This window comes from Ferrovibrio xuzhouensis, assembly GCF_042648965.1.
Taxonomy (GTDB): Bacteria; Pseudomonadota; Alphaproteobacteria; order Ferrovibrionales; family Ferrovibrionaceae; genus Ferrovibrio; species Ferrovibrio xuzhouensis.
Genome location: NZ_JBHRYJ010000003.1, coordinates 109,746 through 164,727, shown reverse-complemented (window position 1 = coordinate 164,727; position 54,982 = coordinate 109,746). Strand labels below are relative to the sequence as shown.

55 protein-coding genes and 1 tRNA gene (2 of these 56 only partly in view) are annotated in these 54,982 nt (G+C 66.4%); 33 read left to right on the top strand and 23 right to left on the bottom strand.

Features of this window, described 5'->3' with window-relative positions; all coding sequences use genetic code 11:
• Positions 1-1,050: the 5' portion of an ABC transporter substrate-binding protein gene (locus ACFOOQ_RS14500; protein WP_379727909.1), read on the bottom strand. The gene continues 642 nt to the left of window position 1, outside the view; only the first 1,050 of its 1,692 coding nucleotides appear in the window; the start codon lies at positions 1,048-1,050; the stop codon falls past the left edge of the window.
• A 485-nt stretch (positions 1,051-1,535) separates the two neighbouring features.
• Here ACFOOQ_RS14500 and ACFOOQ_RS14495 point away from each other — a divergent pair, with 485 nt between their 5' ends.
• The 3 genes from ACFOOQ_RS14495 to ACFOOQ_RS14485 all read left to right on the top strand — a co-directional run bounded on the left by ACFOOQ_RS14495 (position 1,536) and on the right by ACFOOQ_RS14485 (position 5,050).
• On the top strand, positions 1,536-2,864 hold the full coding sequence (locus tag ACFOOQ_RS14495) for an MFS transporter (protein WP_379727907.1): 1,329 nt from the start codon (positions 1,536-1,538) through the stop codon (positions 2,862-2,864).
• Between the two features lie 62 nt (positions 2,865-2,926).
• Positions 2,927-3,772 carry a sterol desaturase family protein gene (locus ACFOOQ_RS14490; protein ID WP_379727905.1) on the top strand — a complete coding sequence of 282 codons (846 nt, stop codon included), beginning with the start codon at positions 2,927-2,929 and terminating at the stop codon, positions 3,770-3,772.
• Positions 3,773-3,781: 9 nt separating this feature from the next.
• On the top strand, positions 3,782-5,050 hold the full coding sequence (locus ACFOOQ_RS14485; protein ID WP_379727903.1) for an adenylate/guanylate cyclase domain-containing protein: 1,269 nt from the start codon (positions 3,782-3,784) through the stop codon (positions 5,048-5,050).
• An 11-nt stretch (positions 5,051-5,061) separates the two neighbouring features.
• Here ACFOOQ_RS14485 and ACFOOQ_RS14480 read toward each other — a convergent pair whose 3' ends face one another.
• Positions 5,062-5,574: a PAS domain-containing protein gene (locus ACFOOQ_RS14480; protein WP_379727901.1), complete on the bottom strand. Its 513-nt coding sequence runs from the start codon at positions 5,572-5,574 to the stop codon at positions 5,062-5,064.
• A 196-nt stretch (positions 5,575-5,770) separates the two neighbouring features.
• Here ACFOOQ_RS14480 and ACFOOQ_RS14475 point away from each other — a divergent pair, with 196 nt between their 5' ends.
• On the top strand, positions 5,771-6,829 hold the full coding sequence (locus tag ACFOOQ_RS14475) for a tartrate dehydrogenase (protein ID WP_379727899.1): 1,059 nt from the start codon (positions 5,771-5,773) through the stop codon (positions 6,827-6,829).
• Positions 6,830-6,839: 10 nt separating this feature from the next.
• On the opposite strand, the gene ACFOOQ_RS14470 is transcribed toward ACFOOQ_RS14475, so the two are convergent.
• Entirely contained in the window at positions 6,840-7,454 is a 615-nt protein-coding gene (locus ACFOOQ_RS14470) for a hemerythrin domain-containing protein (protein ID WP_379727897.1), read from the bottom strand.
• 189 nt (positions 7,455-7,643) lie between these two features.
• Between ACFOOQ_RS14470 and ACFOOQ_RS14465 the strand changes: the two genes are divergently transcribed.
• The gene (locus ACFOOQ_RS14465; RefSeq protein ID WP_379727895.1) at positions 7,644-8,891 is read left to right on the top strand and encodes a metal-dependent hydrolase family protein; all 1,248 of its coding nucleotides are present in this window, start codon (positions 7,644-7,646) and stop codon (positions 8,889-8,891) included.
• 314 nt (positions 8,892-9,205) lie between these two features.
• Here ACFOOQ_RS14465 and ACFOOQ_RS14460 read toward each other — a convergent pair whose 3' ends face one another.
• The gene (locus tag ACFOOQ_RS14460; protein ID WP_379727893.1) at positions 9,206-9,568 is read right to left on the bottom strand and encodes a hypothetical protein; all 363 of its coding nucleotides are present in this window, start codon (positions 9,566-9,568) and stop codon (positions 9,206-9,208) included.
• Positions 9,569-9,810: 242 nt separating this feature from the next.
• On the opposite strand from ACFOOQ_RS14460, the gene ACFOOQ_RS14455 reads away from it, so the two are divergent.
• Positions 9,811-11,220, top strand: a complete 1,410-nt coding sequence (locus ACFOOQ_RS14455; protein ID WP_379727891.1) for a sensor domain-containing diguanylate cyclase — start codon at positions 9,811-9,813, stop codon at positions 11,218-11,220.
• A 32-nt stretch (positions 11,221-11,252) separates the two neighbouring features.
• Here the strand turns inward: ACFOOQ_RS14455 and ACFOOQ_RS14450 are convergent, their stop codons facing one another.
• On the bottom strand, positions 11,253-12,185 hold the full coding sequence (locus ACFOOQ_RS14450; protein ID WP_379727889.1) for a hypothetical protein: 933 nt from the start codon (positions 12,183-12,185) through the stop codon (positions 11,253-11,255).
• A gap of 191 nt (positions 12,186-12,376) precedes the next feature.
• Between ACFOOQ_RS14450 and ACFOOQ_RS14445 the strand changes: the two genes are divergently transcribed.
• Positions 12,377-14,662 carry an FdhF/YdeP family oxidoreductase gene (locus ACFOOQ_RS14445; protein WP_379727887.1) on the top strand — a complete coding sequence of 762 codons (2,286 nt, stop codon included), beginning with the start codon at positions 12,377-12,379 and terminating at the stop codon, positions 14,660-14,662.
• Positions 14,663-14,722: 60 nt separating this feature from the next.
• Complete coding sequence (gene fumC / locus ACFOOQ_RS14440) at positions 14,723-16,117, top strand: class II fumarate hydratase (RefSeq protein WP_379727885.1); 1,395 nt, start codon at positions 14,723-14,725, stop codon at positions 16,115-16,117.
• A gap of 53 nt (positions 16,118-16,170) precedes the next feature.
• Here fumC and ACFOOQ_RS14435 read toward each other — a convergent pair whose 3' ends face one another.
• The 4 genes from ACFOOQ_RS14435 to ACFOOQ_RS14420 all read right to left on the bottom strand — a co-directional run bounded on the left by ACFOOQ_RS14435 (position 16,171) and on the right by ACFOOQ_RS14420 (position 19,590).
• Positions 16,171-17,184, bottom strand: a complete 1,014-nt coding sequence (locus tag ACFOOQ_RS14435) for an aldo/keto reductase (RefSeq protein WP_379727883.1) — start codon at positions 17,182-17,184, stop codon at positions 16,171-16,173.
• Between the two features lie 17 nt (positions 17,185-17,201).
• Entirely contained in the window at positions 17,202-17,498 is a 297-nt protein-coding gene (locus ACFOOQ_RS14430) for a putative quinol monooxygenase (protein WP_379727881.1), read from the bottom strand.
• A 140-nt stretch (positions 17,499-17,638) separates the two neighbouring features.
• The gene (locus tag ACFOOQ_RS14425; RefSeq protein ID WP_379727879.1) at positions 17,639-19,027 is read right to left on the bottom strand and encodes an MFS transporter; all 1,389 of its coding nucleotides are present in this window, start codon (positions 19,025-19,027) and stop codon (positions 17,639-17,641) included.
• A complete protein-coding gene (locus ACFOOQ_RS14420; RefSeq protein WP_379727877.1) occupies positions 19,024-19,590 on the bottom strand; it encodes a hypothetical protein in 567 nt (188 codons plus the stop codon). The genes ACFOOQ_RS14425 and ACFOOQ_RS14420 overlap by 4 nt, the downstream gene beginning before the upstream one ends.
• Before the next feature lie 145 nt (positions 19,591-19,735).
• On the opposite strand from ACFOOQ_RS14420, the gene ACFOOQ_RS14415 reads away from it, so the two are divergent.
• Entirely contained in the window at positions 19,736-20,671 is a 936-nt protein-coding gene (locus tag ACFOOQ_RS14415) for a LysR family transcriptional regulator (protein WP_379727875.1), read from the top strand.
• Between the two features lie 155 nt (positions 20,672-20,826).
• Here ACFOOQ_RS14415 and ACFOOQ_RS14410 read toward each other — a convergent pair whose 3' ends face one another.
• From ACFOOQ_RS14410 to ACFOOQ_RS14400, 3 genes are all read right to left on the bottom strand, one after another.
• Entirely contained in the window at positions 20,827-21,228 is a 402-nt protein-coding gene (locus tag ACFOOQ_RS14410; RefSeq protein ID WP_379727874.1) for a hypothetical protein, read from the bottom strand.
• 149 nt (positions 21,229-21,377) lie between these two features.
• Positions 21,378-21,467: transfer RNA gene (locus tag ACFOOQ_RS14405), tRNA-Ser, on the bottom strand.
• Positions 21,468-21,553: 86 nt separating this feature from the next.
• On the bottom strand, positions 21,554-22,507 hold the full coding sequence (locus tag ACFOOQ_RS14400) for a LysR substrate-binding domain-containing protein (RefSeq protein WP_379727872.1): 954 nt from the start codon (positions 22,505-22,507) through the stop codon (positions 21,554-21,556).
• A gap of 118 nt (positions 22,508-22,625) precedes the next feature.
• Between ACFOOQ_RS14400 and speB the strand changes: the two genes are divergently transcribed.
• The 6 genes from speB (at position 22,626) to ACFOOQ_RS14370 (ending at position 29,094) form a co-directional block, all read left to right on the top strand.
• On the top strand, positions 22,626-23,693 hold the full coding sequence (gene speB, locus ACFOOQ_RS14395; RefSeq protein ID WP_379727870.1) for an agmatinase: 1,068 nt from the start codon (positions 22,626-22,628) through the stop codon (positions 23,691-23,693).
• Positions 23,690-25,138 carry an argininosuccinate lyase gene (gene argH, locus ACFOOQ_RS14390; protein ID WP_379727868.1) on the top strand — a complete coding sequence of 483 codons (1,449 nt, stop codon included), beginning with the start codon at positions 23,690-23,692 and terminating at the stop codon, positions 25,136-25,138. Before speB ends, argH begins: the two co-directional genes overlap by 4 nt.
• A gap of 64 nt (positions 25,139-25,202) precedes the next feature.
• Entirely contained in the window at positions 25,203-26,084 is an 882-nt protein-coding gene (locus ACFOOQ_RS14385) for an amino acid ABC transporter permease (RefSeq protein ID WP_379727866.1), read from the top strand.
• Positions 26,081-26,854 (top strand): amino acid ABC transporter ATP-binding protein, encoded by a 774-nt coding sequence (locus ACFOOQ_RS14380; protein WP_449265809.1) that lies wholly within the window; start codon positions 26,081-26,083, stop codon positions 26,852-26,854. The genes ACFOOQ_RS14385 and ACFOOQ_RS14380 overlap by 4 nt, the downstream gene beginning before the upstream one ends.
• A 29-nt stretch (positions 26,855-26,883) precedes the next feature.
• Positions 26,884-27,714, top strand: a complete 831-nt coding sequence (locus ACFOOQ_RS14375) for an ABC transporter substrate-binding protein (protein WP_379727865.1) — start codon at positions 26,884-26,886, stop codon at positions 27,712-27,714.
• Between the two features lie 135 nt (positions 27,715-27,849).
• A complete protein-coding gene (locus tag ACFOOQ_RS14370; protein ID WP_379727863.1) occupies positions 27,850-29,094 on the top strand; it encodes an NAD(P)/FAD-dependent oxidoreductase in 1,245 nt (414 codons plus the stop codon).
• Between the two features lie 52 nt (positions 29,095-29,146).
• Here the strand turns inward: ACFOOQ_RS14370 and ACFOOQ_RS14365 are convergent, their stop codons facing one another.
• From ACFOOQ_RS14365 to ACFOOQ_RS14350, 4 genes are read right to left on the bottom strand one after another with little or no spacing between them, the layout of a single operon-like run.
• Positions 29,147-29,953 (bottom strand): MBL fold metallo-hydrolase, encoded by an 807-nt coding sequence (locus ACFOOQ_RS14365; protein ID WP_379727861.1) that lies wholly within the window; start codon positions 29,951-29,953, stop codon positions 29,147-29,149.
• A gap of 42 nt (positions 29,954-29,995) precedes the next feature.
• The gene (locus ACFOOQ_RS14360) at positions 29,996-30,532 is read right to left on the bottom strand and encodes a response regulator (protein ID WP_379727859.1); all 537 of its coding nucleotides are present in this window, start codon (positions 30,530-30,532) and stop codon (positions 29,996-29,998) included.
• Between the two features lie 21 nt (positions 30,533-30,553).
• On the bottom strand, positions 30,554-31,081 hold the full coding sequence (locus ACFOOQ_RS14355) for a hypothetical protein (protein WP_379727858.1): 528 nt from the start codon (positions 31,079-31,081) through the stop codon (positions 30,554-30,556).
• 41 nt (positions 31,082-31,122) lie between these two features.
• Positions 31,123-32,427, bottom strand: a complete 1,305-nt coding sequence (locus ACFOOQ_RS14350) for an MmgE/PrpD family protein (RefSeq protein WP_379727857.1) — start codon at positions 32,425-32,427, stop codon at positions 31,123-31,125.
• A 136-nt stretch (positions 32,428-32,563) separates the two neighbouring features.
• On the opposite strand from ACFOOQ_RS14350, the gene ACFOOQ_RS14345 reads away from it, so the two are divergent.
• The 10 genes from ACFOOQ_RS14345 (at position 32,564) to ACFOOQ_RS14300 (ending at position 42,730) form a co-directional block, all read left to right on the top strand.
• The gene (locus ACFOOQ_RS14345) at positions 32,564-33,430 is read left to right on the top strand and encodes a YdcF family protein (RefSeq protein WP_379727855.1); all 867 of its coding nucleotides are present in this window, start codon (positions 32,564-32,566) and stop codon (positions 33,428-33,430) included.
• Positions 33,431-33,469: 39 nt separating this feature from the next.
• On the top strand, positions 33,470-34,606 hold the full coding sequence (locus ACFOOQ_RS14340; protein ID WP_379727853.1) for a lytic murein transglycosylase: 1,137 nt from the start codon (positions 33,470-33,472) through the stop codon (positions 34,604-34,606).
• 108 nt (positions 34,607-34,714) lie between these two features.
• Positions 34,715-35,698 (top strand): septal ring lytic transglycosylase RlpA family protein, encoded by a 984-nt coding sequence (locus tag ACFOOQ_RS14335; protein WP_379728659.1) that lies wholly within the window; start codon positions 34,715-34,717, stop codon positions 35,696-35,698.
• Positions 35,676-36,866: a D-alanyl-D-alanine carboxypeptidase family protein gene (locus ACFOOQ_RS14330; protein ID WP_379727851.1), complete on the top strand. Its 1,191-nt coding sequence runs from the start codon at positions 35,676-35,678 to the stop codon at positions 36,864-36,866. The genes ACFOOQ_RS14335 and ACFOOQ_RS14330 overlap by 23 nt, the downstream gene beginning before the upstream one ends.
• A complete protein-coding gene (tmk, locus tag ACFOOQ_RS14325; RefSeq protein ID WP_379727849.1) occupies positions 36,863-37,531 on the top strand; it encodes a dTMP kinase in 669 nt (222 codons plus the stop codon). The genes ACFOOQ_RS14330 and tmk overlap by 4 nt, the downstream gene beginning before the upstream one ends.
• Positions 37,528-38,664 carry a DNA polymerase III subunit delta' gene (locus ACFOOQ_RS14320; protein ID WP_379727847.1) on the top strand — a complete coding sequence of 379 codons (1,137 nt, stop codon included), beginning with the start codon at positions 37,528-37,530 and terminating at the stop codon, positions 38,662-38,664. The genes tmk and ACFOOQ_RS14320 overlap by 4 nt, the downstream gene beginning before the upstream one ends.
• A gap of 40 nt (positions 38,665-38,704) precedes the next feature.
• On the top strand, positions 38,705-39,472 hold the full coding sequence (locus ACFOOQ_RS14315) for a Crp/Fnr family transcriptional regulator (RefSeq protein WP_379727845.1): 768 nt from the start codon (positions 38,705-38,707) through the stop codon (positions 39,470-39,472).
• 228 nt (positions 39,473-39,700) lie between these two features.
• Positions 39,701-40,690, top strand: a complete 990-nt coding sequence (locus ACFOOQ_RS14310; protein WP_379727843.1) for a Bug family tripartite tricarboxylate transporter substrate binding protein — start codon at positions 39,701-39,703, stop codon at positions 40,688-40,690.
• A 53-nt stretch (positions 40,691-40,743) separates the two neighbouring features.
• Positions 40,744-41,220 carry a tripartite tricarboxylate transporter TctB family protein gene (locus ACFOOQ_RS14305; protein ID WP_379727841.1) on the top strand — a complete coding sequence of 159 codons (477 nt, stop codon included), beginning with the start codon at positions 40,744-40,746 and terminating at the stop codon, positions 41,218-41,220.
• A gap of 4 nt (positions 41,221-41,224) precedes the next feature.
• Positions 41,225-42,730: a tripartite tricarboxylate transporter permease gene (locus tag ACFOOQ_RS14300; RefSeq protein WP_379727839.1), complete on the top strand. Its 1,506-nt coding sequence runs from the start codon at positions 41,225-41,227 to the stop codon at positions 42,728-42,730.
• Here the strand turns inward: ACFOOQ_RS14300 and ACFOOQ_RS14295 are convergent.
• The 6 genes from ACFOOQ_RS14295 to ACFOOQ_RS14270 are packed head-to-tail and all read right to left on the bottom strand — an operon-like array spanning position 42,714 to position 47,227.
• A complete protein-coding gene (locus ACFOOQ_RS14295) occupies positions 42,714-43,499 on the bottom strand; it encodes an alpha/beta fold hydrolase (RefSeq protein WP_379727838.1) in 786 nt (261 codons plus the stop codon). The genes ACFOOQ_RS14300 and ACFOOQ_RS14295 overlap by 17 nt on opposite strands.
• A 7-nt stretch (positions 43,500-43,506) precedes the next feature.
• A complete protein-coding gene (locus tag ACFOOQ_RS14290) occupies positions 43,507-43,881 on the bottom strand; it encodes a hypothetical protein (protein ID WP_379727836.1) in 375 nt (124 codons plus the stop codon).
• A gap of 10 nt (positions 43,882-43,891) precedes the next feature.
• On the bottom strand, positions 43,892-44,281 hold the full coding sequence (locus ACFOOQ_RS14285) for a MaoC/PaaZ C-terminal domain-containing protein (RefSeq protein WP_379727834.1): 390 nt from the start codon (positions 44,279-44,281) through the stop codon (positions 43,892-43,894).
• Positions 44,278-45,780 (bottom strand): acyl-CoA synthetase, encoded by a 1,503-nt coding sequence (locus ACFOOQ_RS14280; RefSeq protein ID WP_379727832.1) that lies wholly within the window; start codon positions 45,778-45,780, stop codon positions 44,278-44,280. The genes ACFOOQ_RS14285 and ACFOOQ_RS14280 overlap by 4 nt, the downstream gene beginning before the upstream one ends.
• A gap of 23 nt (positions 45,781-45,803) precedes the next feature.
• Entirely contained in the window at positions 45,804-46,583 is a 780-nt protein-coding gene (locus ACFOOQ_RS14275) for an enoyl-CoA hydratase/isomerase family protein (RefSeq protein ID WP_379727830.1), read from the bottom strand.
• Entirely contained in the window at positions 46,580-47,227 is a 648-nt protein-coding gene (locus ACFOOQ_RS14270) for a TetR/AcrR family transcriptional regulator (protein WP_379727828.1), read from the bottom strand. The genes ACFOOQ_RS14275 and ACFOOQ_RS14270 overlap by 4 nt, the downstream gene beginning before the upstream one ends.
• Positions 47,228-47,531: 304 nt before the next feature.
• On the opposite strand from ACFOOQ_RS14270, the gene ACFOOQ_RS14265 reads away from it, so the two are divergent.
• From ACFOOQ_RS14265 to ACFOOQ_RS14230, 8 genes are all read left to right on the top strand, one after another.
• Positions 47,532-48,740: a substrate-binding domain-containing protein gene (locus ACFOOQ_RS14265; RefSeq protein ID WP_379727826.1), complete on the top strand. Its 1,209-nt coding sequence runs from the start codon at positions 47,532-47,534 to the stop codon at positions 48,738-48,740.
• A 61-nt stretch (positions 48,741-48,801) separates the two neighbouring features.
• Complete coding sequence (locus ACFOOQ_RS14260) at positions 48,802-49,581, top strand: ABC transporter ATP-binding protein (RefSeq protein WP_379727824.1); 780 nt, start codon at positions 48,802-48,804, stop codon at positions 49,579-49,581.
• Entirely contained in the window at positions 49,578-50,303 is a 726-nt protein-coding gene (locus ACFOOQ_RS14255) for an ABC transporter ATP-binding protein (RefSeq protein WP_379727822.1), read from the top strand. Before ACFOOQ_RS14260 ends, ACFOOQ_RS14255 begins: the two co-directional genes overlap by 4 nt.
• Positions 50,300-51,319 (top strand): branched-chain amino acid ABC transporter permease, encoded by a 1,020-nt coding sequence (locus ACFOOQ_RS14250; protein WP_379727820.1) that lies wholly within the window; start codon positions 50,300-50,302, stop codon positions 51,317-51,319. Before ACFOOQ_RS14255 ends, ACFOOQ_RS14250 begins: the two co-directional genes overlap by 4 nt.
• A gap of 16 nt (positions 51,320-51,335) precedes the next feature.
• On the top strand, positions 51,336-52,415 hold the full coding sequence (locus ACFOOQ_RS14245; RefSeq protein ID WP_379727818.1) for a branched-chain amino acid ABC transporter permease: 1,080 nt from the start codon (positions 51,336-51,338) through the stop codon (positions 52,413-52,415).
• Positions 52,412-53,272: an alpha/beta fold hydrolase gene (locus ACFOOQ_RS14240; protein WP_379727816.1), complete on the top strand. Its 861-nt coding sequence runs from the start codon at positions 52,412-52,414 to the stop codon at positions 53,270-53,272. Before ACFOOQ_RS14245 ends, ACFOOQ_RS14240 begins: the two co-directional genes overlap by 4 nt.
• A gap of 102 nt (positions 53,273-53,374) precedes the next feature.
• On the top strand, positions 53,375-53,863 hold the full coding sequence (locus ACFOOQ_RS14235) for a Fur family transcriptional regulator (protein WP_379727814.1): 489 nt from the start codon (positions 53,375-53,377) through the stop codon (positions 53,861-53,863).
• Positions 53,864-54,030: 167 nt separating this feature from the next.
• Positions 54,031-54,525, top strand: coding sequence for an aminoacyl-tRNA deacylase (locus ACFOOQ_RS14230; RefSeq protein WP_379727812.1), 495 nt, complete (start codon positions 54,031-54,033; stop codon positions 54,523-54,525).
• An 11-nt stretch (positions 54,526-54,536) separates the two neighbouring features.
• Here ACFOOQ_RS14230 and ACFOOQ_RS14225 read toward each other — a convergent pair whose 3' ends face one another.
• Positions 54,537-54,982, bottom strand: partial view of an enoyl-CoA hydratase gene (locus tag ACFOOQ_RS14225; protein ID WP_379727810.1) — the 3' portion only. It continues 310 nt past the right edge of the window; 446 of the gene's 756 nt are visible here — the last part of the coding sequence; its start codon lies off the right edge, out of view — the gene reads right to left on this strand; it ends in the stop codon at positions 54,537-54,539.

Below are 54,982 nucleotides of genomic sequence, written 5' to 3'. Positions count from 1 at the left end.
CGCCTGGCGCACGCGCTTGTCGGTGAACGGCTTCTCGGTGACCTTGAAGCGGGCGACGCCGGTCTGCGCGGTCAGCGCTTCGTAGAGGGTGATGTCGGGCAGCGCCTTGATGGCGGGGACCTGTTCGACGCCGGTTTCGTAGTTGGCATCGATCTGGCCCGAGGCGAAGGCGGCGAGCTGGGCCGCCGGATCGTCGCCATGGTCGATATAGGTGATCTGGTCGAGGTAGACGTCGCCGCCCCAGTATTTCGCGTCCTTGCGCTTCACCAGCACGGCGCGCTCACCGACCTTGAATTCCTTGAGCGCGAAGGCGCCGGTGCCGATCGGATTCTTGATGAAATTTCCGCCGTCCTTGACGAAATTGCGGTGGGTGATCAAGGCCGGATAGTCGGCCATGCTTTCCGGCAGGCTGAGATCGGCCGTATTCAGGTGGAAGCGCAGGGTATGGTCGTCGACCTTTTCCAGCGCACCCTTGGTCATCGTCGTTTTCTTGACCGGTTTGCCGTCCTTGTCCTTCTTGCCGGTGTCCACCGTGGTGGTCATCGAGGCGAAGCGGCCGATATTCGACGAGCCGGTCTTCGGATCGAGCCAGCGGGTGAAATTGACGATTACGTCATCGGCGCCGAAATCGTCGCCGTTCGACCATTTCACGCCCTTGCGCAGGTGGAAGGTCCAGGTCTTGAGATCGTCGGAGGCCTCCCATTTCACGGCCAGATGCGGCTGCGCGGTGTTCTCGTGATCGATCCGCACCAGCGGCTCGATCACATGGCGCACGATATTGGCCTTTTCCGACCAGTCGTAGATCGCCGGATCGGAGATGTCCTTGACGTTCATGGAAACACGCAGGTTGCCGCCGAATTTCGGCGTCTCTGCGGCAATCGCCGGGCCCGGATCCAGCGTGATGCCGATCAGGGAACTGGCGGTGGCGGCCGAGACGCCGAGCAGGGCGGCGGTACGCAGGAAATCGCGGCGGCCGATCTCGCCGCGACGGGTTTTCGCTGCCAACTCTCGAACGGCAGGGTGGGTGCGGGTTTTATATTCAAGCGACATTGGCGCCTCCGTCTTCGTTCTGGATTTTTTGTCGACGTCGCACGAACCAAAAGTCTCGAACGTCGCCGAAGCGAGTTTGCGCAAGGCAAAATCAGACAACAAAAAGTGCGCATGAAGTCGCAGAGGTTAATCTGCGTCATTCGCACAAGGTGATATGTCTGTTGGTCGGCGAAGTATTTAGACCGGTGGCGCCGATGTCAACCTTTAATCGGTTTGCTTTTACGGGACATCTGTAAAAGCCGCATGGAATCAATGGATTTCGCAGATTTGTTCTTTCGCAATACACGGATGATGTTGCAGTATGCATGCCATGACGCGCCGTATCTTCGACATATTTTTCACGGATTGCTTCCGTATGCAGTGCTGTGTGGCGACGACATGAGAGATTTCCGTCTTCATATCCGCCTCTCGCATGACGGGCATTCCTGCGGGCCTCTGACCGTATATCGGGCGATGGTGCGTGGCCTGTGCCTGCGGGGCCGGCGATGATCGCCGCGATCGCGCCGGTCGGCGCGCTGCTGCTCAGTGTCGCATTGCTGCTGACCGGCAACGGCCTGCAGGGCACGCTGCTGCCGGTGCGCGCCAGCATGGAAAGCTTCAGCCCGCTGTCGATCGGCGTGCTGGGTGCCTCCTATTACATCGGCTTCGCCATCGGCGTGCTTGGCACGCCGCGCCTGATCGGTCGCGTCGGCCATATCCGGCTGTTCACGGCGATGGTGGCGCTGGCCTCGGTGGCGCCGCTGGCCCATGCGCTGTTCGTGGCGCCGCCCTTCTGGTGGCTGATGCGCGGCATGAACGGCGTCTGCATGGCCAGCCTCTACCTGATCATCGAAAGCTGGCTCAACGAACGCGCCACCACCGAGAACCGCGGTGCCGTCTTCACCATCTATACCACGGTGAACTATTCGGTGATCACGCTGGGCCAGCTGCTGATCCTTGCCGACGACCCGGTCAAGTTCCCGCTCTACGCCCTGGCCTCGATCCTGGTCTCGGTCGCAGCCGTGCCGGTGGCGCTGAGCCGGTCGCCGCAGCCGGCCCAGGTCGTAGCAGCGCGGCTGCCGCTGTCGGCATTGTTCCGCGTCTCGCCGGTCGGCGCCGCCGGCTGCATGACGGTCGGCATTGCCAACGGGGCGTTCTGGGCCCTCGGCCCGGCCTTTGTGTTGCAGTCCGGCCTGCATGTCAGCGACGTGGCGCTGTTCATGAGCGCCACGGTGGTTGGCGGCGCGGTATCGCAATGGCCGTTCGGCCGGCTGTCGGACCGGATCGACCGCCGGCTGATGCTGATGATCAGCTGTATCGCCGCCTCAGCCTCGGGCGTCGCCATCGTGCTGGCCGGCATGTATGCGCCGTCCCTGGTGATCCCGGCCGGTTTCCTGTTCGGCGTTTTCTCGTTTCCGGTCTATGCGCTCAGCGTCGCCCATGCCAATGACATGGCGCGCGGCGCCGATTTCGTTGCTGTGGCCGGCGGTCTGCTGATGGTCAACGGCATTGCCTCGGTGATCGGGCCACTGCTGGCCTCGGGGACCATGCAGGTGGTCGGCGCGGCCGGACTGTTTGCCTTCACGGCGGTCAGCCATGGCGTCATGGCCCTGTTTACCCTGTACCGGATGCAGCGCCGGGCAGCACCGACACCGGAGGAAAAGACCGACTTCGTGCCGATGCCGGCCCATGCGCCGCGGCTGGGCGACATCGATCCGCGCGGCGAGGCGCCGGCGGAAACCGGCGGGCCGCCCGAAGACGGGCCGCCTTCTCCGGATGGGCCCGGGCCGGATGAGCCCCCGCCGGAGGGCGAAGGGCGGCAGGCCGCGGCCTGAGCCGGACGCCCGTCGCGTGCAGCGCATATCGCCGGGCCGGCGCTTCGCGCTAGATTGGGGGCATGTCCCCGATCCTGAATCACGAACCGGTCATCCGGCTGGGCGTCTATCTTGGCCTGCTGGGCGTGCTGATGCTGGCCGAGGCTGTATGGCCGCGACGTTCGCAAAGCCTCGGCCGCTGGCGACGCTGGCCGGCCAACCTCGGCATGGCGGCACTGAATGCCCTCGTGGTGCGGCTGCTGGCACCCGGTGCGGTGATCGGTGCAGCGCTCTGGGCAGAGGCAACCGGTTTCGGGCTGTTCAACCTGCTGCCGCTGCCGGGATGGCTGGCGGTGGCGGGCAGCGTGCTTCTGCTCGACCTGACGATTTATGCCCAGCATGTCGCGTTTCACCGGATCGCGCCGCTGTGGCGGCTGCACCGGATGCATCATGCCGACACCGAAATCGACGTCACCACCGGTGCCCGTTTCCATCCGTTCGAGATCCTGCTGTCGGTTGCCATCAAGGCGGCGGCCGTGATCCTGCTCGGCGCGCCAGCGGTTGCCGTGCTGCTGTTCGAGGTGCTGCTGAACGCCACGTCCATGTTCAATCATGCCAACCTAGCCCTGCCGGCCGGGCTCGACCGCTGGCTGCGCCGCCTGCTGGTGACCCCCGACATGCACCGGGTGCACCATTCCTGGCATCGCGACGAGACCGACAGCAATTACGGCTTCAACCTGCCCTGGTGGGACCGGCTGTTCGGGACCTACCGGCCGCAGCCGCGCGATGGCCATCCCGGCATGACCATCGGGCTGGCGGATTTCCGCAGCCCCGGCGACCAGCGGCTCGACCGCATGCTGCTGCAGCCGCTGCGGCCATCACCGGCAGCCGACGGGCGGGCAGGGGACAGTGCCGCACCGGTGGTGTAGGTTTCCGTCATGAGCCTGATGCATCGCGAGCCCGCCCTGTCTGCCGGTCCCCTGTCTGCCGGTCCCCTGTCACTGGAGGCTTGGCTGGTCCGTGCCGGTCTCGCCGGCCAGCCGACCGAGGCACTGGTTGATGAATTCGCCGCCCGCCTGTGCGCGGAAGGCATCCCGCTGAAACGCATCTATGTTGGCACCGCGACCCTGCATCCGCTGGTCCGCGCGCGCGGCTATACGTGGCTCGATGGCCAGGGCCTGCTGGACAACGAGGCGATGCTGCATCGCGAGCCCGACAGCCAGCCGCAGATCTGGCTGGAAAGCCCGTTTCGCCACATGCTGGTGAACGACGTGCCGGAACTGCGGCGGCCACTCGTCGGCGCCGATGCCGTGCATGATTTCCCGGTGCTCGGCGAATTTGCCGGCGAGGGCTATACCGAATGGCTCGGGCTGGCCTACAGCTTCGGCTGGGACCTGCAGCGTGCCGACGAGGATTTCCGCAATCCCGGCATGGGCATGATCAGCTCGTTCCTCACCGCCGCGCCAGGCGGTTATTCGCCGGCGACACTGGCACGGCTGCGCCAGACCGTGCCGCTGCTGGCGCTGGCGATCAAGTCGGCGACTTTGGCGCAACTTGCCCGCGATGTCACCGCGTCCTACATCGGCGGCGATGCGGCCAGCCATGTGCTATCAGGCGAAATCCGTCGTGGCATGGCGCAGAAGATCGACGCGGTAATTCTTTACGCCGACCTGCGCGGTTTCACGGCGGTGGCCGACCGGCTGGCCATCGAGCCGCTGGTCGCCATGCTGAACGAGTATTTCGACTGCCTTGGCCCAGCCATCGAGGATCAGGGCGGCCAGATCCTGAAATATCTCGGCGATGGCTTGCTGGCGAGTTTCCAGCTTGCCGACGGCCAGGATCCGGCGCCGCTCTGTGCCGCGGCGCTGACCGCAGCCGAACGCGCGCTGGCGGCCGTCGACGAACTCAATACCTGTCGGCGGGCTGCCGGCCAGCCGGCGCTGGACCTCGATATCGCCCTGCATCGCGGCACCGTGATGTACGGCAATGTCGGCACCCGGGCACGGCTTGATTTCACCCTGATCGGGCCGGCGGTCAACGAGGCCTCGCGGCTGGAGAATCTCTGCAGCCTGCTGGATCGCAACCTCGTGGCGTCGCGCAGTTTCGCGGTCTCGGCCGGTGGCGCGGCCCGGCGCCTGCAGTCGCTGGGCCTGCATCCGCTGCGCGGCGTGACCGAACCGCAGGAAGTCTTCGGCCTGGAGGACTGACATCCGTCGCGTCAGGCGCGGGTCGGAATCACGTAGCCAATGATCTGGGTGGCAATGGCAGGGGCGTCGGTGGCAACGGGCAGGAACAGCGCCTCGAAGCCTAGGAAGGCACGGTGGGCATGGCGGAAGGTGCCGAAGACCCGGGCCGGTCGCCGGTTGTCGGCCACCGAGCCGAAGCAGTAGCGCATTTCGCTCAGCGCCACAGGATCATAGATGTCCTCGAAACGCTGGTTGGTCATGTCGCGCCCGCTCATTTGTGCGACTTCGGTGCCGATCAGGCGATAGCGGTAGCGCGTATCGGCCGCCATGGCGGAAGTGCCGGGCACCGCCCGTTCGATATCGACGATCAGCAGGTTGCCGAGAAAGCGGCGCAGCGCGAGGGGATCGAAGGCACTGCGGAGCGGCAGGCTGTGCGGCTGATCCCCGGCCCGGCCGGCCTGCCACAGGGTCAACAAATCCCGCGCCCCCGGAATGAGCAGGCTCAGATCGGGGTCGAGGACTAAACCTATGTTGGGGCCTGTCATTCTGGCATCCCCCTGCAGGTAGCATCCAACTATAGCCCGAAGGACCGGCCTGCCAAGCCGGAAATGACGCCTTAGTCATGTTGCAAGTTATTGTTGCGGCGCACAAAATTGCTGTCCGGACGGCGCCCGGGTTTGACAGGCAGTGGGGCGCATGGAAGGCTGTCCGGCGAACTGAACCCGGAGCGGAGTGCGTCCGATGGCAACGTATACGATAGCGGTGATCGCCGGCGACGGCATCGGCAAGGAGGTCGTGCCGGCCGGCCAGGCGGTGCTGGAGCAGGCCGCCCGGCGCTTCGGCTTTTCGCTCAAATGGCGCGATTACGACTGGTCCTGCGAGCGCTATGCCAAGACCGGCCGGATGATGCCCGACGACGCCATCGACCAGCTGCGCGATACCGATGCCATTTACCTCGGTGCCGTCGGCTATCCCGGCGTGCCCGATCATGTGTCGTTGTGGGGCCTGCTGATCCCGATCCGCCGCAGCTTCCGCCAGTATGTCAACCTGCGCCCGGTGCGCCTGCTCGACGGTATCGACAGTCCGCTGAAGGACCGCAAGCCGGGCGATATCGACTACTACGTCGTGCGCGAGAACAACGAGGGCGAATATTCCGAGGTCGGTGGCCGCATGTACCGCGACACCGAGGACGAATTCGCCGTGCAGGAATCCGTGTTCACCCGGCGCGGCTGCGACCGCATCATGCGCTATGCCTTCGAGCTGGCGGCGCGGCGCAAGAAGCATGTCACCTCGGCCACCAAGTCGAACGGCATCGTCCACACCATGCCTTACTGGGACGAACGCTTCGCCGCCATTGCGAAAGAATATCCCGGCATCCGCACCGACCAGTACCATATCGACATCCTGACGGCGCATTTCGTGCGCAATCCGCAGTGGTTCGACGTGGTGGTGGCCTCCAACCTGTTTGGCGACATCCTGTCGGACCTCGGGCCGGCGACGGTCGGTTCGATCGGCATCGCGCCGGGCGGCAACATCAATCCCGAGAAAGCCTATCCGTCGATGTTCGAGCCGGTGCACGGTTCAGCCCCCGATATTGCCGGCAAGGGGATCGCCAATCCGGTCGGCCAGATCTGGTCGGGCGCCATGATGCTCGATCACCTCGGCGAAACGGAAGCGGCGCAGGCCATCGAGGCGGCGATCGCGAAAGGCCTGGCCGAAGGCGGCCCGCGCACCGCCGATCTCGGCGGCCGGGCTTCGACGGCGGAGGTGACCGATAGCCTGGTGGCGGCGCTGCGTTAGCGGCGCAGTTTCAGGCCCCGGGTGCCGCGGTGCGCGGCTTGCGCCGGGCCCGGGCCCGGCGGTTCCACTGGGCAAGGTCGGCAGCGGTCAGCCGGCTGCGGGCCAGCGGCAATACGGTGGCGTCTTCCCAGGCGAGATGGCGCCGCTGCTGTTCGGCGAAGGCGCGGCAGGCACTGAACAGCACGGCTGCCTCGTCCGGCAGCAGTCCGCCGGCGAGTGCTTCGCAATCCGCCGCCAGCAGGGCGGCCTGGCGGCGATCAAGCCGGTGTTCTTCGTCCATCTGGCGCAGCACCTGGTCGAAATCGTCGCCCAGCAGCAGCCGCGCCCGCAGCAGCGGCAGCAGGCCGTCCTCTTCCTCGGCAATCATGGCCGGAAAGTCGGTCTGCAGATAGCTGGCAAGGCTGGCGGCCATGCGCTGCTGCAGCGGCTGGCAGGCGTCGGCCAGGGAATCGAGCAGGGCACACACGGCGAGCAGCATCAGCCGCTGGCCCTGCAGGCGTTCGAACGGTCCGGTGTCGTCCTCGTCGCGGGTCAGGGCGGCGAGAAGATGCAGCAGGGCTGGCGATGCGGCCGGGAAGGCCGAGGGGTCCATCGCGAAGGGTTCGCCGGCGACAGGTGGTGACATGACAGCACGATAGCCGGCGCTCCGCCCGCGGCATTGATCGAAATCAGCGACCCGGGGGGCTGGCGGCGGCTCCGGAAGGGTGTACTCCGCATACGTTTTAACCTTGACCTGTCCGGGACTGCGCGCGAAGCTTCGGCGTACTTTTATAACCAGCACCACAATCACCAGCGACAATCGGGAACAGCATCCATGGCCAAGCTTTTCATCGGTGGACTTGTATTCGACGGCGTTGCCAAACCGGTCTCCGGTCACGGCGTTCTGGTCGAGGAGGGCCGCGTCGCCGCCGTGGCGCCGGCTGCCGAATTTGCCGGTTTCACCGGCGAGACTGTCGATACCAGCGGTGGCACCCTGATGCCCGGCCTGATCGACTGCCATGTGCATCTGACCCTGGGCGGTGAGGGCGATCCCGGCACCGCGCAGTCCAAGTTCAGCCCGGCACAACTCGCTCTCAAGGCGCTGGAACGCGCCCAGACCACCCTGCGCGCCGGCATCGTCGCGGTGCGCGATTGCGGCGGCAAGGATTACATCGAACTCAGCGTGCGCGACGCGATCAAACGCGGCGAATTCCCCGGGCCGATGATCCGCGCCTCGGGTCGGGTCATCTGCATGACCGGCGGCCACGGCAACCGCACTGGCCGTATCGCGGATGGCGTCGACGACGTGGTCAAGGCGGTGCGCGAACAGATCCATGCCGGCGCCGATGTTATCAAGATCATGGCCACCGGCGGCGTGATGACGCCCGGCGTCGACCCCGAAGACGCCCATTACACCCGCGAGGAAATGGTTGCCGGCCTGGCCGAGGCACAACGTTTCCGCAAGCGCAGCGCCAGCCATGCCCAGGGCGCCGAAGGCATTCTCAACGCGGTACTCGGCGGCGTCAGCTCGATCGAGCATGGCATCTTCATGGATGACGAATGCCTGGCGGCCATGCTGGAACGCGGCACCTTCCTGGTGCCGACCCTTGCCGCGGTGCATAACATTGTCGGCAACCGTGACAAGGGCATTCCGATGTGGGCGGTGGAGAAGGCCGAGCGCGTCTATGAAATTCACAAGGTGGCGTTCCGGCGCTTCTACGAGGCCGGCGGCAAGATCGCCATGGGCACCGATGCCGGCACCCCGTTCAACCTGCATGGCGAGAATGCCCGCGAACTGCACTATATGGTCGAATGCGGCATGAAACCGCTGGACGCTCTGCGGGCCGGCACCAGCCTGGCTGCGGATCTGGTCGATCTGCCGGACTATGGCCTGCTGCGGAAGGGGCAGATTGCCGACCTGCTGCTGGTCGACGGCAATCCGGCGGAGGACATCGCGAAGGCGGCGGATCGCAAGAACCACCGCGCCGTGTTCAGCCGCGGCACTGCCGGCATGCCGGTGATGGCCGGGGGCCTGCGTGCCGCGGCGATGGGGATGCCGGGCCTGTCCAAGGCTGCCCTGTAAGGGGCGCTCTAAGCCGGCAGAAAATAAGGCGTTTTCGTGACTTTTGCGATGTTTTCGCGACGACCGCTTGAATCTGCCGCTTAACGGCTTATTTACAGGACTGGTTGTAATGACCAGATGATCGCCGTCCGCAAAGCGGGATGCAGTGACCCGCCGGCAGATCATCACCGTCGTCTTCGACGGTCATTACAGACAGTCATCGTCCCCGGGTTTACCCGAGGACGGTGGCAGCTAATCGGGCCGCCTCGCGAGAGGGCCCGATTTTTTTATGCCTGCATGCTGGGGCTTGGGCCAGGGCTTGGGGAAGGCCGCCGTCAGTGGACGCTGACGACCCGGAAGGTATGGGCGGCGCCGGTGGGCTCGGTCACGGTGATATATTCGCCGGGCCGGAACAGGTGGCGGTCCAGCCGGAAGACGGCCTCGTCGTCATCCTCGCCCGGTGCATAGGAGAATGCCCAGCCATGCCGGGTATGAACCAGTTCGCCGCTGCGGTCCTCGTCGCCGGACCAGAAACGGCGTACCGGCATCTGTACCGTGCGGTGTAGGCTGTGCCAGGCCGCTTCATCCAGATGCCCGTCCGCCTGGAGCGGGGCCTGCAGTTCGTAGCCGTGCCGGTTGCTGCCCTCCGGATGGTCCGGATGGCGGGCAAGTTCGAGCCGGATGGTCTTCAGTGGCATATCGGCGCCTCCTGTGCGGGTGACATGATGTCGTGGTTGCCAGCCTAAAGCGCCCGGACATCCCGGCATTGATCCACCGCAAGGGCGGACTCTGCTGTTGCGGTCAATGGGTGTCTGGCTCTGTACTCAATACCCGGAAGGCGGGTATTTTCGCCGAACAGGCGGATCGGACTCTGTGAGGGGGAATGTTCAGGGCGTTTTACGACAGACGGGTTGTGGCCGGTGCCGTCAGCATACTGCTGGTGTTCGGATTCCTGGCGACCTCACTGGCCAGCTATGTCGTGTCCCGGCGGTCGTTGCATAACGCCATCGTCGAGAACGAGCTGCCGCTGACCTCGGACAACATCTATTCCGAAATCCAGAAAGACCTGATCCGGCCGGTGCTGATTTCGTCGGTGATGTCGACCGATACCTTCCTGCGCAACTGGGTGATCGCCGGCGAGCAGGATCCGATGCGGATGATCGAGTATCTGCACGAGATCCGGCAGCGGTATCACGCCGTCACCAGTTTCTTCGTCTCGGACCGCACCCGCATCTATTATCACGCTGACGGCATCCTCAAATCGGTGACCGAGGACGACTGGCGGGACGAGTGGTACTTTCGCGTCCGCAGGATGATGCAGCCCTATGAGATCAACGTCGATCCTGACCTAGCCAACCGGGACGCGATGACCATCTTCATCAACTATCGGGTTGTCGATTACGACGGCAACTTCATCGGTGTCACCGGGATCGGTCTGACCGTCAATGCTGTCCAGCACCTGATCGACGACTACCAGAAGCGGTTCGGCCGCACGATCTATTTCGTCAATGCCGAAGGCCGTATCGTGCTCAAGGGTGATATCGGCATCTCCGAGACGCAGATCGACGAACGCGGTCTGCCGGCCCGGCGTCTGCAGCAATGGACGATGAGCGGCAGCCACACCGAGCAGGTCGAGTATCACGGGCACGAGCGCCTGATGAATGTGCGTTTCATCCCGGAGCTGAACTGGTATCTGCTGGTCGAAAAGGACGAGACCGGCGCCATGGCGGGTATCCGCAACGCGCTTTACGTCAACCTGGCTGTCTGCGCCGTGATTACCGGTCTCGTGCTGCTTGGCATCTGGCTGACCATCAGCCGTTTCCAGCGCCGGCTGGAGGAAATGGCCACCACCGACAAGCTGACCGGTGCGGCAACACGTCACGCCTATGACATCCTGACCGAGCAGGCGGTACGCGATGCCCACCGGCAGCGTCAGCCGCTGACTGCAATGCTGCTGGACATCGACAGCTTCAAGGCGATCAACGACAGCCACGGCCATATGGCCGGCGACCGCATCCTGATGGGCGTTGCCAATGCAATCCGCGCCTGCCTGCGGTCGTCGGATACGATCTGCCGCTGGGGTGGCGAGGAGTTCCTGGTGGTTTTGCGCAACTGCGACCAGGGTAATGCCGAGCGCATCGCCGAAACCGTGCGGCAGACCGTCGAAGGTGCGGCTTTTGCCTTCAACGGCGCGCCGATTCCCGTCACTGTCAGCCTCGGTGTCGCCATGCTCGGCCCGGGCCAGACCGGCGCCGACCTGTTCGCCGCCGCCGACGCGGCGCTCTACCAGGCCAAACAGGCCGGCCGCAACTGTGTGCGCGGCGCGCTCGAGGCCGAACCGGCGGACTGACGAAGCGTCCCCGCTGCTGGTGTAGCCGAAGGCTAGCGTTGAGGCGGCTTGATCAGGAAGCGCTCGGCGCTCTCCCACAGCACGTGGCTGATCGCATGCTTGCCGATATAGTCCCAGAGGATGTCCTTGCTCCAAACAAAGTGCACCTCGCGGAAAATTCCGGCCATGATGTCGCCGATCCCGATATCCCAGCAATAACTGTCGCCGAACAGGGCGAGGCGGGCATCAACCGGTGCCGCTGGGTTGCGCAGCACGTATTGTGAACCGGTGAAGCTGCCATTTTCCTCCCGCCGGTCCCTGTGCAGGAGGATTTCCCCAGGGCGTCGTATTCTCAGGATCTCTTCCTCGGGGGGCGTGGCGTGGAAATGCGACATGAGATCGTGCGCGACCGTAAGCGTCATCGTCGCCGTGTTTCTCTCGTCGAGCGGCTCGTCAATCCCGAAGGCGTCCAGCGCCAGCCGCGCTGCAATGAGGCTGCTGCTGGCTAGGCAGTGAGAGTTGCCGTGCCAATAGACTGGCGACCAGTCCCGTGCAGCCGCGAAGCTGCTGGCCGGATAGACCGGCACGGAAGGTCCCGCAGCCTCCCATGGAATTTTCATGAACGGTCGGTGCGCAAAATCCGGTTCGGTGCCCTTGGGCCAGCGCAGGTCGGGAATGACAACCTGCTTCTCCGGCATGACCAGATGGACGAGACGCAGTCCGGCCTTTTCCGCGATATGCCGGCGCAGGGTCAGCACATGATGCCACCGGAGAGCCCAGTCCTCCGGCATGGCGAGGCGGCCGAGCAGCTGCTGTTCCCACCCGTTTGCGCCGTTGCCGATGAACAGCATGTGGTCGTTACCCATCACACCGACCTGGTTGGCGGAAACGGTGCCATACGGAATGCTGTAGGCCTGCGCGTGGCGCTGAAGATTGCGCTCCATCATTGCCGATTCTTCGCCGGCCATCTGCTGCAGGAAGGACATGCTGGCCTTTGTCTGATGATTCGCCTGTCCGGCAGTGTAGCAGCCGGAAAACGGGGCGGGAACACCGGGCGATGGCGGGCGGGGCATTGCGGCGCCGGCGGCTCGACTTTCCCCGACTTTGGCATAGATTGCGGCAAGCGCACTGCGCCGCTTCCCCAGCGACCATTCTGCCCGACCCCGGAGAATCCCGCATGACCGACAAGCCCGCCGAAGGCGTCAAACCCTATCACGGACCGGCCGGCGGCTGGGGGGCGCTGCGCGCCGTCGCCCAGGCGGTGCGCGAGCAGATGGGCGCCAGCGCCAACAGCAGGGCCCTGATGCAGATGAACCAGCCGGAGGGCTTCGATTGCCCCGGCTGCGCCTGGCCGGACCCCAAGCACACCTCGTCCTTTGAATTCTGCGAGAACGGTGCCAAGGCGGTGTCGTGGGAGGCGACCACGAAGCGGGTCGGCCCCGACTTTTTCGCGCAGCACAGCGTGTCCGATCTGTGGGCCTGGTCGGACTACGACCTCGAGGATGCCGGCCGGCTGACCCACCCGATGCGCTATGACGCGCAGACCGACCATTTCGTGCCGGTCTCCTGGGACGAGGCTTTTGCCCGGATCGGCGCGGCCATGCAAGCACTGGCTGATCCGAACGAGGCCGAGTTCTATACCTCCGGCCGCGCCTCCAACGAGGCAGCCTTTCTCTATCAGCTCTATGCCCGGGAATTCGGTACCAACAATTTCCCCGACTGCTCGAACATGTGCCACGAGGCCACCAGTGTCGGCCTGCCGGAATCGATCGGCGTCGGCAAGGGCACGGTGCTGCTGGAGGATTTCGATCACGCCGATGCGGTCTTCTGTATCGGCCACAATCCCGGCACCAACCATCCGCGCATGCTCGGCACCCTGCGCGAGGTGTCGCGGCGCGGCAAGCCGATCGTCGTCATCAATCCGCTGCGCGAGCGCGGCCTGGAGCGTTTCCAGAATCCGCAGTCGCCGGTCGAGATGGTCACCCTGCAGGATACGCAGATCGCCTCGGCCTATCACCTGGTCAAGGTGGGCGGCGACGTGGCCCTGCTCAAGGGCATCATGAAGGCACTGCTTGAGGCCGACGGCAAAGACCTGGCGGCCGGCGGCAAGGGGCTGCTCGACCGCGATTTCATCGCCGCGCATACCACCGGCTTCGAGGCACTCAGGGCCGATCTTGCGGCAGCCGACTGGGGCGTCCTCGAGGCGCGCTCGGGCCTCGACCGGCCGGCGATGGAAAGCATCGCCGAGGTCTATGCGCGGTCGGAGCGGGTGATCATCTGCTATGGCATGGGCGTCACCCAGCACCGGCATGGCACCGGGGCGGTGCAGCAGATCGCCAATCTGCTGATGCTGCGCGGCAATTTCGGCCGCGAGGGTGCCGGCATCTGCCCGCTGCGCGGCCATTCGAACGTGCAGGGCGACCGCACGGTCGGTATCACCGAGCTGCCCGGCGAGGCATTCCTGGCGCGGCTCGATGCGGCCTTCGGCATCACCAGCCCGCGTGCCCATGGCCATAATGCCGTCGAAGCGGTGGCGGCCATGCGCGACGGCAAGGCCAAGGCCTTCATCGGACTCGGCGGCAATCTGGCGGTGGCGATGAGCGACCCGCAGGCCTGCTTTGTGGCCTTCCGCAAGCTGCATCTGAACGTGCAGATCGTCACCAAGCTCAACCGCACCTGCCTGCTGACCGGACAGGAGAGCATTATCCTGCCCTGCCTCGGCCGTACCGAGCGGGACATCCAGGCCAGCGGACCGCAATCGGTGACGGTCGAGGATTCGATGTCGATGGTGCATGCCTCGGTGGGCCGGCTGGAGCCGGCATCCGAGCTGCTGCTGTCCGAGCCGGCGATCGTCGCCGGCCTGGCCAAGGCGAGCCTGCCGGCAACCAAAGTCGACTGGGACGCGCTGGTCGCCGATTACGACCGCATCCGCGACAAGATCGAGGCAGTGTTCCCGGATTTCTACGACTACAACGCGCGCGTCCGCGTACCCGGCGGCTTCCGCCTGCGTGTCGGCGCCTCGAACCGCGAATGGGACACGCCGGACGGCAAGGCGCATTTCCTCGTCTACCAGGGTACCGATGAGGATAACGGCAGGGACGATACGCCGCTGACCCTGACGACGATCCGCAGCCACGACCAGTACAACACCACCATCTACGGGCTGAATGATCGCTATCGCGGCATCACCGGCCGCCGCAATGTCGTGTTCGCCAATGCGGACGACCTCGCCGCGCTGGGCCTGGCGCAGGGCGACCGCGTCGACGTGGTCGCCGGCGGCCGTGTGCTGGCCGACATGACGCTGGTGGCGCATGACATCGCGCGCGGCTCGGTGGCAGCCTATTATCCGGAGGCAAACTGCCTGGTCGGGCTGGAGGATTACGATGCGAAGAGCGGCACCCCGGCCTACAAGTCGATTCCGGTGAAGCTGCGGCCGGCAGAGGCCGCGGAAGCCGCGGCGTGAGGAAGGCTGCGGGTTTCGCCTGAAGCCCCGGATTGAAATCATGGAGACAGGTCAGAGACGATGACGAAAAAGACCAGAACCGAAACCGACTCCTTCGGTCCCATTGCCGTGCCGGCCGACAAGCTGTGGGGCGCGCAGACCGAGCGCTCGCGGCAGAATTTCCGCATCGGCGGCCAGCGCATGCCGATCGAGGTCATCCATGCCTACGGCCTGCTCAAGCAGGCGGCCGCCGATGCCAACATCAAGCTGAAGAAACTTGATACCCGGCTCGGCAAGGCGATCATCCAGGCCGCCGGCGAAGTCGCTTCGGGCCAGTGGGACGAGCATTTTCCGCTCGTCGTGTGGCAGACCGGCTCGGGCACGCAGACCAACATGAATATCAACGAGGTGGTCGCCAACCGCGCCAACGAGATCCTCGGCGGCAAGCGCGGTGACAAGAAGCCGGTCCATCCCAACGACCAGGTCAATTACGGGCAGTCGTCCAACGATTCATTCCCCACCGCCATGCATATCGCCGCGGCGCGGCAGATCGAGGATGCGGTGCTGCCGGCCCTGCGGCATCTGCAGAAGGCACTGGATCGCAAGGCCCGCGAATTCGCGAAAACCATCAAGATCGGCCGCACGCATCTGCAGGACGCCACCCCGATCACGCTCGGGCAGGAATTCTCCGCCTATGCGATGCAGCTCACGCTGGGCATCGAGCGGATCAGGGCGGCCCTGCCGCGCCTCTACGCCGTGCCGCAGGGCGGCACGGCCGTGGGCACCGGCCTTAATGCCGCGAAGGGCTTCGACAAGGCGTTCGTGCAATGCCTGAAGCGGCGCACCAAGCTGCCCTTCACCATGGCGCGCAACAAGTTCGAGGGTATGGCGGCGCATGATGCCATGGTGGAGATTTCCGGCGTCTACAACGTGATCGCCTGTTCGCTGATGAAGATCGGCAATGACATCCGCCTGCTCGGCTCCGGCCCGCGCTCGGGTCTCGGCGAGCTGGCCCTGCCGGAGAACGAGCCCGGCTCGTCGATCATGCCCGGCAAGGTCAACCCGACCCAGGCCGAGGCGCTGACCATGGTGGCGGCGCAGGTGATGGGCAACCATGTCGCCGTCTCGGTTGCCGGTGCCAGCGGCCATCTCGAGCTGAACGTGTTCAAGCCGGTGATCATCTTCAACGTGCTGACCTCGGGCAACCTGATCGCTACGGTCTGCCGTTCGTTTGCCGACAATTGCGTCGTCGGCATCACGGCCAATACCGGGCGGATCAAGGAACTGCTCGACCAGTCGCTGATGCTGGTCACCGCGCTCAATCCCCATATCGGCTATGACAATGCCGCCAAGGTGGCGAAGAAGGCGCACAGGGAAGGCACCTCGCTGAAAGAGGCGGCCCTGGCGCTGGGCCTGCTGAATGAAAAGCAGTTCGATGCCTGGGTGCGGCCGGAAAAGATGATCGGGCCGGAGTGAGGCCGTGATGCCGCCCGGAGGTTTGCCTCCGGGCGGCACGGCTTAAGCGCCGATCAGGCTCCGCCGGGCAGCGGCGCGGCGGGGTTGACGAGGCCGGCCTTGCGCAGCTCGCGCCAGAAATCCACCGGGACCTTTTCCTGCAACGCGGCACTATCCTCAGCGATGCGGCCGGGGCGGCTGGCGCCGGGGATCACTGCCGCGACCGCCGGATTGGCCAGCGAGAATTGCAGGCCGGCCGCTTTCATGCTGATGCCATGGCGGTCGGCAAGCGCCTTGATCCGCGCCACCTTGTCGAGGATCGCGGGCGTCGCCGGCGCATATTCGAAATTGGGACCGCCGACCAGTGCGCCCGAACTGTAGGGGCCGCCGACGACGATGCCGAGGCCGCGTTCCGCCACCTTGGGCATCACCCGCTGCAGGGCGCGATCATGGTCGAGCAGGGTATAGCGGCCGGCGAGCAGGAAGGCGTCGGGGCGTGCGCTTTCGAGATCCAGCAGCAGTTCGATCGGCTCGACCCGGTTGACGCCGAGCCCCCAGGCCTTGATCACGCCCTCGTCGCGCAGGCGGTCGAGCGCCTTGAACGCCCCTTTACGCGCGCCTTCGAAGATGCCGAGCCATTCGTCGCCGTAGAAATCCTGCGCGACGTCGTGGACGAAGACGATCTCGATGCGGTCGGTCTTCAGGCGCTTCAGGCTGTCCTCGAGCGAGCGCAAGGTCGCGTCGGCGGAATAGTCGTTCACGACCTTGTTGGGCCGGCCATGCTGGAAGACGCCGCCCTTTTCGCCCTGGTCGCGGGCGCTGACATCCTCGACCTCGTCGAGGATGACGCGGCCGACCTTGGTGCTGATGACGTATTCGTCACGCGGCTTGCCGGCCAGCGCCTCGCCCATGCGGATTTCGGCCAGGCCGGCGCCATAGAAGGGGGCGTTGTCGAAGTAGCGGATGCCGTCCTTCCAGGCGGCTTCCACCGTCGCGAGCGCTTCCGCCTCGGGAATGTCACGAAACATGTTGCCGAGCGGCGCGGCACCGAAGCCGAGCCGGCTCGGCAGGATATCCTTGATGGCCACGATGTGTTTCCTTTGCTTCAGGCGATGGCGAGCGGGGCAAGCACCATGGCGGTGCGCTCCGCAAGGTCGTTGATCTTGGCGAGATAGGCACGGAAATGCGCTGTCTCGCGGTGTGCCGCCACGGCGGCGGCGTCCCGGTAGAGCTCGTCGAGCACGAAACGGGCCGGGTCGGCCTGGTCCTGCCACAGGTCGTAACGCAGGTTGCCCGGCTCGGCCCGGCTCGATGCGAGCATGCCATCGAGCAGCGCGCGCAGCGCCACGGCCTGGTCCGGCTTGGCGGTGAGCACCGCCACGATTTTCACGGGATTCGGCATGGTGTTGTTCCTTTCCAGCGGAGGATATGGGGCGGCGGGAAGCGGAAGACACCCCGCCGGAGTGTCTGCGTCAGGCCGGGTGGCTGCGCGGGCTGATCGCCGAGGTGGCCAGAGAGGTCGCGGCGGGGTGAGGCCGTCGCTTATGCCGGCGCCTTCGGCCGGATGCGCAGCAGGCTGACCAGGCCGGCGGTCATGGCCAGCACGGCGGCGACGCCGAAGCCGAGGCGCGGCGCCATGTCCAGCGGCGCCAGCGCCAGCAGCAGCGACATGATGACCGCGCCTGCCGTCTGGCCGGTCAGCCGCGCAGTGCCCTGCATGCCGCCGGCGGCGCCGCTGCGCTCGCGCGGCGCCGACAGGAACATGTTGCGGTTGTTGGGGGTCTGGAAAAAGCCGAAGCCGGCGCCGCACAGGATGATAAAGGGAATCAGCGGCAGCGGGCTGCCGTGCAGCGGCCAGAGCGCCACGCCGGCCAGGCCGACCGCCAGGCAGATGCCGCCCGCGGCACACAGGATGCCGGTCGACACGGTATTGGCGATGCGCGCCGACAGCGGGGCGGCGATGGCGACGGCCAGCGGCCAGGGCGTGATCAGCAACCCTGTCATCAGGGCGCTGAGCCCGAGGTTGTGCTGCAGGTAGAAGGGCAGCGCCACCATGGCGATGGTCTGGCCCGAAAAGCAGTTCACCGAGGCGATCACCGAGTTGCGGAACGATCCGGTGCGCAGCAGGTCGAGCGGGAACAGCGGCGCCGGCTTGGGCGACTCGCGGATCACCAGGGCGGTGAAGAAGATGGCCGCGGCGGCAAAGCCGGTGACAGCAAGAATCCGGCTGGTCGGGATCAGTTCGGCGCCGCCGAAGAAGCAGGCAAACGCCCCGGCATTCAGCAGGACACTGACCAGGTCGATCCGGCGCGCCATGCCGGCGACATAAGGCAGCGCGCGGCCGGCCAGCAGCAGCACCGCACCGAGCGGCAGGTTGACCGCGAACAGCCAGTGCCAGCTGGCACCCGAGAGGATCAGGGCGCCGATCGTCGGACCGGCCGCCGAGGACAGGGCGACGGCCAGCGCGTTCCAGCCGATCGCCATGCCGAGCCGGTGATGCGGCACGGTAAAGCGCAGCAGCGCGACGGACAGCGGCATGATGCAGGCGGCGCCGAAGCCCTGGATGAAACGCGCCGCCACCAGCCAGTCCAGGGTCGGCGCGAAGGTGCACAGCGCGGAGGCGCCGGTGAACAGGGCGATGCCGGTCATATAGACGCGGCGATAGCCCAGCCGTTCGCCGAGCGCGGCGCAGGGCAGCAGCGCCATGACGATGGCGAGCTGATAGGCGGTGACGACCCGCACCGATTCCGCCGACGAGACCTGCAGCGACTGCGAGATCGTCGGCAGGGCGACATTGGCAATGGCGGCGTCGAGCACCACCAGCACCAGGGCGCCCAGCACGCAGGCCACCGCGGCCGCGCGCCGCGGCTGCGGCAGGCCTTCCTGTATCTGGGCGGTCTGGTCCTGAGGTGTGGCGAGAGGCTTGCTCATGCAGGTCCTGTGGTCCAGATGCCATCCCGGTCGACATAGCGCGTGATGTGCCGGGCTTCCTGCTGCAGGTCGCGTTCGGTGAAGCGGAACAGCAGGGCCGGCCCGGACTGGCCCGGCCCGGAGAGGCCCGACCCGGAGACGCATTGTGTATCGTGAATGTCGCCCGGCAGGAACAGTTTCGCCTGTCCGGCGCGCACCAGCGTTGTGTCCCGTTTCACCAGGGTAACCCTGCCATCGCCATCTTCGTGGCGCGCATAGGTGCCCATCTCGACTGCGCCGCGCTGGACGGCGTAGATCACCCAGCCGCGGCCGTGGTCGTGCGGCGGCCGGTACAGCCCGGCCGGTTCGCTATGGGCCAGCAGCAGGAAGCCGTGCACCGGATCGCGATACAGCGTTTGGCTGGCCGGCTGCGTCTCATGCAGGGCCGCCAGCCAGGGCTCCGTCTCCGGGGCCTGTGCCAGGGTTTCCAGATGGCGGCGGCACTCGGCGACCAGGGCCGAGCTGAGCGGCCCCCAGACGGCCCTGATGCGGTCGATGAAATGCTGCAGGCTGGTCCCGGTCATCGGCTTTCCCTTCGGCTGTCGCCCGGCGGGTCCGGGCTGGCGTGACACGGGGAAGGGTAGGCGTCCGGCATATATGGCGGAAGACGCATCGGTTGCAGTATATTGGTGCATCCAACGCCATATATGACCGGTATAGGCTCCGCCCATGACGCATCCCGATCTCAACCTGCTGGTCACGCTGGACGTGCTGATCACCGAAGGCAGCGTGGCGCGCGCCGCCCGGCGGCTGCAGCTCAGCCCCTCGGCCATGAGCAGGGCGCTGGCGCGGCTGCGCGAAGCGACCGGCGATCCGCTGCTGGTGCGGGCCGGGCGCGGGCTGGTGCCGACGCCGCGCGCCAGCGAACTGCGCGGCCGGGTCGGCGCCCTGGTGCAGGAGGCCAGGGCCGTGCTGCGACCGGTCGCGGCGCTCGACCTGCGGCGGCTGGAGCGCATCTTCACGCTGCGCAACCGCGACGGCTTCGTCGAAAGTTTTGGCGCGGCGCTGATCGCGCGCGTGGCGAAAGAGGCACCCGGCGTGATCCTGCGCTTCGTGCCGAAGCCGGACAAGGACAGCGGCCCGCTGCGCGATGGCAGCGTCGATCTGGAGACGGCGGTGGTCGGCGATTCGATCGGACCGGAGCTGCGCGCCCAGGCCTTGTTCACCGACCGCTTTGTTGGCGTCGTGCGCCGCGGCCATCCGCTGGCCGGAAAAACCATGACGCCAGCGCGTTTTGCCGCCGGCCGCCACATCCTGGTGGCCCGTCGCGGCATCGGCCAGACGCCGGTTGGCCTGACGCCGGCCGGCCAGACGCCAGTGGATCGCGCGCTCGATCCGCTCGGCCTGCGGCGCGACATCGCCGTCATCGTCAGTAGCTTTGCCGAGGCACTGGCGCTGGCGCGCGGCTCGGACCTGATCGCCAGCGTCCCCGAGCGCTCGACGCAGGTCCTGCGCGATGGCCTGCACAGCTTCGCGCTGCCGGCCGCGCCGCCGGCGCTGACCATCTCGCTGCTGTGGCATCCGCGCATGGACGCCGATCTGGCGCATCGCTGGCTGCGCGGCTGCGTGCTGGAGGTCTGCCGGCCGGTGGGGAAGGGGAAGTGAGGTAGGTGAGGGCACGGCTGATGTACCCAACCGGTATGAACATTCCCTCCAAGACGACCGGGATTGTTACATCAATTACTGCCGCAAGCTGGACCGTGGCGGCTGATATCGCCGCCCGCAGTAAGCCGTACTACATAGACGAAAATCTTGCCCCGTTAAGTGGCGGGGTATGGATTAACTAGCACAACGGCCGGATCGCAGGATTGCACAGCCTCTGCCGCCCATCGCTGCAGAGGTGACATGTTCCCTGGGGCGAGCTTGATCTCTAAATCAGACCCGCCACCAGCCGGCACGAAATCAATGACACCAGTCAGGAAATTCCCAGAATAGAGAATGACGGCAACTGCCCCTGGTGCTTTGCCCTGCAATACACTCGGACGCGGCGTGGCGAAGAACGATGATGACTTGTCGGCTATTTGTGATGCCGTGCAATTGGCGGCCTGTTGTGGCGCCAGTGCAGTATGTCCAGTCAGCTTGGACGGGAAGTCACGGATTTCAGATGGCGTGTAGGTGCAGGCGGCCAGCGTAAATAGCGCGACGATCAACACAGCTCTCATGGCTTCCCCCTATGCCCCGATAGATCCAAGCATCAGAGGGGGCTGAAGTCGATGCAAATTGCCGTCTGTAGTAAGTGGGGCGAGAAAGATGGGTTGAGGGATAATTCTCAGCCGGTTTTTAATATAAACATTTGATTGTATTTGGATTTTGGCGGATGGGGTGAGATTCGAACTCACGGTACCGTTGCCGGTACGGCGGTTTTCAAGACCGCTGCCTTAAACCACTCGGCCACCCATCCGCAGGGCTCGTTCCCGGCACCTCGGCAGCAGGGGTGATACGGCGGCCGGGCCGCCGCCGTCAACCCGCCCCGCCAGCCCGCAGCCGTCAGCCCACGGGCGGCCGGGGCCCCTGGGGCGACATGGCGGCGAAGCTGTCGCGGATCCACTGCCGCAGCAGGATCACCGCCGGCTTGCGCTGCGATTCCGGCCGGACCGTCAGGTAGAAGCTGTTGGCGGCGCGGGTGGTGTGGTTGATCGGGCAGACCAGCCGGCCGTCGGCCAGATAGCGCGAGGTGGTGACATTGTCGCCGATGGCGACGCCGAAACCGGCGGCGCTCATCTCGATGGCGGTCAGCGCGTTGCCGAGGTAATGCCGCGGCCCCAGCGCCAGGCGCGGCCGGCCGCTGCTGGCCAGCCATTTGTCCCATTCGTCGCCGGCATCGGCGCAGAGGATCGGGGTGTTTTCCAGCAGGGCGAAGTCGCTGCGCCGGGGCGCGCGGCCGGCCAGCAGCTGCGGGCTGCAGACCGGCATCAGGTGCACGTCGCACAGATGCTCGACGATCTGTGCCGGCCAGCGGCCGTCGCCATAGCGGATGGCGAGATCGACCGGGGCGGCGCGGGCCGGCCGCGGCTCGGCGACGGGCACCAGCCGCAGCTGCAGGGCCGGATGGCGGGCCAGCAGGCCGCCGACCTGGCGCACCAGCCACAGGGTGGCCAGCGCCGGCGGCGCGCTGACCGTCACCTCGCCGCCGGCTTCGCCCGCCGTCATGCGGCCGGTCGCCTCCGACAGCAGGTCGAAGGCCTGCTGCAGGGGATGCAGCAGGGCGCTGCCGGCGGGGGTCAGCCGCAGGCGGTTGCCGTTGCGCTCGAACAGGGCCGACCCGGTGATCGCCTCCAGCAGGCGGACATGCTGGCTGACTGCGCCGTGGGTGACGTTCAGTTCTTCCGCCGCCCGGGTCATCGACAGGTGGCGGGCGGCGACCTCGAAGGCGCGCAGGGCGTTCAGCGGCGGCAGGCGGCTGGCCGCCGCCTTCCGGGAGTTTTTCTTACGGAGCTCCATACCGATAAACTCGCTTGTCCACACCGCATCGTCCAGCGCAAAGTTGTCATCAAAGCGGAATACAGGGCCGCACGATAGAAAACCTCCCGTGAGGGAGAGCGTTCCGGAGCAGGGGATCATGGATACCGGCAAGCTGAAGGCGTTGCGCGAGAAATACGGACCCGCCAAGGGCGGCGACATTTTCGATCCGCATTTCGCCGCCGTCGCGACGCAGATTTTCCTCGACCCGGAGCGGCGCAAGTGGCCGTTCGCCGGCATCGCCACCTTTGCCGGCGCGCCCTACCGGCCGATCAGCAGCGACGCCGACTTCGCCGGGCTGGACTGCTGCCTGGTCGGCGTGCCGATGGACCTCGGCGTCACCAACCGGGCCGGTGCCCGGCTCGGGCCGCGCGCGGTGCGCAACATCGAGCGCATCGGTCCCTACGAGCATGTGCTGAAGCGCGCACCGCTCGGCGAGATCCGGGTTGCCGATATCGGCGACGTGCCGATGCGCAGCCGCTTCAGCCTGGACGAATGCCACGCCGATATCGAAGCCTTCTACCGCCGCGTCCACAAGGCCGGCGTGATTCCGCTGTCGGTCGGCGGCGACCATTCGATCACCCTGCCGATCATGCGGGCGCTGGGCGAGGGGCGGCCGCTCGGCATGGTGCATATCGATGCCCATTGCGACACCAGCGGCGAATACGAGGGCGCCAAGTTCCACCACGGCGGCCCGTTCCGCCAGGCCGTGCTGGACGGCGTGCTGGACCCCGAGCGCTGCATCCAGATCGGCATCCGCGGCGCCGGCGAGTATCTGTGGGAATTCTCGCAGGAAAGCGGCATGACCGTGATCCATGCCGAGGAGATCGACGCCATGGGCATCGACGCGGTGGTGCGGAAGGCGCGTGCCGTGGTCGGCGACGGGCCGGTGTATCTCACCTTCGATGTCGACGGCCTCGATCCGGCTTTCGCGCCGGGCACCGGCACGCCGGAGGTCGGCGGCCTGACCCCGCGCGAGGCGTTGACGATCCTGCGCGGCATGGCCGGCCTCGACGTGGTCGGCGGCGACGTGGTGGAAGTGGCGCCGCAGTATGACGCCTCGACCGTGACGGCGCAGGTCGGCGCCCAGATGCTGTTCACCATGTTGTGCCTGGTGGCGATCCGCCAGACCGGCGGCCAGACTGCTGGGCAGGGGGCGGCATCATGAGCGGCGGCAACCACGGCGACGAGCCGACCCGCCTGTGGGGTGCCCGCTTTCGCACGCCGCCCGACCCGGCGCTGATGGCGCTGTCGCGCTCGCCGGCGAGCCACTGGCGGCTGATTCCCTATGACATCATCTCGTCGATGGCGCATGCCCGCGAGCTGGAGCGCGCCGGTCTGCTGACCGCGACTGAGCGCGGCGATATCTGCGCCATGCTGCAGGCGATCCTCGATGACTTCACCGCCGGCCGCATCGCGCCGACCGAGGCGGACGAGGACATTCATACCTTCGTCGAGCGGGTGATGACCGAACGGCTGGGTCCGCTGGGCGGCAAGCTGCGCGCCGGCCGCTCGCGCAACGACCAGTCGGCCAACGACCTGCGGCTGTACCTGCGCCACCAGTCCCGCCGGCTGGTACGCGGCATGCTGGCCCTGCAGGCCGTGCTGATCGGCCAGGCCGAGGCCAATATCGCCACCATCGCGCCGGGCTTCACCCATCTGCAGCCGGCCCAGCCGGTGCTGTTCGCCCATCAGCTGCTGGCCCATGGCCAGGCGTTTTCCCGCGACATCGCGCGGCTGCAGGACTGGGACAGCCGGTTTTCCCGCTCGCCGCTGGGTGCGGCGGCGCTGGCCGGATCGGCCATCGCCATGCATCCGGAACTGGCGGCGGCGGAGCTCGGCTACGCGGCGCCGACCGAGAATTCCATCGATGCGGTCGGCAACCGCGACCATGTCGCCGAATTCCTCTTCGCGCTGGCCATGCACGGCGTGCACCTGTCGCGCCTGTCAGAGGAAATCGTGCTGTGGTCGTCGCGGCAGTTCCGCTGGATCGCGCTGGATGACGGTTTCGCCACCGGCTCGTCGATCATGCCGCAGAAGAAGAATGCCGATATCGCCGAGATCACCCGTGGCCGTTCGGCCCGGCTGATCGGCGATCTCGCCACCATGCTGGTGGCGCTGAAAGGCCTGCCGCTGGCCTATAATCGCGACCTGATCGAGGACAAGGCGGCGGCCTTCGATGCCATCGATGCGCTGACGGTCGTGCAGCCGGCGATCACCGGCCTGATCCGCAGCATGACCGTCAATGTCGCGACCCTGCACCGGCAGTCGACCGAGGGCTTCACACTCGCCACCGAAGTGGCCGACTGGCTGTCGCGGCGCGGTGTGCCGTTCGCCCAGGCGCATGAGATCACCGGTGCCGTCGTGCGGCTCTGCGAGGAACGTGGCATCGAGCTGGAGCAGCTCAGCGCCGCCGATCTGGCGCTGGTCGATCCGCGGCTCGATATCTCGATCAAGGCGGCATTGACGCCGGAAGCGGCAGTTGCCGCCCGGCAGGGCTATGGCGGTACGGCGCCGGCGCGCGTACGCGAGCAGCTCGGCCGCCTGCAGCAGCTCTGCGCGACGCAATCTGACTGGTGCGACACCTATCGGGGGCCGATGCCCGGGGCGTAGCATCATTCTTGCAAGAGGCGCGGTGCGCCGAAAGACGCGGCGAAGTTTGTCGGGGGACACAGCCATGCGCAATGCATCCTACCAGCCGGAGATGACGGCACCGGACTATGACCTGGCCCGGCTGCAGATCGTCACGCCGCGCCATTACGGCCGCTGGCTCGCCGCCGCGGCGATCCTGCTGGTTCTCGCCGTGCTGGTGAAGGCCTTCGCCGACGGCCAGATCGCCTGGCGGGTGGTCGGCCAGTTCTTCACCGCGCCCGCCATCATGGCCGGCCTGGTCAACACCATCATCATGACCGTCTGCGCCATGGCGCTCGGCATCCTGCTCGGTGTGGTCTTTGCGGTGATGGCGATGGCGCCCAATCCGGTGCTGAAGGGCGTCGCGGCGCTGTATATCTGGTTTTTCCGCGGCACGCCACTGATCCTGCAGCTGCTGCTGTGGTTCAACCTCGCGCTGGTCTTCCCGCGGCTCGGCATCCCCGACCTGTTCAGCGTGCGTACTGTCGAAGTGATCACGCCCTTCGTCGCCACCCTGCTCGGGCTCGGCATCAACCAGGGCGCCTATACGGCGGAGGTAGTACGGTCGGGCATCCTGTCGGTCGATAGCGGACAGACCGAGGCCGCGCAGGCCATCGGCATGACCCGGCTGGCGACCCTGCGCCGCATCGTCATGCCGCAGGCGATGCGGGTGATCATCCCGCCGGTCGGCAACGAGGTGATCAGCATGGTCAAGCTGACCTCGGTGGCCAGCGTGATCCAGTATTCCGAAATCCTGCGCAATGCCCAGACCATCTATTACGCCAACAGCTTCGTCATCGAGCTGCTGTTCGTCGCCGCCATCTGGTATCTCGCGGTGGTGACCGTCCTTTCGGTCGGCCAGCATTTCCTCGAACGCCACTTCGCCAAAGGGCATCGTCGCCCGGCGGCCGGAAAGGTCGCGCCGTGAGCGCCGCGCCTCCCATGCTGGTTGCGCGCGACGTGCGCAAGACCTTCGGCCAGCTGCAGGCGGTGGATGGCGTGTCGCTCGATGTCGCCCGCGGCGAGGTGCTGTGCATCATCGGCCCGTCCGGCTCGGGCAAGAGCACCTTCCTGCGCTGCCTGAACCAGCTGGAACGGATCGACGGCGGCGGCATCTGGATCGATGGCGACCTGATCGGCTATCGCCGCATCGGCGACAAGCTGCATCCGCTGCATGACGCCGACGTGGCGCGCCAGCGCCTGGCCACCGGCATGGTGTTCCAGCGCTTTAACCTGTTCCAGCACATGACCGTGCTGCAGAACATCATCGAGGGCCCGGTCACGGTGCAGAAGCGCCGCCGGGCCGAGGCCGTCACCGAAGCACTGGCCCTGCTGGACCGCGTCGGACTGGCCGACAAGCGCGATGCCTATCCGGCGCAGCTGTCCGGCGGCCAGCAGCAGCGCGTCGCCATCGCCCGCGCGCTGGCCATGCAGTCCCGGCTGATGCTGTTCGACGAGCCGACTTCGGCGCTCGACCCCGAGCTGGTCGGCGAGGTCCTGAACGTGATGCGCGACCTGGCCCGCAGCGGCATGACCATGATCGTGGTGACCCACGAGCTGGGCTTTGCCCGCGAGGTGGCGCACCGGGTGGTGTTCATGGATCACGGCGCCATCGTCGAAGCCGGCTCGCCGCAGCAGGTGCTGGGCAATCCGCAGCAGGCCCGCACCAAAGAGTTTATTGCCGCCGTCCTCAACTGAACCAGTCCAGCCTCTCCAGGGAGACCACCATGATACTTCGTAATGCCATCCTGCCCGCCCTGCTTGCCGCCGTCATCGCGTTCCCCGCCGCGGCCGCCGAACCGCCGGAAAAGATCAAGGCGGCCGGCAAGGTCGTCATCGCCACCATGCCGAACTATCCGCCGATCACCTACAAGGACCCGGCGACCAATACGCTGAAGGGCTTCGATATCGAGCTCGGCGAAGCGATCGCCAAGGAGATGGGCGTCAAGGTGGAATGGCAGGAAATCGCCTTCGCCCAGATGCTGCCCTCGTTGCAGACCGGCCGCGTCGACCTGGTGATGGCGGGCATGAGCGACCTGCCGACCCGGCGCGAGCTGCAGGATTTCGTCGATTACCTGAAGACGGGCGCGCAGTTCTACACCACGGTCGCCAACGCCAAGGAGATCAAGTCGACGGCGGATCTCTGCGGCAAGAAGGTCGGCGCCAGCCGCTCGACCAACTGGCCCAAGCAGATCGGCGAATGGAGCAATGCCAATTGCGTCGCCAAGGGCAAGCCGGCCATCGAAGTGGTCGGCACCGAGGGCTCGGTCGACGCCCGTACCCAGCTGAAGGGCGGGCGCATCGATGCCGGCGTGCAGGGCAGCGAAACCCTGACCTATCTGCTGGGCCAGGAGCCCAATACCTATGTGCTGCTGGGCGACACCTTCACGACCTCGCTGCCCGGCATTCCGGTGCTGAAGACCGACCCGAAGCTGCGCGATGCGGTCTACGAGGCAGTGCTCAGCCTGCAGAAGAAGGGCGTCTACGATGCCCTGCTGGCCAAATACGACATCAAGAGCAACGCGCTGAAGCCGGCGTCGATCAACAAGGGCGAGTAAGCCGGGAAAACCTGCCCGCGCCCTGCCGGGGAGCAGGGGCGGGCGCCGGGGGGCTTGTCCGGCCGTGGACTCTGCAATTTCAACTGTATAATAATGTAGAATTGCAGAAGAAAAACGGTCCGGGAGGCTCAGGCCATGGCGGTAAAGCACCAAATACTGATCGTCGGCGGTGGTACGGCCGGCATCACCGTGGCGACCAGCCTGCGCCGGCGGTCGAAAGCGCCGCTGGATATTGCCATCGTCGAGCCGTCCGAGGCCCACTATTACCAGCCGGCCTTCACCCTCGTCGGTGCCGGGGCCTATACGCTCGCGCAGACCCGGCGGAACGAGGCGAGCCTGATGCCGTCGGGGGTGCGCTGGATCCACGCGGCGGCGGCTGAATTCCTGCCCGACGAGAACGCCGTCCGGCTGTCGAACGGCGACATCGTGCATTACGAGTTTCTGATCGTGTGTACCGGCATCCAGCTCGATTTCGACAAGATCGCCGGGCTGCCGGAGACGCTCGGCAAGAATGGCGTATGCAGCAACTATTCTCCGGATTATGCCGAGTATACATGGCGCTGCATCCAGGACCTGAAGGCCGGCGCCAGAGCCGTGTTCACCCAGCCGCCGCTGCCGTTCAAATGTCCGGGCGCGCCGCAGAAAATTGTCTACCTCGCCGCCGACCATCTGCGACGGCGAGGCCTGCTGCAGAGCTGCGACCTGGAGTTTTTCGTGCACGGCCCGGGAATTTTTGGCGTGCCGTTCTTTGCGCGCGAACTCATGAAGGTGGTCGAGCGCTACGGCATCAAGACGCATTTCCAGCACAATCTCGTTGCGGTTGATGGTCCGAATCATACGGCGACCTTCGAGATCGTCGGCGGTGATCGGCAGGGCGAGCGACTGACGGTGCCGTTCGATATGCTGCATGTCTCGCCGCCGCAGAGCCCGCCGGCGGCGGTGCGCACAAGTTCGCTGGCCAATGCCGCCGGTTTCGTCGACGTCGACCAGAACTCGTTGCAGCATGTGCGCTACAGCAACGTCTTTTCGCTCGGTGATGTGTGTTCGGCGCCGAACTCGAAGACGGCTGCGGCGGTGCGCAAGCAGGCGCCGGTCGTCGTCAGGAACCTGCTGCGGATGATGGCCGGCGGCGCCGTGGAAGCGGGCTATGACGGCTACGCCTCCTGCCCGCTGACCACGGCCTATGGCAAGGTCATCATGGCCGAGTTTGTCTTCGGCGGTAAGGTGACGCCGACGCTGCCGCTGCATCCGGCGCGCGAGCGCGGGATCAACTGGTGGATCAAGACGACCGGTCTGCCGTTGATGTACTGGCACTACATGTTGAAGGGCCGCGAGTGGTTCTTCCGGCACAACACCGACTTTGATGCCGGCACGCCATAGCGGCGACTTCAGACCGCGAGTCTGTGCGGTTTCCGGCCGTGACCGCGAACTGTCAGCTCGGCCCCGGCAGCACCAGAATGGTCGGCTTCGGCGGCATCGCCGCCTTGCTGATCACTGTGGTACTGCTGTCGCTCAACCGGATCGCGTGGCTGTCGCGCATGCGGGCGAGGAAGCGCTCCAGCGTGGTGTCGCTGAAGTAATGCATCGGGATCACCAGCGGCGCGGCGATCTGGCCGATCACCTCGCTCATTTCGGCAATGTTCAGCGTATAGCCGCCATCGACCGGTACGAACAGCACGTCGATGCGGCCGATGTCGGCGATATGACCCGGTGTCAGCTTGTGGTGCAGATGGCCGAGATGGGCGAGGCACAGGCCGGCTACGTCGAAGATGAAGATCGAGTTGCCGTCGTATTCGGTGACGTCGCCGTAGCCGCGGATATTGGTCGGCACGTTGCGCACATGCATGTCGCCGACCTGCAGGTTGTACCGCGCCGGCTTGCCCTCGTAGGGCCAGCCGCGCAGCACGTATTTGATGCCCGGATCGGGCCGGTCGCTGAAATGCGTCGAATGCGCATGGTTCATGGTGGCGATGTCCGGGGTCAGCGGCGGCGGCAGGTAGTCGTTGTAGTCGGTCACCGCCGTCACCCCCTTGGGCGATTCCAGCAGGAAGCTGGCGTGGCCGATGAAGGTGACGCGCACGCTGTCCGGCGGGGCGGCCGCCAGCCGCAGGGCGGCCTTCTGCAGCAGAGGGGCGGGGCGGGCCGCCACGGCACCGAGGCAGGCTGCGGCGGCCTGCAGTGGGGCAAACAGCAGAAAACCGGACAGCAGAAGCTGTGCGGCAACCGGGAAACGGACCATGGCATCACCTCCTGGGAACAGGGACAGGCATGCAACGCGGCGTCAGGTCTTGGGGGGCACGATCCACTTGTTTCTGGGCACGAGGGACCGGATTTCGCGGTCGTCCTGGCGGCGGCCGGGATGCCTGTCGGTCTGGCGCCGGCGGCGGTCCGGCCCGGCATAATCCTTCGACTTCACGAAAACCCGGGGCCGTTCCAGCAGCCCGACCATGCACTGCAGCAGCTTTTCCGGCAGCACCGGCTTGACGAGGAAATCGTCGATCCCGGCGTCGAGCGCCTCGGCGACGCGGTCGGGTTCGGCATGGGCGGTGATCATCACGATCGGCACGTTGGGATTGGTGATCCCGTCCGGCCGGCGGATCATGCGCACCAGCATCAGGCCGTTGACGATGCCGAGCTGGAAATCGCACAGGAGCAGGTCGAAGCCGGTTTCCTTCAGCGCATTGACCGCCGCCGTGGTATTGCCGGCAACCGTCACCTTGCCGAAGCCCAGCGCGTTCAGCATTGCCGACAGCGTCGCGGCGGTCGGGGCGTGATCCTCAACCAGCAGGATGCGGATTTTGCCGGGATCGGTTTTCATCGTCTCGTCTCGTGCAACCGGTTATCTGCACTCCGGAATTTCATAGGCGAGCAGGCTTTCCTGCAGCTTGGCGTAATACTGGAAACCTTTCCACTGTTCCTTCTTCAGGCGGGCCATCACGTCATAGGTTGCCTTGCAGACACCGTCATTTACCTGCACCGACTTCATCGTGGCCACGGTGGAATCGGTTTCCCACTGGCTGACGGACTGCAGGTTCGGATAGATGCGCAGCAGCGCGCCGCGCCGCTTCGCCACCGCCTGCTGCAGCTGGGTGGCATTGGCGGAATCGAAGCTGTACCAATCCTTCAGCGCCGCCGGGCCTTCGGCGGGATCGATCTCGACGCAGCGGCGCAGGATCTCGCGCAGCTGGATGCCGGTGCGCACCTGTGCCTCGGCGGTGACTTCGTCGGACTTGAAGCAGGCGTCTTTCTTCTTGACGGCCGGCGGGAGATTGGCCGGCGCCGCGTTGCCCGGAGCCGGGGCCTGCTGCGCCACAGCCGCTCCGCCAGTCAGCAGCGCAGGCAGCATGGCCAGTGCCAGGGCTGCCATGAGGGGACAGATTCTGCGCCGGGTCATCGGCCGGCCGGCCATCAGTTGGCCGCCTCGGGCAGGGCCGGCAGTGGTGCGTCGTCCGCCATGGCCAGTACCGCTTCGATGAAGGTGGCCGGATCGGCTATGCCGGCGAAATCGAGCAGCATCCGGGCTTTCGAGCGCATTGCCGCTTCGTCGAGCGGATTTTCCGGATCGCCATAGGCATGGGTGCGCTCGGCGCTCAGTTCGCTGCCATCGCCGAGTGTCGCCGTCACCTTTGCGCCCCAGGCCTGTGGATAGCGGCCGGCGAAAGGGGCGCCCGCAGCGATGGCGGTGCGGCCGGCAAGATCGGCATGGCGCGCGCGGCCCTGCGGATCGAAGCTGGCGAAATCCACCTTGCCGTCGGTGATGGCGGCGGCGGCGGTATGCTGCAGCGAGAACTTGGCCTCGTATTCGCTCTGCGGCGCGCTGCGGTCGCAGACATCCAGCGCGGCCTGGTAGGTGACGACGCTGATGCGCTCGACGCTGCGGTTGCCGATCTGCGCGGCGAGTTCCAGCCCGGCGTCGATGGTGGGATGGGTGTGGCGGCAGCAGGGCCACGGTTTGATCGAGGTGAGCCTGAGCTGCCATGGCGCTTCCGGATCGGCCAGCAGCCGTTCGGGCTGCGGATCGGCGCAGGTGGCGCGGAAAAAGCCTTTCTCGCCCTCCAGGATCTGCGGCGGGCCGCTGAAGCCGCGGGCGGCGAGATCGGCGGCCAGCAACCCGGCCTCGGCGGCACGGCCGGCATGCAGATGCTTGCTCATGGCGCCGGTGTCGAGGAATTGCCAGAGGCCGGAGGATTGCGTGCCGGCATTGCCGAGCGCGTCCACCATGGCGGCGGGCGACAGGCCGAGCAGGTCGCCGGCGGCATAGGCCGAGCCGAACGGGCCACAGGTCGCGGTGTTGTGCCAGATGCGGTAATGCGCCGGACCGACCGCCATGCCGACGCGGCAGCAGGCTTCGAAACCGCGCAGCACCGCCGCCAGGAAATCCTGTCCGCCGGTGCCGCGGCGCCGCGCCAGCGCCCAGGCGGCCGGCACCACGACGCAGCCCGGATGCACCACCGAGGCGCGATGCAGGTCGTCGACCTCGAGGATATGGGTCAGGCCGCCGAGCAGCAGGGCCTCGCGGCCCATGGTCAGCGGTTCGGCCGCCGCCCAGTCGAGCAGGATGCGGCCCGGCGCCGTCTGCCGCCCGGCCAATGCATTGGCCAGGGCATCGAGGGTGAACAGGGCGGCCGCCCGGTAATCCCCGGCCGTGATCGGACGGGCGGCGATCAGGGCGGCGAGGCGGGCGGTCAGCGAGGCGGGGGCGGCTGCATTCATCGGTCTGATATTCCGTATCCGGCCATAAAACTCTGGCGGGTCAGACTAGGACCTGCCGGAAGATAAATCGTTAACGGAAATTTACCATCCATGGCGGCAAAGTCACGGCCTGTCTGGCAGGGAAGTAGCGCGTAACATGTCCATTATCCTCGGAAAGATCGTCTGGTCGATGCTCACGCCGGGCAGCCTGCTGCTGTGCCTGCTGCTGCTCGCCCTGATCCTGTCCTGGTGGGCACCAAGCCGGCGCTGGGGCATCCGGCTCGGCGTTCCGGTTGGGCTGGTGGTTGTCGTCCTCGGATTCATGCCGTCGCTCGACTGGATGATCCGCCCGCTGGAAGATTATTACCCGGTGCCACGGCTGCCGTCGTCGGTCGACGGCATTGTCGTACTGGGCGGTGCGGAAGAGCCCGGCCTGTCGGCAGAGCATGATCAGCCGCAGGTGAATGGCAGTGCCGAGCGCCTGATTGCCTTTGCCGAGCTGGCTCACCGATACCCGGATGCCCGGCTGGTCTTCACCGGCCGGGGCGCCTGGTCCGACCGCAAGGCTGTCAGCGAGGCTGATATTGCCCGCAGCGTGCTGGGTACGATGGGCGTCGATACCGGGCGGGTGCAGTTCGAGTCCGAGTCCCGCAACACCATTGAAAATGCCGAGAAAAGCCTGTCGCTGGCGCAGCCGAAGCCGGGTGAGACCTGGCTGCTGGTCACTTCGGCGATCCATATGCCACGGGCGGTGAACTGTTTCCGGACGGTCGGCTGGCCGGTGCTGCCCTATCCGGTGGATTACCGGTCTGGCGATATCCAGCATCTCCCGTTCCAGCCATTGCATGCCCTTCGCCGCCTCGATGCCGCGTCCAGCGAATGGGTCGGCCTGATTGCCTACCGGCTGCTGGGGCGGACCCACGAGCTCCTGCCACCGCGCATCCTGTCGTCCATGAAGCAGGATCAGGCCCTGCGGGGAAATGTCACAGAGGGGGGCTTGGCCCCGGTTGCCGGGCTGGGGTAACACCGCAGATCAGGTGCAGCGTCGGATTCGGAGGATAATATGCGGAGTATGCGTTTCGGTTACGCTGCCCTTGTACTGGGCGTGCTGGCGGCCTGCGGCATGCGCCAGTCGGGCCAGCCGTCCGCTGCGGCCGAGGCGGCGCCCGCGCCGGCGAAACCGGCGGTCGTCGCCGCGGCTCCGGCGGCGCCCGCCGCTGTTCCCGCTGCGGACGCCGAGACGGTGTCCTTCGATCGCAAGGCCTTCGATGCTTTCCTCGTCGACCTGCGGCGAGAAGCCCTGCAGAAAGGCATCAAGCCCGATGTGGTCAATACCGCGCTGACCGGCGTCGATCCGGTCATGCGGATCATCCAGCGCGACCGCAACCAGGCCGAATTCAAGCTCGATTTCGCCACCTATCGCGATCGTGTGATCACCCCGGCCAATATTGCGCGGGGCCAGAAGCTGCGCGACGACAATCTTGACCTGCTGCGCCAGGTGTCGGTGCGCTATGGCGTGCAGCCGCGTTTCATCCTGGCCATCTGGGGCATCGAGACGCGCTACGGTGCGGTGAAGGCCGACGTACCGCTGTTCCATTCGCTGGCGACCCTGGCCTTTGATCGGCGGCGCTCCTCTTATTTCCGCAACGAGCTGTTTTCCGCGCTGACCATGCTGGACCGCGGCTATATCGATTTCCCGACGCTGAAGGGCTCCTGGGCCGGCGCCATGGGCCAGCCGCAGTTCATGCCGTCGAGCTACCTCGCCTATGCCGAGGATTTCGACGGCGACGGCAAGCGCGACATCTGGAACAACCGCGGCGACGTCTTCGCCTCGATTGCCAACTACCTTGCCAAGCATGGCTGGACCACCGCGCAGACCTGGGGCCGCGAGGTGAAGGTGCCGGCGTCGCTGCAGAACCGGCTAGGCGAATTTGCCCGCCAGGGCCAGTCCGGCTGCCGCGCCATCGACCAGATGACCCGTGACCTGCCGGTCGCCGAGTGGGGCAAGCTGGGTGTGCGCCGGGCCGATGGCGGCGAGTTACCGAAGGTGCAGGTGGCCGGGGCGCTGGTCCAGCCCGATGGCGCCGGCGGGCCGTCCTTCCTCGTCTACGGCAACTACCGCGCCATCCTCCGCTACAATTGCGCGCACCATTACGCCCTGACGGTCAGCCTTCTTGCCGACCGGCTGGGAGATGGTTAGTATGAACAAAATATAGCCATGCAACTCAGCCGGTACGCCATCCCTTGTATTTCCCGGGGGGGTCAGGGGGTATCCCGACCTGCCTGGATTCGCCGTGTCCGGGTGACCATGCTGGTACTGCTGGCCGCGGCCGGGTTATCCGGCTGTGCCGAGACAACGCTGGTGAATCACACTGCCAAGTCGGTATTTCGGGGTGAGGCTCCACAGCCCGCTGGCAAGGGCGGCATCTACAAGGTCGGCAACCCCTACCAGATCAACGGGGTCTGGTATTATCCGAAAGAAGACGCGACCTACAACGAGACCGGCATCGGCTCGTGGTATGGTGACCAGTTCCACGGCAAGACGACGGCCAATGGCGAGTCTTTCGACATGAACGAAGTCACTGCGGCGCATCCGACCCTGCCGCTGCCGTCCATGGTCCGGGTGACCAACCTGGAAAACGGCCGCTCGATCCTCGTGCGCGTCAACGACCGCGGCCCCTATGTGAACGGCCGCATCATTGATCTGTCACGCCGCGCCGCGCAGTTGCTCGGCTATGATCGCCAGGGTACCGCCAAGGTGCGGGTGCAGTATGTCGGCCCGGCACCGTTGGAGGATGGCGAGACCGGCCTTGCCGCAGCTAATGGTCCCGAACATGAAAATCCGGCTGCCGCGCCGCGTGCGGTCGTCTCGGCCGAGGCGCTGCCGCCGCCGCCCGGGGTGAAGGGACGCAGCGCCGAAGTGGCCAGGCCGGCCACGCCACCGCCGAGTGCCATGCAGATCCTGTCGGCGCAGAACCAGAACAAGGTTGCCAGCGCCGATCCGGCCGCGGCGCCGGCCGCCGATCTGGCGAACCAGAAGGTCGATCTTGGCCCCGCCCGCGGCGGCCAGATTTTTGTGCAGGTCGGGGCATTCTCGCAGTATGAGAATGCCCACAAGCTGGCCGCGCGGCTGTCGATGATCGGTCCCGTGGGGGTCAGTTCGACCTTCGTCAACAACCAGGAATTCTTCCGGGTTCGCCTCGGTCCCTATACCCAGGTGCCGGGCGCGGACCAGGCCTTGCAGCAAGCGATCAACAGTGGACATACCGATGCGCGTATTGTGGTGGAGTAAGATCGTCGCCGCTGCGGCTTTTGTCGCGGCTCTGGTTCTCGTTGCGGTGCCGGTTCCGGCGCTGGCCCAGCTCGGCCAGGTCGAGACTACCGGCAGTCAGATGATCCTCGAGGATTACGACACCGGCGCGGTGATCTTCGCCAAGAATCCCGACGAGAAGATGCACCCGTCGTCGATGTCCAAGCTGATGACGGTCTATGTCGTCTTCAAGATGCTGTCGGAAGGCAAGATCCATATGGACGACGCTTTCCCGGTCAGCGAGAAGGCCTGGCGCATGCAGGGCTCGAAGATGTTTGTGCATGTCGGCGACCGCGTGAAGGTGTCGGACCTGCTGCGTGGCGTGATCGTGCAGTCGGGCAACGATGCCTGCATCGTGCTGGCCGAAGGCATTGCCGGCAGCGAGGAGGCTTTTGCCGAAATCCTCAATGCCGAGGCCAAGCGCCTCGGCCTGACCAACAGCACTTTCCGCAACGCATCGGGCTGGCCCGACCCTGAGCATCTGATGACGGCGCGCGACCTGGCGACGCTGGCGCGGCATATGATCCATGACTTCCCGCAGTATTACGAGCTGTTCAGCGAGAAGGAATTCACCTACGGCATCGACGTCACCACCAAGAAGCCGATCACCCAGGGTAACCGCAATCCGCTGCTCTACAAGGATATCGGCGTCGATGGCCTAAAGACCGGCCATACCGAGGAAGCCGGCTACGGGCTGGTCGCCTCGATGAAGCGCGGCGACCGTCGCCTGATCCTCGTCATCAACGGCCTGCACAGCATGAACGAGCGTTCGCGCGAGCCGCAGCGCCTGCTGGAACTCGCCTTCGGCCAGTTCGACAACGTCAGGCTGTTCACCAAAGGCGCCACGGTCGACGAGGCGGATGTCTGGCTTGGTTCGGCGCCGCGCGTGCCGCTGATCGTCGACCGCAACGTCGTCATGACGGTGCCGCGGCTCGGCAAGGGCGACGTGAAAGCCATCGTCACCTACGACAATCCGATCCCGGCGCCGATCGCCAAAGGCACGCCGGTGGCAACGCTCAAGGTCGTCAGCAAAGACGCGACGCTGGAAGAAATTCCGCTGACCGCCGGCGCCGATGTCCAGCAGCTCGGCTTTACCGGCCGGATCAGCGCGGCGATCAGCTACCTGCTGTGGGGCGCGGGCAAGAAGTGACGGCATCCGGCGGCCGCTTCATCACGCTGGAAGGCGGCGAGGGGGCCGGCAAGTCGACCCAGGTCAGGCAACTGGCGGTCCGGCTGGCCGGTTGCGGCCTCGATGTGGTGCAGACCCGCGAGCCCGGCGGCACCCCCGGCGCCGAGGCGATCCGGCAATTGCTGGTCACCGGCGAGATCGGGCGCTGGGATGCGATGACCGAAACCCTGCTGCATTATGCGGCCCGCCGCAGTCATGTCGAGCAGACGGTGAAGCCGGCGCTGGCCCGCGGTGCCTGGGTGGTCTCCGACCGCTTTGCCGATTCCACCATGGCCTATCAGGGCTATGCCGGCAGTGTCGGCCGTGATGCGATCGCCGACCTGCATCGCCTGGTGCTCGGCGATTTCGGCCCCGACCTGACGCTGATCCTCGATCTGCCGGTCGAACAGGGTTTGCAGCGCGCGAAAAGCCGCCCGGCCGCGGCCGGCGCCGCTGCCGAGGACCGTTACGAGCGCATGGGCACGGCCTTCCATGAAACCCTGCGTCATGCCTTCCACGATATCGCCGCGCGCGAGCCGCAGCGCTGCCGCATCATCGATGCCTCCGGCAGCCCGGAGGCGGTGGCCGATGCGCTGTGGGCGGCGGTCGCCGGCCGCTTCGACATGACCGGCGGGACGTCGCCGTGAGCGGCTACGATCCGCAGCAGGCGGCGACCTGGGCGCCACGCCATACGCCGGTGCTCTACGGTCATGCCGAGGCGGAAAAGGCGCTGCTCGATGCCTGGGCCTCGGGGCGGCTGCCGCATGCCTGGCTGATCACTGGACCGCGCGGTGTCGGCAAGGCGACGCTGGCCTTCCGCTTCGCCCGCTTCCTGCTGGCCAATGGACCGGCCGGCAGCGCCGCCGATGCCGGACCGAGCCTGTTCGGCGACGCGCCGGTGCTGCCCGACTCGCTGGCGGTAGCCGAAGACCATCCGGTGTTCAGCCGCGTTGCCGGCGGCGGCCATGCCGACCTGATCACCGTCGAGCGCAGTTATGACGAGAAGGCCGACCGCTGGCGCGGCGATATCGTGGTGCAGGACGTGCGCGCGGTGATCGACCGGTTTTCCAAGACGGCGGCCGAAGGCGGCTATCGCGTCTGCATCGTCGATGCCGCCGACGACATGAATACCAATGCCGCCAACGGCCTGCTGAAGATCCTCGAGGAGCCGCCGCCCAATGCCGTGCTGCTGCTGGTCAGCCATGCACCGGGCGGCCTGCTGCCGACCATCCGCTCGCGCTGCCGCCGGCTGGCGCTGAAACCGCTGAACGAGGCGGCGCTCGGTGCCGCACTCGACCGCCTGCTGCCCGATCTGGATGCGGCGGAACGTCGCGGGCTGGCCGTGCTGGCCGAGGGCGCACCCGGTCGGGCGGCCCTGCTGGCCGGACAGGGCGGGCTGAAACTGCTGCAGGGGCTGCTCGAAATGGTCGGGCAGCTGCCGAAACCTGACATCCCCAAGCTGCATGCCTTCGGCGACGCGCTGGCCCGCGACCGCAGCGGCACGGGATTTCAGGTCATGGGTGAATTGTTCCGCTGGTGGCTCGCCCGGCTGGTCCGGGGGGCGGCGGCCGGCCAGATCGGCGGTGCCGGCTGGACCGAGATTTTCCCGGGCGAAACCGCGCTGGCGCGCCGATTGTCGGACTGGCAGGCGCCGGACCGCTGGGCGGAAGACTGGGAACAGCTCGGTCGCTTGCTCGACCGCGGGGAATCGGTCAATCTTGACCGTAAACAGATGCTGCTGAACCTGTTCGCCATGCTGGGGCGGGCGGCGGCACACTGATTCCAGCCTGTCGGCCGATGGCGACAGGGCGAGGGGTGTCATGGCAGTGCAGACGGAAAAGACGGCGACAGGCGGCGGCAAGCCGAAGTCGGCGGGGACGCAGGGCCCGGATACGCTGGAGCGGATCGAACTGCTGTCCGATCTCAGCCCGGCGGCGCGCACCGAGGTGGAGCGCGCCTGCCAGTGGCGGCGCTTTGCCAATGGCGAACAGATTCTCGACCGCAACAGCGACAGCCGCGATGTCTATTTCGTCGTTGAGGGCAATGTCGAGGTGGTCAACTATTCCGGCAACGGCCGCGAGATTTCCTACGCGATGGTACCGGCCGGCGGCTATTTCGGCGAATTGTCCGCCATCGATGGCGAGCGCCGCTCGGCCAGCGTCGTGGCCCAGGGCAATTGCCGGCTGGCGGCGATGCCGCCGAAATCCTTCGAGGCCCTGCTGGCCCGCGAGCCCGCGGTGGCGCTGAAAGTGATGCGCCGGCTGGCCAGCATCATCCGCGCCAGCAACGAGCGCATCATGGACCTCGCCACGCTCGGCGCGATCCAGCGCGTCTACCGCGAACTGGTCAAGATGGCACGGCCCGATCCGCTCAATGCCGGCGGCTGGATGATCTATCCGATGCCCAAGCAGCACGAGGTGGCCCGCCGCGCCGCCACCACGCGCGAGACCGTCGCCCGCGTGCTGGCCAACCTGCTGCATGGCGGCCAGATGGTCCGGCGCGACAAGACCTATTACCTGACCGATCGCGAGGCGCTGGAGCAGGCCATCGTCCGCCTCGATGTGCGCCATGGTCCCGTCCTGAGCTGACAGCTCTGATCTGATCCTTTCTCCGCACTGATCTTTTTGCAGCGCACCTGAACGGCTGCGGGGCGGCCGTCTGCTGCCCGCATTGCGGCATCGTTTCCGCGTTGCCCTGCCATCTCATATGGTAGATACTTTTGCGGTCGGCAGACACGCACAGCAGAGGCGTCAGGCCCGGCGAGGAAACGCAATCCAGCAGAAAAGTTCCGGCTCAGCACCGGCAGGAGGGCACAGATGCGTGGTTTGAAGTCATTGGTCAGCGGAGTCTGTGCGGCGGTGGCGGCCGTCGCGCTTGGGCAGGTCGCACCGGCGCAGGCCGCCGGCTGGCCGGAACGGCCGGTCCAGGTGATCGTGCCGTGGTCGGCCGGCGGCGGCACCGATGCCACCGGGCGCATCATCGCCAAGATGCTGCAGGACGAATTCCACCAGCCGTTCAATGTCGTCAACCGCACCGGCGGCGGCGGCGTGGTCGGCCACACCGCGATCGCCCAGGCGCCGGCCGACGGTTACACCATCGGCGTGATGACCATCGAGATCGCCACCTACAAGGCGCTCGGTCAGTCGCAGCTCAGCGGGGCCAAGGATTTTACCCCGATTGCGCTCTATAACATCGACCCGGGCGCCTTTTACGTGGCTGCGGACTCCAGCTTCAAGGATGCCAGGGATGTTGTCGCCAAGCTGAAGGCCGATCCGAAGAAATACAAGCTGGCGTCTGGCTCGGCGATCGGCGGCGCCTGGCATATGGCGTTCGGCATCGCGCTGCAGAAGGCCGGCGTCGATCCGGGGCAGTTCAACTGGATTGCCTCGCAGGGTGCCGCGCCGGCACTGCAGGAACTGATCGCCGGCGGCACCGATATCGTGCCCTGCTCGCTGCCTGAGGCGAAATCGCTGCTGGACGCGAAGAAAATCCGCGCCATGGCGGTGCTCAGCCATACGCGCCTGAAAGCCTATCCCGACGTGCCGACCGCCAAGGAGGCGATGGGTGTCGATGTCGAGGCCGGCGCCTGGCGCGGCATCGCCGGGCCGAAGGGCATGCCGAAGGATGTCACCGAGAAGCTGACCAAGGCGCTCGACAAGATCCACAAGAGCGCCGAGTTCCAGAAGTTCATGAACGATCGCGGCTTCGGTCTTGCCTGGAAGGCAGGGCCGGATTTCGCCAAGTTCATCGAGCAGTCGGAAGTCGACAGCGCCAAGGTGCTGAAAGCGATCGGTCTGGCCAAGTAACGGAGAGGACCGGCCGCGCCCGCTCGCGGCGGCCGGCCGGTCCGCATCGTCCCATGCGTATCAACGACACTGTCTTCGGCGCCGTGCTGCTGGCACTGGCCATCTTCATCTGGACCCGGGCCGCCGGCTTCCCGAAGGTGCCGGGCACGCTGTATGGGTCTGGCTTCTTTCCCCAGGTCATTGCCATCGGCATCGGCGTCAGCGCGCTGCTGCTGATGTGGCGCGGCCGGCGCGCGCTGGCGGGCGGCGAGCGGCTGGCTGAAGTCGGTCCCTGGGCACGGCATCCGAGCCGCTGGCTCGGCCTGCTGGTGATCGTGGGTTCGCTGGTCTTCTACGACATCGCCGCCGAACCGCTCGGCTTTCCCATCGTCGGCCTGGTGATCGGCACGGTCTTCATGGTCTATCTCGGCGTGCGGCCATGGCGAGCTGCCGTCATCTCGCTCGGCATGGTCGTCGTGATCTGGCTGCTGTTTGCCCGGCTGCTGCTGGTACCGCTGCCCGGCGGGCCGCTCACCCCTTACCTGTGGTGACCGCATGGATGCCATCATTGCCGCGCTCGGCCTGTTCTTCGACCTGAAGGTTCTGGCGATCATCGCCGTGGCCTCGGCCTTCGGCCTGTTCGTCGGCGCCATGCCGGGCCTGTCCGCCACCATGGCGACGGCGCTGCTGGTCCCGGTCACCTTCTTCATGGGGCCGGTGCCGGCGATTGCCGCCATCGTCAGCTGCACGGCGATGGCGATCTTCGCCGGCGACATTCCCGGCGCCCTGCTGCGGATTCCCGGCACGCCGGCCTCGGCCGCCTATACCGACGAGGCCTTCCGCATGACCGGCAAGGGCCAGGGCGAGGCGGCATTGGGGGCCGGTCTGGTGTTCAGCGCCTGCGGCGGCCTGTTCGGCGTCGCCGTGCTGATCCTCGGCGCGCCGGTGCTGGCCGAATTCGCGCTCAACTTCTCGTCCTTCGAATATTTCTGGATGGCGCTGCTCGGCCTGACCTGCGCGGTCTTCATCACCCCGCAATCGCCGCTCAAGGGCGTCATCGCGCTGCTGCTCGGCCTGCTGATCTCCACCGTCGGCATCGGCGCCAGCGGCGGCTATCCGCGTTTCACTTTCGGCAATACGGAGCTGACCGGCGGCGTGCCGCTGATCCCGGCGCTGATCGGCATGTTTGCCATGCCGGAGATCATCCGGTTCGTGCTGTCCGACCGCAGCCAGCTTGCCGTGGTGCAGCGGCAGATCGGTAATATCTTCGCCCATCAGTGGGAATACCTGCGCCGCTACCGGCTCAACCTGCTGCGCGGCGCGACCTTGGGCACGGTGATCGGTGCCATGCCGGGCGCCGGCGCCGATATCGCCGCCTGGATCGCCTATGCCACCTCGAAGAAGCTGTCGCGTGAATCCGCGAAATTCGGCACCGGCCATCCCGAAGGCATCGTCGAGGCCAGCGCGGCCAACAATGCGGCACTCGGCGGTGCCTGGATTCCGGCACTGGTATTCGGCATCCCGGGCGATTCGATCACGGCGATTGCCATCGGCGTGATGTTCATGAAGGGAATCACGCCCGGGCCGATGATCTTCCTGAACGATCCGCAGATGCTCTGCGGCGTGTTCATCGCCTTCATCTTCGCCAACCTGATCATGCTGCCGTTCGGCTGGATCGCCATAAAATCGGCCTCGACCCTGCTGTCGGTGCCGCGTCCTGTGCTGATGCCGATCATCCTGATGTTCTGCATCGTTGGCTCGTTTGCCAGCAACAACACCGAGTTCGGCGTCGCCACCATGCTGGTGCTCGGCATCATCGCCTACCTGATGGAAGAGAATGCCTTCCCGGTGGCACCGATCATCCTCGGCATGGTGCTGGGGCCGATGCTGGAGGAGAATTTCATCAATTCGATGCAGAAGACCGGCGGTGACCCGGTCGGCTTCGTCAGCCGGCCGATTGCCGGCATCCTGGCGCTGCTGACCATCCTGATCTGGACCTCGCCGCTGTGGCTGCGGCTGCTGCGTGGCTGGCGGCTCAGTCCGGTCAGGGCCGGCGAATGAAGGCACCGAGCGCCGCGTTGTAGTCCAGCGGCCGTTCCAGATGTGGCGCATGGCCGGCACCGGCGATGCCGTGCCGCCGCGCGCCGGGAATCATCTGTTCCAGCCAGCGGCTGACCGCCGGATCATAGAGCTGGCTGTCCTCGCCATGCAGCACCAGCACCGGCAGGTCGAGCTTCGGCATCAGCCAGCGATAGTCGCGTTCCGCCATCGAGGCCCAGAGCGCTGCCATGGCGCCGGCCGCAGTGCTGGCGATCTCGGTGCCGGCCCAGGCGCTGAGCGCCGGATCGGTGCCGCCGGCGCGGGCGAACAGGCGGGGCAGGAAGCCGCGCGCATAGGCCGGCCAGTCGGCCTGCATGGCCAGCACCGCAGCCATGCTCTGGGCCGTATCGAAGCCGCCGCGGATGCCGAGGCTCCAGTCGCCGTCATTGACGATGCGCGGTGTCATGTCCTCGATGACAAGGCCGGCCAGCGCCCCGGTGCCGTGACGGGCGACATAGTCGAAGGCCACCAGCGCCCCCATCGACCAGCCGACCAGGGTGGCGTCGCGTAAGCCTCGCCCGACGATCAGGTCATGCAGTGCATCGGCCAGTGCCGGGATCGACAGCGCGCCGGTCGGGCAGGGCGAATGGCGGTGGCCGGGCAGGTCGGGCAGCAGAACATGATGATCCTGTCCGAAGGCCGTGGCCTGCGGCGCGAAGAAACCGCCATGGCACGACCAGCCATGCAGGAAGATCAGCGGCCGGCCGCTGCCGGTCTCGGCGACATGCATGGCTGCCTCAGGCCCCGACATCTTTGACCAGAACCAGCGCGCGGCCGCGGCAGATTACGGTGCCATCGGCAGCCGTGCAGGTGGTGGCGAGATCGGCGAGATGCTTCTCCGGGCGCAGGCGGGTGATTTCGACGGTGGCGGTCAGCGGTTGCCCAAGCGGCGCCGGCGCCTCGAAGTTTATCTCCTGCTTCAGGTAGTTGGTGCCGAAGCCGGGCAACTCGACGCCCAGCAGATAGGAGAACAGCGCGCCGATCAGCGGTTCCGGCACCGTGTCCGCCGCCACAGTGTCGCTGCCGGCAAGGCCGAGGAAGGCGCGGATGTCGTCGGCCGTGTAGCTGCGGGTGATGCCGGCGCGGTTGCCGACGGCGAGGTTCTGGTTCATGGCATCCTCCTCACGGCAGCCGGATGGTGGTTTCGCCGTCCAGCGTCACGGCGCCGTCGGCGATGCGGGTGACCCGCGTGGTGAGGCGGTGCGTATCTCCAAGGGCGGCGATCTCGGTGACCTCGAAGCGCAGGGGCTCACCGGCATAGGCGGGATTGGGGAACATCAGCGCCTGGCCGGCCTGCCGCGCGCCGGGATAGAGCCGCTGCACCATGCCCCACAGTACGGTATAGAGCAGCATGCCGTGGCTGACGGTGCGGCCGAACCGCGTGCGGGCCGAGAAATCCGGATCGACATGGATCGGATTGTTGTCGCCGCTGACCTGTGCGAACAGGTCGAAGTCGGACTGGCTGAGGCTGCGGTCGAGGCTGAGGCTGGGTATGGCGGGGCTCGTGGTCATGCGGATTTTCCGGCGTGCTGGCGCAACAGGTGTTTCTGGATCTTGCCGGCGGCGGTGCGCGGGAAATCCTCGACGATGTCGATGAAACGCGGCACCTTGTAGGCGGCGAGATTTTCGCGGCAGAAGGCCCGCAGGGCTTCCGCATCGACGGTCTCGCCGGGGCGCGGCAGCACGCAGGCGCGGCCGACCTCGCCCCATTTCTCGTCTGGCACGCCGAGCACCGCACATTCCAGCACGCCGGGAAATTTATAGATGACGATTTCGACCTCGGCCGGATAGACGTTCTCGCCACCCGAGATGTACATGTCCTTGATGCGGTCGACGATATAGTAATAGCCGTCGGCATCGCGGCGGGCGACATCGCCGCTTTTCAGCCAGCCGTCCGGCGTGAAGGCGGCCTTTGTCGCCGCCTCGTTGTTCCAGTAGCCGGGCGTGATGCCGGGGCCGCGGATCTGCAGTTCGCCGGCGTCTTCGTCCTCCAGCACAGACCCGTCGTCATCGACCACACGGACTTCGGCGAGGATCTGCGGCTTGCCGACCGAGCCGATCTTGGCCTCGGCATGGGCGGCGTCCATCAGGAAGACCGTCGGCCCGGTCTCGGTCATGCCCATGCCGTTGCAGACCTTCACGCCGCGCCCGGCGAACAGCCGGATCAGTGTCGCCGGCAGCGGCGCGCCGCCGCAGCCCCAGCTGCGCACCCGGGAGAAATCCGTGGTGGTGAAATCGCCGTGCAGGCTGATGGCCTGGTAGATCGCCGGCACGCCGAAAAATGCCGTGCAGCGGCCGGCGCGGATTTCCGCCATCACCGGGTCGACCTCGAACTTGCGCAACACTCGCACGCAGCCGCCGTGCATCAGCACCGGCAGGGTGTAGAGGTTGATGCCGGCGGTATGGAACAGCGGCAGGAAATTCAGGGTCGTGTCGATGGAGACGAGATCGGTGGCCTGGCCGATATTGATGGCGTTGGCATAGGCCATGCCGGGCGTCTGGATCACCGCCTTGGGCTGGCCGGTGGTGCCCGAGGTGTAGAGCATGTACCAGATGCGGCCGGCCGGCCATGCCGTCTCGAAGCGGCGCGGTGCAGTGGCGGCCACCGCATCCTCGTAGTCGGCATAAGACAGCAGCGCGGTGCCGCAGGCATCCTGCAGGGCCGTGGCGAGTGCCGCATTCTCGGCATCGTGGATCAGCAGCCTCGCCCCGCAGGACTGCAGGATGGGGCCGAGTTCCGGCGCCGGCTGGCGCCAGTTCAGCGGCACCAGGATGGCGCCGATCCGGCCACAGGCGAACAGGATCTCGAAAAACGGCACGGCGTTGAGCGACAGGATGGCCACCCGGTCGCCTGCTTTGATACCGCGATCCTGCAGCCAGGCGGCGAAACGACCAGCGCGTTCATGCAGGGTGGCGTATGTCGTGACGGCGCCGGTCGGTAGGTCGACGAAGGCCGGCTTGTCGGGCGTCAGCTCGGCGCGGCGGGCGGCGATGTCGAAGACGATCTGCATGGGACCCCTCCCGGCTTTTCTTGTTATGGGGCGCGACCGAGAAACCGCGCCATGCCGCGATGGGCTTCCTCGGTTTCGATCTGCACCATGAACGCCTGCTTTTCAGTCTCGAGCCCGGCGGCGATGCGGCCGCTTTGCGCGACGGGCCGCAGCAGCAGACGCGTCGCCGCCACGGCACCGGGCTGCTTCGCCAGCAGCGCATCCGTCCAGCCGGCAACCGTGGCGTCGAGCATGTCTTCGGTCACCAGTGCCGTGGCGAGGCCGAGCCTGACCATCTCTTCCGCCGGCACACGGCGGTTCAGCAGCTGGATTTCGCGTGCCGCTGCCTCGCCAACGCGGGCTGGCAGCATTGCCGTCCAGCCGCCATCGGGGCTGAAGCCGACCTCGGTGTAATAGGACTGCAGGAAGGCCTGCGGCGTCACGGCCACCAGGTCGCAGGCGAGCAGCAGGCCGAGCGAGCCGCCGGTCACCGGCCCGTGGATGCGGCCGACCACGGGGCAGGGCAGATCGAGCAGGGCGAGGATGACACGGTTGAGCCCGCCGACCACCGCTTCGGCATAGGCGCGGCGTCGGTCCCGCGGCGTGTCGAAGAAGCCGGCGACATCGCCGCCGGTGGAAAAGCTGCGGCCGGCGGCTTCCAGCACCAGTACGCCGATCGCCGGATCGCGCATGGCAGTGTCGAGCGCGCGCAGCAGGGCATCCAGCAGGTCCGGCACCAGGCTGTTGTGGCGCTCCGGCCGGTTGAGGCGCAGCCGCACCACCGGCCCGTCACGTTCCAGCACGGCAAGCGGGGCGGCGGTCATCGGGATTTCGTGGCCGCCGGGACGGGCAGCAGGCCATGGGCGATCATGCCCGTGGCGGCCTCGACGATGGGGTCGAGCGGCACCTTCGGGTCCCACAGGCCATAGCGCTGGCCGAGGAAGACCGCGATGCCCATCAGCATCCAGGCGCGCACCTCGATGGTATGGCCGTTGCGGCCCGGCGCGATCTCGCCGCGCTTCTCGGAGGCTGCCAGTGCGATGCGGTAGGATTTGGCGAATTCGGTGTAATACTGGCGGTAGACCTTCTCGTCGACGAACTGCGACTCCTCCACCACCTTGTAGAGGTCGGGATTGCGGCGCACGAAATCGAGAAAGGCGCGTAAACCCAGCCGTTCGGCATCGATGCGGTCTGTCGCCGCCGCGGTCGCCTCGGTCAAGTGATGACGCAGCATGCGGCCCATATGCAGGACCAGCTCGCGCATCACGTCTTCCTTGCTGCGGAAGTAGATGTAGAACGTACCCTGAGCAACCCCGGCCTCGGTGGTGATGGTGCTGACCGAGGCTTCGGCAAAGCCGCGCCGGCCGATCTCGCGCTTGGCGGCATCGAGTATCTTGCGGCGGGTGATTTCGCCGCGACCGGTTTTCGGCAGCGGCAGGGCGCGTTTCCTCGGGTTCATGCTCGACATGAATCAGTTGTCATATTGGTCTCGCCGATCCATCCGCCTGCTGTCAAGTGACAGGAAGCTGGAAAGCGGCTTGACGGGCCTTTCCGGCGAAGCTACGAATATCTCAAACATGAATCAACTGTCATGTTTTCGGGCCGACCGATCGGACGGCGGCCCGGTTCCGGCACCGGGACCACCCGGGCCGTCACAGAGGGAGGAGGCCGATGACCAGCATCTCGCATGCTTGCATTCGCAGCTCCATCGTCGATTCCGGCCGGCTGCAACCGGTCGAATTCCGTCCGCATCGTCGCAAGGGAGAGGATACATGCAGCGCATGACAAAGACGGCGGCTCTGGCCGTCGCACTGGCCGCCACCGGACTGCTCGGCATGGCCGCGCCGGCTGCGGCCAAAGACCTGAAGATCGCCCTGATCACCAGCAAGACCGGTCCGCTCGAGGCCTATGCCAAGCAGACCGAGACCGGCTTCATGATGGGCCTCGAATACATGACGCGCGGTTCCATGACCTGGGACGGCCGCAAGATCCAGGTCATCCTCAAGGACGACCAGCTCAAGCCCGATCTCGGCAAGTCGCTGCTGGAGCAGGCCTACAGCGATGACGATGTCGATCTCGCCGTCGGCACCACCGGCTCGGGCGTGGCGCTCGCCATGCTGCCGGTCGCCGAGGAATACAAGAAGATCCTGATCGTCGAGCCGGCGGTGGCCGACGCCATCACCGGCGAGAAGTGGAACAAGTATATCTTCCGCACCTCGCGCAACTCGACCCAGGATGCCTATGCCGCCGCCGCCGCCTTCCCGAAGGAGGGCGAGGTGCATCTGGCCACCCTGGCGCAGGATTACGCCTTCGGCCGCGATGGCGTGAAGGCCCTGAAGGAAGCGCTCGCCGCCCTGCGGCCGAACGTCAAGGTCGATTTCGAGGAATACGCCCCGACCCAGACCGCCGACTTCACGGCATCCGCGCAGCGCATGTTCGACGCGCTGAAGGACAAGAAGGGCCGCAAGATCATCTCGATCATCTGGGCCGGTCCGCATCCGCTGCCCAAGATCGCCGACCTCAAGCCGGAGCGTTACGGCATCGAGATCGCGCCGGGCGGCAACATCCTGCCGGTGATGAAGCTGTACAAGCCCTATCCGGGCATGGAAGGCGCCATCTATTATTACTACAATTTCCCGAAGAACCCGATGAACGACTGGCTGGTCAAGGAGCACATGAAGCGCTTCAATTCCCCGCCGGACTTCTTCACCGCAGGCGGCATGGCTGCCGCTTCGGCCGCGCTGACCGCCATCAAGCGGGCGGGCGGCACCAGCACCGACAAGCTGATCGCCGCCATGGAGGGCATGGCCTTCGACACGCCGAAGGGCACCATGATCTTCCGCAAGGAAGACCACCAGGCGATGCAGCAGATGTATCACTTCAAGGTCAAGGCCAACGGCAAGAACGATTTCGACCTGCTCGATCTGGTCGAGACCATTCCGGAATCGGCCATGCCGCTGCCGATCCGCAACAAGCGCTGAGTTCGTGTCCTCCGGCCGGGGCGGCATTGCCGCCCCGGCCTTTTCCTGCCAGAAGAATCCGATGTCCGCCACGCCCGCCCTCGAGACCCGTGACCTGACGATCCGCTTCGGCGGCCATGTCGCGGTGAATGCCGTCAGCTGTGCCTTCCATCCCGGCACGCTGACCGCCATCGTCGGGCCGAACGGTGCCGGCAAGACCACCTATTTCAACCTGATCTCCGGCCAGCTGAAAGCCACCGCCGGCCGCGTGCTGCTGGGCGGCCAGGACGTGACCGGGCTGAGCGCCTCGGCCCGCACCAAGCGGGGCATGGGCCGTGCCTTCCAGCTCACCAACCTGTTCCCGAACCTGACCGTGATGGAAAACGTCCGCCTCGCCGTGCAGAGCCGGGCCGGCGCCGGCCTGCAGTTCCTGCAGCTGTGGAGCCATCGCGGTGACCTGATCGACAGGGCCGACAGCCTGCTGGCCGCGGTGAAGCTGCTCGACAAGCGCAACGCCATGGCCGGCGCATTGCCGCATGGTGACCAGCGCAAACTGGAGGTCGCCCTGCTGCTGGCGCTGGAGCCCGACATCTTCATGTTCGACGAGCCGACCGCCGGCATGTCGGTCGACGAGGTGCCGACCGTGCTGGAGCTGATCCACGGGATCAAGGCACTGGGCAACAAGACCGTGCTGCTGGTCGAACACAAGATGGACGTGGTGCGCTCGCTGGCCGACCGCATCATCGTGCTGCATAACGGCACGCTGGTCGCCGACGGCGACCCGGCCGAGGTGATCGCCTCGCCGGTGGTGCAGGAGGCCTATCTCGGCGTGATGCCCGAAAAGCTGGAGGCGGCGCCATGACCGACGCGCTGCTGCGCCTCGAGGGCGTGCACACCCATATCGGCCGTTACCATATCCTGCATGGCGTGGACTTCGCCGTGCCGCGCGGCCAACTCACCATGCTGCTCGGCCGCAACGGCGCCGGCAAGACCACGACCCTGCGCACCATCATGGGCCTGTGGCAGGCCTCGAAGGGCCAGGTGCAGTTCGACGGCCGCGACATCACCGCGCTGCCGACACCCGACATCGCCCAGGCCGGTATTGCCTATGTCCCCGAGAATATGGGCATCTTCGCCGACCTCACGGTCCGCGAGAACATGTTGCTGGCGGCCCGCAGCGGCGACCTCGATGTGAAACGCCTGCAATGGATCTTCGGCCTGTTCCCGGCGCTGGAGAAATTCTGGAACCAGGCCGCCGGCGTGCTGTCCGGCGGGCAGAAGCAGATGCTCGCCATCGCGCGCGCCATCGTCGAGCCGCGCGAACTGCTGCTGATCGACGAGCCAACCAAGGGGCTCGCGCCGGCCATCATCATGAACATGATCACCGCGTTTCGCGAGTTGAAGGCGACCGGCGCCACCATCCTGCTGGTCGAGCAGAATTTCATGGCCGCCAAGCTGCTGGGCGACAGCGTCGTCGTGATGGATGACGGGCGCATCGTCCATCATGGCGCCATGGCGGAACTGGCCGCCGACCAGACCCTGCAGCAGAAACTGCTCGGCCTCAGCATGGAGGCGCACCAATGACTGCCGCCGCCGATTCCACCGAAACCACCAGCCTGCCGAAGCTGAAGACCGACTGGCTGCCGGCTGCCCTGGTGCCGCTGCTGATGCTGCTGGCGCTGCCGCTGGTCGGCAGTTTCTCGACCTGGGTGACGCTCACTGTGGCGGCGCTCGCCATGGGCATGATGATCTTCCTGATGGCGTCGGGCCTGACCCTCGTCTTCGGCCTGATGGACGTGCTCAATTTCGGCCATGGCGTGTTCATCTCCTTCGGCGCCTATGTCAGCCTGATCGTGCTCGGTCCGCTGGCCGGCTGGGTGGCGTCGGAAAGCCTGTGGCTCAACATCGGCGTGCTGCTGGCCTGCATCGCGGTGGCCATGCTGGTGACCGGCGCGCTCGGCTGGGCTTTCGAGCGGCTGGTGATCCGGCCGGTCTACGGCCAGCATCTCAAGCAGATCCTGATCACCATGGGCGGCATGATCGTCGCCGAGCAGATGATCCATGTGATCTGGGGTGCCAGCCCGATCCCGCTGCGCCTGCCCGAAGGCCTGCGCGGCTCCATCGTCATCGGTGATGCCGCCATGGAACGCTATCGCGTCATCGCCGTGGTGCTCGGCCTTTTTGTCTTCGGCGTGATGTATCTGGTGCTCAACCGCACCCGCATCGGGCTTTTGATCCGCGCCGGCGTGGAGAATGCCGAGATGGTGGAATCGCTCGGCTACCGTATCCGCCGGCTGTTCGTCGGCGTCTTCGTCGCCGGCTCGGCACTGGCGGGGCTCGGCGGCGTGCTCTGGGCCTTCTACCGCCAGACGCTGACCGCCAACATGGGCATGGAGGTCAACGTGCTGATCTTCATCGTGATCATCATCGGCGGGCTGGGTTCGGTCGGCGGCTGCTTCATCGGCGCCCTGCTGGTGGCGCTGGTGGCCAATTACGCCGGGTTCCTGTTGCCCAAGCTGGCGCTGTTCTCCAGCATTCTTTTGATGGTGGTGATCCTGCTGTGGCGGCCGCAGGGGCTTTACCCCGTGGCCAAGCGGTAGGGCGGGAGGGCGTATCGTGCCGAAGAACCTGCTGCATTCCCTGCTGTCCGGTGATTATCCGCGCTCGAAACCGCTGGCCGCAGCGCTCGTCGTGATTCTCGTCTGCCTGGCCTTCGCGCCCTTCGTGTTCCCGGGCAGCCAGCCGCTCAACGTGGCGGCCAAGATCTGCATCTTCATCATCCTGGTGGCCAGTTACGACCTGCTGCTCGGCTATACCGGCATCGTCTCGTTCGCCCATACCATGTTCTACGGCATCGGCGGCTATGGCGTCGCGGTGGCCATGTACAGCTTCAGTCCGACCTGGGGCGCGCTCGGTCTCGGCATCCTCGCCGCGATCCTGCTGGCCGCCGCGCTCGCCCTGCTGATCGGCCTGTTCAGCCTGCGGGTCCGCGCGATCTTCTTTGCCATGATCACGCTGGCGGTGGCCTCGGCCTTCGCCATTCTCGCCTCGCAGTTGAATGAACTCACCGGCGGCGAGGACGGCCGCAGCTACAAGGTGCCGGAGCTGCTGCGCCCGAGCTTCCGGCTGGTGCAGGAGCGCGTGCTGGATGTCAGCATCAACGGCAAGATCATCACCTATTACCTGATCTTCTTCGCCGCGCTGATCCTGTTTCTGCTGGCGCTGCGCGTGGTCAACTCGCCCTTCGGCCGGGTGCTGCAGGCGATCCGCGAGAATGACTTCCGCGCCGAAGCGCTGGGCTATCGCGTCGTCGTCTACCGCTCGATCGCCAACTGCCTGTCGGCTGGCATGGCGACCTTGGCCGGCGTGCTGATGGCCCTGTGGCTGCGCTATACCGGGCCGGACACCACGCTCAGCTTCGCCATCATGATCGACATCCTGCTGATGGTGGTGATCGGCGGCATGGGCACGCTGTATGGCTCGGTGCTGGGCGCCACCATTTTCATTCTCGCCGAGAATTACCTGCAGGTGCTGATGGGCGAACTCAGCGACGCGCTGGCCGGCGCCGGCATTCCGGTGCTGCCGGTGCTGTTCCAGGCCGACCGCTGGCTGCTCTGGCTCGGCGTGCTGTTCGTGCTCAGCGTCTATTTCTTTCCCGCCGGCATCGTCGGCAAGCTGCGGCAGATGCGCTCATGACCACGCCCCGTTCGCTCTATCTCACCCTCGGCGGCCGCAACGTCCATCTGCTCGACTGGGGCCGCGAAGACGCCCCCGCCGTGATCCTGTGGCACGGGCTGAACCGCAATGCCCGCGATTTCGACGACCTAGCGGCGGCGCTCAGCCCCCGGTATCGCCTGCTGGCGCCCGACACCATCGGCCGGGGCCTGAGCGAATGGAGCCCGAAGCCGGACGCGGAATACACCGTGCCGTTCTATGCGCGGCAGGCGGTCGAGCTGCTCGACCAGCTGAAGCTGCAGAGCGTCCGCTGGGTCGGCACCTCGATGGGCGGACTGGTCGGCATGGTGGCGGCCGCCACCGCGCTGACGAACCGTATCAGCCATCTGGTGCTCAACGATGTCGGTCCGGCCATCGCGCCCGGTGCCGTGCAGCGCATCCTGCAATATGCCGGCAACCCGCCGGTCTTCACGACGGTGCCCGAGGCGGAAGCCTATTTCCGCGAGATCTATGCCGCCTTCGGCGTTGCCACCGATGCCGGCTGGCGCAAGCTGGTCGAGACCTCGCTGCGGCGGCTGCCTGACGGCCGGCTGACGCCGCACACCGACCCCGAGGTCGCGGCGGTGCTGGCACGCCAGACGGCGGCACCGAAGGCACCCGACGCGCCGACCGATGCCTGGCCGCTCTACGATCTGATCACGGCGAAGACGTTTCTCATTCGCGGCGCCGTCTCCGACCTGCTGGCGGCGGAGACCGCTGCCGAGATGACCCGGCGCGGCCCGAAGGCGCGGCGGATCGACATCCCCGGTATCGGCCATGCCCCGGCGCTGGATACGCCCGAGCAGATCGCGCTGGTGGCGGAGTTCCTGGCCGGCTGACCCATGGCCGGCTGCCCTCACGGGTTGGCCCGGGCAGGGGGCTCCCCTATATTGGGGAGGCAATAACCGCCGAAGCCAGTCCCTGGGGCCCGAAACCTGCCGATGGCCAGTCACGTCCACGTTCACGCCCATGGCCACGGCCATGACCACGACAGCTGCATGACCGATGCGCTGCATCGTGCCGAAGCCCATTGTGCCGTCACCGGCGCCAAGCTGACGCCGATCCGCCGCCGCGTGCTGGAACTGATCTGGCAGAGCCATCGCCCGGCCGGTGCCTACGACCTGTTGGCGCAGATGGGTGGCGAGGGCCAGAAGGTGGCGCCGCCGACCGTCTACCGCGCGCTCGACTTCCTGGTCGAGCAGGGCCTGGTGCACCGGGTCGAGAGCCTGAATGCCTTCATCGGCTGCAGCGAGCCCGGCCATGCCGTGCAGCAGGACATCTTCATCTGCAAGACCTGCGGCACCGCCATCGAGATCAACGATCCCGAACTCAGTGCCCGCATCCAGGCCGATGCCAAGGCGCTGGATTTCCAGGTCGAGCGCCAGACCATCGAGGTGGTCGGCCTGTGCCGGGACTGCCGCCGGGTGTGAAACGGCGAAAGCCCTGATCTCCGCGGAAAACCCGCGCTCTCCTGATCTGCAATGTGATTTGGCCGGGTTGTTCCGTCCGGTGTAGGCTGATGCCGCAACCATGGACGGCGCCGGCCCCATGCCTGCCGCCGTCCATCCAGACACGCATCTGCTGACGGGAGGGCGCCATGGCCATCGCAGCCAGTCTGCAGGATTACCTGCAGCGACATGACATTGCCTACGACATCCTCGAGCATGCACCGGCGGTGACCATGCGCGCCGCCGCCCATGCCACGGGAATTTCCGAAGACAGCGTGGTCAAGGCCGTGCTGCTGGAAGACGAGGACGGCTATGTGCTGGTCGCCGTGCCGGCCTCCTGCCATGTGCAGCTCGGCAGGGTCGCGCGCCTGCTGAAGCATCCGGTCGGGCTCGCCAGCGAGACCGAGGCGGCCGAGCTGTTCGCCGATTGCGCGCGCGGCGCGCTGCCGCCGGTCGGCGACGCCTATGGCATCGACATGGTGGTCGACGAGCAGCTCGACGCCCAGCTCGACCTCTATTTCGAGGGCGGCGACCATCGCAGCCTGGTGCATGTGAAGGGCGAGGATTTCGCCCGGCTGCAGCATGACGCCCGCTACGGCCGCATCGGCCAGCGGGATCGCCGGCCGGCCGACAGGGCCGCCTAGCCGAATTTCGCCTAGTTGAATTTGGGGGGCCGCTTCTCGAAGAAGGCGGTCATTGCCTCGCGGGCTTCGTCCGACTGCAACTGCGCCGAGAAGTACACGCCCTCGGCGGCCATCTGCGCGGCCACGTCCGGCTTGGCCTGCTTCATCAGCTGCTTGCTGAGCTTCAGCGAGGTCGGCGGCTTGGCGGCCAGCTTGCGCGCCGTGGCCAGCGCCGTCGCCACCACCGATTCATCGGGGCAGACCGCGTTGGCGATGCCGCTGGCCACCGCAGCAGCCGCGTCGAAAGGCTCGCCGAGCAGGATCATCTCGGCCGCCTTGTGATAGCCGACCATGCGCGGCAGCAGCAGCGACGAGGCGGCCTCGGGCACCAGCGCCAGATTGACGAAGGGGAACGAGAATTTCGCACTCTCGGCGGCATAGACCAGGTCGCAGTGCAACAGCATGGTCGAGCCGACGC

Bases quoted from the DNA above. Each gene is read 5' to 3' on its own strand.
- ACFOOQ_RS14495 (WP_379727907.1), top strand. From the start codon at position 1,536: ATGATCGCCGCGATCGCGCCGGTCGGCGCGCTGCTGCTCAGTGTCGCA.
- ACFOOQ_RS14490 (WP_379727905.1), top strand. From the start codon at position 2,927: ATGTCCCCGATCCTGAATCACGAACCGGTCATCCGGCTGGGCGTCTAT.
- ACFOOQ_RS14485 (WP_379727903.1), top strand. From the start codon at position 3,782: ATGAGCCTGATGCATCGCGAGCCCGCCCTGTCTGCCGGTCCCCTGTCT.
- ACFOOQ_RS14480 (WP_379727901.1), bottom strand. From the start codon at position 5,574: ATGACAGGCCCCAACATAGGTTTAGTCCTCGACCCCGATCTGAGCCTG.
- ACFOOQ_RS14475 (WP_379727899.1), top strand. From the start codon at position 5,771: ATGGCAACGTATACGATAGCGGTGATCGCCGGCGACGGCATCGGCAAG.
- ACFOOQ_RS14470 (WP_379727897.1), bottom strand. From the start codon at position 7,454: ATGTCACCACCTGTCGCCGGCGAACCCTTCGCGATGGACCCCTCGGCC.
- ACFOOQ_RS14465 (WP_379727895.1), top strand. From the start codon at position 7,644: ATGGCCAAGCTTTTCATCGGTGGACTTGTATTCGACGGCGTTGCCAAA.
- ACFOOQ_RS14460 (WP_379727893.1), bottom strand. From the start codon at position 9,568: ATGCCACTGAAGACCATCCGGCTCGAACTTGCCCGCCATCCGGACCAT.
- ACFOOQ_RS14450 (WP_379727889.1), bottom strand. From the start codon at position 12,185: ATGTCCTTCCTGCAGCAGATGGCCGGCGAAGAATCGGCAATGATGGAG.
- ACFOOQ_RS14445 (WP_379727887.1), top strand. From the start codon at position 12,377: ATGACCGACAAGCCCGCCGAAGGCGTCAAACCCTATCACGGACCGGCC.
- fumC (WP_379727885.1), top strand. From the start codon at position 14,723: ATGACGAAAAAGACCAGAACCGAAACCGACTCCTTCGGTCCCATTGCC.
- ACFOOQ_RS14430 (WP_379727881.1), bottom strand. From the start codon at position 17,498: ATGCCGAATCCCGTGAAAATCGTGGCGGTGCTCACCGCCAAGCCGGAC.
- ACFOOQ_RS14425 (WP_379727879.1), bottom strand. From the start codon at position 19,027: ATGAGCAAGCCTCTCGCCACACCTCAGGACCAGACCGCCCAGATACAG.
- ACFOOQ_RS14420 (WP_379727877.1), bottom strand. From the start codon at position 19,590: ATGACCGGGACCAGCCTGCAGCATTTCATCGACCGCATCAGGGCCGTC.
- ACFOOQ_RS14415 (WP_379727875.1), top strand. From the start codon at position 19,736: ATGACGCATCCCGATCTCAACCTGCTGGTCACGCTGGACGTGCTGATC.
- ACFOOQ_RS14410 (WP_379727874.1), bottom strand. From the start codon at position 21,228: ATGAGAGCTGTGTTGATCGTCGCGCTATTTACGCTGGCCGCCTGCACC.
- ACFOOQ_RS14400 (WP_379727872.1), bottom strand. From the start codon at position 22,507: ATGGAGCTCCGTAAGAAAAACTCCCGGAAGGCGGCGGCCAGCCGCCTG.
- speB (WP_379727870.1), top strand. From the start codon at position 22,626: ATGGATACCGGCAAGCTGAAGGCGTTGCGCGAGAAATACGGACCCGCC.
- argH (WP_379727868.1), top strand. From the start codon at position 23,690: ATGAGCGGCGGCAACCACGGCGACGAGCCGACCCGCCTGTGGGGTGCC.
- ACFOOQ_RS14385 (WP_379727866.1), top strand. From the start codon at position 25,203: ATGCGCAATGCATCCTACCAGCCGGAGATGACGGCACCGGACTATGAC.
- ACFOOQ_RS14375 (WP_379727865.1), top strand. From the start codon at position 26,884: ATGATACTTCGTAATGCCATCCTGCCCGCCCTGCTTGCCGCCGTCATC.
- ACFOOQ_RS14370 (WP_379727863.1), top strand. From the start codon at position 27,850: ATGGCGGTAAAGCACCAAATACTGATCGTCGGCGGTGGTACGGCCGGC.
- ACFOOQ_RS14365 (WP_379727861.1), bottom strand. From the start codon at position 29,953: ATGGTCCGTTTCCCGGTTGCCGCACAGCTTCTGCTGTCCGGTTTTCTG.
- ACFOOQ_RS14360 (WP_379727859.1), bottom strand. From the start codon at position 30,532: ATGAAAACCGATCCCGGCAAAATCCGCATCCTGCTGGTTGAGGATCAC.
- ACFOOQ_RS14355 (WP_379727858.1), bottom strand. From the start codon at position 31,081: ATGGCAGCCCTGGCACTGGCCATGCTGCCTGCGCTGCTGACTGGCGGA.
- ACFOOQ_RS14350 (WP_379727857.1), bottom strand. From the start codon at position 32,427: ATGAATGCAGCCGCCCCCGCCTCGCTGACCGCCCGCCTCGCCGCCCTG.
- ACFOOQ_RS14345 (WP_379727855.1), top strand. From the start codon at position 32,564: ATGTCCATTATCCTCGGAAAGATCGTCTGGTCGATGCTCACGCCGGGC.
- ACFOOQ_RS14340 (WP_379727853.1), top strand. From the start codon at position 33,470: ATGCGGAGTATGCGTTTCGGTTACGCTGCCCTTGTACTGGGCGTGCTG.
- ACFOOQ_RS14335 (WP_379728659.1), top strand. From the start codon at position 34,715: ATGCTGGTACTGCTGGCCGCGGCCGGGTTATCCGGCTGTGCCGAGACA.
- ACFOOQ_RS14330 (WP_379727851.1), top strand. From the start codon at position 35,676: ATGCGCGTATTGTGGTGGAGTAAGATCGTCGCCGCTGCGGCTTTTGTC.
- ACFOOQ_RS14315 (WP_379727845.1), top strand. From the start codon at position 38,705: ATGGCAGTGCAGACGGAAAAGACGGCGACAGGCGGCGGCAAGCCGAAG.
- ACFOOQ_RS14310 (WP_379727843.1), top strand. From the start codon at position 39,701: ATGCGTGGTTTGAAGTCATTGGTCAGCGGAGTCTGTGCGGCGGTGGCG.
- ACFOOQ_RS14305 (WP_379727841.1), top strand. From the start codon at position 40,744: ATGCGTATCAACGACACTGTCTTCGGCGCCGTGCTGCTGGCACTGGCC.
- ACFOOQ_RS14300 (WP_379727839.1), top strand. From the start codon at position 41,225: ATGGATGCCATCATTGCCGCGCTCGGCCTGTTCTTCGACCTGAAGGTT.
- ACFOOQ_RS14295 (WP_379727838.1), bottom strand. From the start codon at position 43,499: ATGCATGTCGCCGAGACCGGCAGCGGCCGGCCGCTGATCTTCCTGCAT.
- ACFOOQ_RS14290 (WP_379727836.1), bottom strand. From the start codon at position 43,881: ATGAACCAGAACCTCGCCGTCGGCAACCGCGCCGGCATCACCCGCAGC.
- ACFOOQ_RS14285 (WP_379727834.1), bottom strand. From the start codon at position 44,281: ATGACCACGAGCCCCGCCATACCCAGCCTCAGCCTCGACCGCAGCCTC.
- ACFOOQ_RS14280 (WP_379727832.1), bottom strand. From the start codon at position 45,780: ATGCAGATCGTCTTCGACATCGCCGCCCGCCGCGCCGAGCTGACGCCC.
- ACFOOQ_RS14275 (WP_379727830.1), bottom strand. From the start codon at position 46,583: ATGACCGCCGCCCCGCTTGCCGTGCTGGAACGTGACGGGCCGGTGGTG.
- ACFOOQ_RS14270 (WP_379727828.1), bottom strand. From the start codon at position 47,227: ATGTCGAGCATGAACCCGAGGAAACGCGCCCTGCCGCTGCCGAAAACC.
- ACFOOQ_RS14265 (WP_379727826.1), top strand. From the start codon at position 47,532: ATGCAGCGCATGACAAAGACGGCGGCTCTGGCCGTCGCACTGGCCGCC.
- ACFOOQ_RS14260 (WP_379727824.1), top strand. From the start codon at position 48,802: ATGTCCGCCACGCCCGCCCTCGAGACCCGTGACCTGACGATCCGCTTC.
- ACFOOQ_RS14255 (WP_379727822.1), top strand. From the start codon at position 49,578: ATGACCGACGCGCTGCTGCGCCTCGAGGGCGTGCACACCCATATCGGC.
- ACFOOQ_RS14250 (WP_379727820.1), top strand. From the start codon at position 50,300: ATGACTGCCGCCGCCGATTCCACCGAAACCACCAGCCTGCCGAAGCTG.
- ACFOOQ_RS14240 (WP_379727816.1), top strand. From the start codon at position 52,412: ATGACCACGCCCCGTTCGCTCTATCTCACCCTCGGCGGCCGCAACGTC.
- ACFOOQ_RS14235 (WP_379727814.1), top strand. From the start codon at position 53,375: ATGGCCAGTCACGTCCACGTTCACGCCCATGGCCACGGCCATGACCAC.
- ACFOOQ_RS14230 (WP_379727812.1), top strand. From the start codon at position 54,031: ATGGCCATCGCAGCCAGTCTGCAGGATTACCTGCAGCGACATGACATT.